This window comes from Streptomyces sp. NPDC002701, from assembly GCF_042889045.1.
Classification (GTDB): domain Bacteria; phylum Actinomycetota; class Actinomycetes; order Streptomycetales; family Streptomycetaceae; genus Streptomyces.
Genome location: NZ_JBIAQL010000009.1, coordinates 1 through 57671 on the forward strand (window position 1 = coordinate 1; position 57671 = coordinate 57671).

Annotated in this window: 48 protein-coding genes and 1 riboswitch (1 of these 49 running past the window's edge); of the genes, 30 read left to right on the top strand and 18 right to left on the bottom strand. The window is 71.9% G+C overall.

Annotated elements, in window-relative coordinates; genetic code table 11:
- A partial coding sequence (locus ACFYXC_RS23620) for an alpha-1,4-glucan--maltose-1-phosphate maltosyltransferase (protein ID WP_389553953.1) occupies positions 1-2130 on the bottom strand: 2130 nt, incomplete at its 3' end.
- A gap of 1264 nt (positions 2131-3394) precedes the next feature.
- Here ACFYXC_RS23620 and ACFYXC_RS23625 point away from each other — a divergent pair.
- Complete coding sequence (locus ACFYXC_RS23625; protein ID WP_389553954.1) at positions 3395-6013, top strand: glycosyltransferase family 1 protein; 2619 nt, start codon at positions 3395-3397, stop codon at positions 6011-6013.
- Between the two features lie 33 nt (positions 6014-6046).
- Here ACFYXC_RS23625 and ACFYXC_RS23630 read toward each other — a convergent pair whose 3' ends face one another.
- From ACFYXC_RS23630 to glgX, 7 genes are all read right to left on the bottom strand, one after another.
- A complete protein-coding gene (locus ACFYXC_RS23630; protein WP_388910855.1) occupies positions 6047-6553 on the bottom strand; it encodes a DUF1990 family protein in 507 nt (168 codons plus the stop codon).
- A gap of 71 nt (positions 6554-6624) precedes the next feature.
- Complete coding sequence (locus ACFYXC_RS23635) at positions 6625-8271, bottom strand: M4 family metallopeptidase (RefSeq protein WP_388910858.1); 1647 nt, start codon at positions 8269-8271, stop codon at positions 6625-6627.
- Positions 8272-8889: 618 nt separating this feature from the next.
- Entirely contained in the window at positions 8890-10686 is a 1797-nt protein-coding gene (locus tag ACFYXC_RS23640) for an ABC transporter ATP-binding protein (RefSeq protein ID WP_389553955.1), read from the bottom strand.
- Positions 10683-12623 carry an ABC transporter transmembrane domain-containing protein gene (locus ACFYXC_RS23645; RefSeq protein ID WP_389553956.1) on the bottom strand — a complete coding sequence of 647 codons (1941 nt, stop codon included), beginning with the start codon at positions 12621-12623 and terminating at the stop codon, positions 10683-10685. Before ACFYXC_RS23645 ends, ACFYXC_RS23640 begins: the two co-directional genes overlap by 4 nt.
- Positions 12620-14560 (bottom strand): ABC transporter ATP-binding protein, encoded by a 1941-nt coding sequence (locus ACFYXC_RS23650; protein WP_389553957.1) that lies wholly within the window; start codon positions 14558-14560, stop codon positions 12620-12622. The genes ACFYXC_RS23645 and ACFYXC_RS23650 overlap by 4 nt, the downstream gene beginning before the upstream one ends.
- Positions 14557-17082, bottom strand: coding sequence for an ABC transporter transmembrane domain-containing protein (locus ACFYXC_RS23655; RefSeq protein WP_389553958.1), 2526 nt, complete (start codon positions 17080-17082; stop codon positions 14557-14559). Before ACFYXC_RS23655 ends, ACFYXC_RS23650 begins: the two co-directional genes overlap by 4 nt.
- A 123-nt stretch (positions 17083-17205) precedes the next feature.
- A complete protein-coding gene (gene glgX, locus ACFYXC_RS23660; protein ID WP_389553959.1) occupies positions 17206-19512 on the bottom strand; it encodes a glycogen debranching protein GlgX in 2307 nt (768 codons plus the stop codon).
- A gap of 253 nt (positions 19513-19765) precedes the next feature.
- On the opposite strand from glgX, the gene ACFYXC_RS23665 reads away from it, so the two are divergent.
- From ACFYXC_RS23665 to ACFYXC_RS23695, 7 genes are all read left to right on the top strand, one after another.
- Complete coding sequence (locus tag ACFYXC_RS23665; protein ID WP_389553960.1) at positions 19766-20998, top strand: Ig-like domain-containing protein; 1233 nt, start codon at positions 19766-19768, stop codon at positions 20996-20998.
- A 181-nt stretch (positions 20999-21179) separates the two neighbouring features.
- A complete protein-coding gene (locus ACFYXC_RS23670) occupies positions 21180-22427 on the top strand; it encodes an Ig-like domain-containing protein (protein ID WP_389553961.1) in 1248 nt (415 codons plus the stop codon).
- 98 nt (positions 22428-22525) lie between these two features.
- Positions 22526-23293, top strand: coding sequence for an enoyl-CoA hydratase/isomerase family protein (locus ACFYXC_RS23675; protein WP_388910896.1), 768 nt, complete (start codon positions 22526-22528; stop codon positions 23291-23293).
- Between the two features lie 172 nt (positions 23294-23465).
- A complete protein-coding gene (locus tag ACFYXC_RS23680; protein WP_389553962.1) occupies positions 23466-23969 on the top strand; it encodes an ATP-binding protein in 504 nt (167 codons plus the stop codon).
- A gap of 112 nt (positions 23970-24081) precedes the next feature.
- A complete protein-coding gene (locus ACFYXC_RS23685) occupies positions 24082-24696 on the top strand; it encodes an ADP-ribosyltransferase (protein ID WP_389553963.1) in 615 nt (204 codons plus the stop codon).
- Positions 24697-24770: 74 nt separating this feature from the next.
- On the top strand, positions 24771-24983 hold the full coding sequence (locus tag ACFYXC_RS23690; RefSeq protein WP_388911475.1) for an EF-hand domain-containing protein: 213 nt from the start codon (positions 24771-24773) through the stop codon (positions 24981-24983).
- Positions 24984-25033: 50 nt separating this feature from the next.
- Positions 25034-25801, top strand: a complete 768-nt coding sequence (locus tag ACFYXC_RS23695; protein WP_389553964.1) for an NADPH-dependent F420 reductase — start codon at positions 25034-25036, stop codon at positions 25799-25801.
- A 12-nt stretch (positions 25802-25813) separates the two neighbouring features.
- Here the strand turns inward: ACFYXC_RS23695 and ACFYXC_RS23700 are convergent, their stop codons facing one another.
- The 6 genes from ACFYXC_RS23700 to gcvT form a co-directional block, all read right to left on the bottom strand.
- Positions 25814-26356 carry an MOSC domain-containing protein gene (locus tag ACFYXC_RS23700; RefSeq protein WP_389553965.1) on the bottom strand — a complete coding sequence of 181 codons (543 nt, stop codon included), beginning with the start codon at positions 26354-26356 and terminating at the stop codon, positions 25814-25816.
- A gap of 10 nt (positions 26357-26366) precedes the next feature.
- The gene (locus ACFYXC_RS23705; protein ID WP_388910913.1) at positions 26367-26921 is read right to left on the bottom strand and encodes a glycoside hydrolase family 25 protein; all 555 of its coding nucleotides are present in this window, start codon (positions 26919-26921) and stop codon (positions 26367-26369) included.
- A 160-nt stretch (positions 26922-27081) separates the two neighbouring features.
- The gene (locus tag ACFYXC_RS23710; RefSeq protein ID WP_388910916.1) at positions 27082-28464 is read right to left on the bottom strand and encodes an L-serine ammonia-lyase; all 1383 of its coding nucleotides are present in this window, start codon (positions 28462-28464) and stop codon (positions 27082-27084) included.
- 122 nt (positions 28465-28586) lie between these two features.
- Positions 28587-29849 carry a serine hydroxymethyltransferase gene (gene glyA, locus ACFYXC_RS23715; protein WP_388910920.1) on the bottom strand — a complete coding sequence of 421 codons (1263 nt, stop codon included), beginning with the start codon at positions 29847-29849 and terminating at the stop codon, positions 28587-28589.
- 14 nt (positions 29850-29863) lie between these two features.
- A complete protein-coding gene (gene gcvH, locus ACFYXC_RS23720; RefSeq protein WP_388910924.1) occupies positions 29864-30241 on the bottom strand; it encodes a glycine cleavage system protein GcvH in 378 nt (125 codons plus the stop codon).
- A 137-nt stretch (positions 30242-30378) separates the two neighbouring features.
- Positions 30379-31524: a glycine cleavage system aminomethyltransferase GcvT gene (gene gcvT, locus ACFYXC_RS23725; RefSeq protein WP_388911479.1), complete on the bottom strand. Its 1146-nt coding sequence runs from the start codon at positions 31522-31524 to the stop codon at positions 30379-30381.
- A 145-nt stretch (positions 31525-31669) separates the two neighbouring features.
- Positions 31670-31784, bottom strand: a riboswitch (glycine riboswitch).
- Positions 31785-31992: 208 nt separating this feature from the next.
- Here gcvT and ACFYXC_RS23730 point away from each other — a divergent pair.
- From ACFYXC_RS23730 to ACFYXC_RS23775, 10 genes are all read left to right on the top strand, one after another.
- Positions 31993-32661: an AAA family ATPase gene (locus tag ACFYXC_RS23730; RefSeq protein WP_389553966.1), complete on the top strand. Its 669-nt coding sequence runs from the start codon at positions 31993-31995 to the stop codon at positions 32659-32661.
- Between the two features lie 40 nt (positions 32662-32701).
- On the top strand, positions 32702-33487 hold the full coding sequence (locus ACFYXC_RS23735; protein ID WP_389553967.1) for an enhanced serine sensitivity protein SseB: 786 nt from the start codon (positions 32702-32704) through the stop codon (positions 33485-33487).
- A gap of 253 nt (positions 33488-33740) precedes the next feature.
- Positions 33741-34532, top strand: a complete 792-nt coding sequence (locus ACFYXC_RS23740) for an enhanced serine sensitivity protein SseB C-terminal domain-containing protein (protein WP_388910933.1) — start codon at positions 33741-33743, stop codon at positions 34530-34532.
- Positions 34533-34901: 369 nt separating this feature from the next.
- Positions 34902-35915 (top strand): ABC transporter permease, encoded by a 1014-nt coding sequence (locus ACFYXC_RS23745; RefSeq protein WP_388910936.1) that lies wholly within the window; start codon positions 34902-34904, stop codon positions 35913-35915.
- 61 nt (positions 35916-35976) lie between these two features.
- A complete protein-coding gene (locus tag ACFYXC_RS23750; RefSeq protein ID WP_389553968.1) occupies positions 35977-37764 on the top strand; it encodes an ABC transporter substrate-binding protein in 1788 nt (595 codons plus the stop codon).
- A gap of 117 nt (positions 37765-37881) precedes the next feature.
- On the top strand, positions 37882-38880 hold the full coding sequence (locus ACFYXC_RS23755) for an ABC transporter permease (RefSeq protein WP_388911482.1): 999 nt from the start codon (positions 37882-37884) through the stop codon (positions 38878-38880).
- Positions 38877-39974 carry an ABC transporter ATP-binding protein gene (locus ACFYXC_RS23760; RefSeq protein ID WP_388910943.1) on the top strand — a complete coding sequence of 366 codons (1098 nt, stop codon included), beginning with the start codon at positions 38877-38879 and terminating at the stop codon, positions 39972-39974. The genes ACFYXC_RS23755 and ACFYXC_RS23760 overlap by 4 nt, the downstream gene beginning before the upstream one ends.
- 14 nt (positions 39975-39988) lie before the next feature.
- A complete protein-coding gene (locus tag ACFYXC_RS23765) occupies positions 39989-41254 on the top strand; it encodes an ABC transporter ATP-binding protein (RefSeq protein WP_389553969.1) in 1266 nt (421 codons plus the stop codon).
- Between the two features lie 58 nt (positions 41255-41312).
- The gene (locus ACFYXC_RS23770) at positions 41313-42014 is read left to right on the top strand and encodes a trimeric intracellular cation channel family protein (RefSeq protein ID WP_389553970.1); all 702 of its coding nucleotides are present in this window, start codon (positions 41313-41315) and stop codon (positions 42012-42014) included.
- Between the two features lie 87 nt (positions 42015-42101).
- Positions 42102-42968 (top strand): thioesterase family protein, encoded by an 867-nt coding sequence (locus tag ACFYXC_RS23775; RefSeq protein WP_389553971.1) that lies wholly within the window; start codon positions 42102-42104, stop codon positions 42966-42968.
- 346 nt (positions 42969-43314) lie between these two features.
- Here the strand turns inward: ACFYXC_RS23775 and ACFYXC_RS23780 are convergent, their stop codons facing one another.
- Entirely contained in the window at positions 43315-43932 is a 618-nt protein-coding gene (locus ACFYXC_RS23780) for a TetR family transcriptional regulator (RefSeq protein ID WP_389553972.1), read from the bottom strand.
- A 138-nt stretch (positions 43933-44070) separates the two neighbouring features.
- On the opposite strand from ACFYXC_RS23780, the gene ACFYXC_RS23785 reads away from it, so the two are divergent.
- From ACFYXC_RS23785 to ACFYXC_RS23795, 3 genes are all read left to right on the top strand, one after another.
- On the top strand, positions 44071-44238 hold the full coding sequence (locus tag ACFYXC_RS23785) for a hypothetical protein (RefSeq protein ID WP_389553973.1): 168 nt from the start codon (positions 44071-44073) through the stop codon (positions 44236-44238).
- Between the two features lie 113 nt (positions 44239-44351).
- A complete protein-coding gene (locus tag ACFYXC_RS23790; protein ID WP_389553974.1) occupies positions 44352-44621 on the top strand; it encodes a DUF4190 domain-containing protein in 270 nt (89 codons plus the stop codon).
- Between the two features lie 128 nt (positions 44622-44749).
- Positions 44750-45919: a cysteine desulfurase family protein gene (locus ACFYXC_RS23795; RefSeq protein ID WP_388910969.1), complete on the top strand. Its 1170-nt coding sequence runs from the start codon at positions 44750-44752 to the stop codon at positions 45917-45919.
- Positions 45920-46100: 181 nt separating this feature from the next.
- On the opposite strand, the gene ACFYXC_RS23800 is transcribed toward ACFYXC_RS23795, so the two are convergent.
- Positions 46101-46901: an N-acetylmuramoyl-L-alanine amidase gene (locus ACFYXC_RS23800; protein ID WP_389553975.1), complete on the bottom strand. Its 801-nt coding sequence runs from the start codon at positions 46899-46901 to the stop codon at positions 46101-46103.
- Between the two features lie 60 nt (positions 46902-46961).
- Between ACFYXC_RS23800 and mnmA the strand changes: the two genes are divergently transcribed.
- The gene (gene mnmA, locus ACFYXC_RS23805; protein ID WP_389553976.1) at positions 46962-48089 is read left to right on the top strand and encodes a tRNA 2-thiouridine(34) synthase MnmA; all 1128 of its coding nucleotides are present in this window, start codon (positions 46962-46964) and stop codon (positions 48087-48089) included.
- Between the two features lie 58 nt (positions 48090-48147).
- On the opposite strand, the gene ACFYXC_RS23810 is transcribed toward mnmA, so the two are convergent.
- Both ACFYXC_RS23810 and ACFYXC_RS23815 read right to left on the bottom strand, forming a co-directional pair.
- A complete protein-coding gene (locus ACFYXC_RS23810; protein ID WP_389553977.1) occupies positions 48148-48471 on the bottom strand; it encodes a DUF427 domain-containing protein in 324 nt (107 codons plus the stop codon).
- A 183-nt stretch (positions 48472-48654) separates the two neighbouring features.
- Positions 48655-49113: a peptidoglycan-binding protein gene (locus tag ACFYXC_RS23815; protein WP_389553978.1), complete on the bottom strand. Its 459-nt coding sequence runs from the start codon at positions 49111-49113 to the stop codon at positions 48655-48657.
- A gap of 358 nt (positions 49114-49471) precedes the next feature.
- Here ACFYXC_RS23815 and ACFYXC_RS23820 point away from each other — a divergent pair, with 358 nt between their 5' ends.
- The 8 genes from ACFYXC_RS23820 to ACFYXC_RS23855 all read left to right on the top strand — a co-directional run.
- A complete protein-coding gene (locus ACFYXC_RS23820; protein ID WP_389553979.1) occupies positions 49472-50257 on the top strand; it encodes a helix-turn-helix domain-containing protein in 786 nt (261 codons plus the stop codon).
- Positions 50254-51180, top strand: coding sequence for a helix-turn-helix domain-containing protein (locus ACFYXC_RS23825; protein ID WP_389553980.1), 927 nt, complete (start codon positions 50254-50256; stop codon positions 51178-51180). Before ACFYXC_RS23820 ends, ACFYXC_RS23825 begins: the two co-directional genes overlap by 4 nt.
- A 120-nt stretch (positions 51181-51300) precedes the next feature.
- On the top strand, positions 51301-51840 hold the full coding sequence (locus ACFYXC_RS23830; RefSeq protein ID WP_389553981.1) for a TIGR00730 family Rossman fold protein: 540 nt from the start codon (positions 51301-51303) through the stop codon (positions 51838-51840).
- Between the two features lie 139 nt (positions 51841-51979).
- Positions 51980-52432, top strand: a complete 453-nt coding sequence (locus ACFYXC_RS23835) for a DUF5707 domain-containing protein (RefSeq protein WP_389553982.1) — start codon at positions 51980-51982, stop codon at positions 52430-52432.
- Between the two features lie 76 nt (positions 52433-52508).
- Positions 52509-53207 (top strand): SDR family oxidoreductase, encoded by a 699-nt coding sequence (locus tag ACFYXC_RS23840; RefSeq protein ID WP_388911020.1) that lies wholly within the window; start codon positions 52509-52511, stop codon positions 53205-53207.
- 125 nt (positions 53208-53332) lie between these two features.
- Positions 53333-54301: a methionine synthase gene (locus tag ACFYXC_RS23845; protein WP_388911488.1), complete on the top strand. Its 969-nt coding sequence runs from the start codon at positions 53333-53335 to the stop codon at positions 54299-54301.
- A gap of 15 nt (positions 54302-54316) precedes the next feature.
- The gene (gene ligA, locus ACFYXC_RS23850; RefSeq protein WP_388911023.1) at positions 54317-56533 is read left to right on the top strand and encodes an NAD-dependent DNA ligase LigA; all 2217 of its coding nucleotides are present in this window, start codon (positions 54317-54319) and stop codon (positions 56531-56533) included.
- Positions 56534-56794: 261 nt separating this feature from the next.
- Positions 56795-57671: the start of a putative bifunctional diguanylate cyclase/phosphodiesterase gene (locus tag ACFYXC_RS23855; RefSeq protein ID WP_389553983.1), read on the top strand. The gene runs 1430 nt beyond the window's last position; 877 of the gene's 2307 nt are visible here — the first part of the coding sequence; the start codon lies at positions 56795-56797; the stop codon falls past the right edge of the window.

The following is a 57671-nucleotide window of genomic DNA, read 5'->3' on the forward strand; positions in this document are numbered from 1 at the left end:
CGCGTGCCAGTCGAGGCCGAGGTGCGGCATGTCCAACGAGACCGTGGCCTCCTGGGTGTGGTGAGGGTCGAGGTTCACGACCACCAGAACCGTGTTCGATCCGCGTGCGTCGGTGAAGGACTTCGAGTACGCGAGCACCTCGTCCTTGTCCGTGTGGTGGAAGTGAAGGTCGCGCAGTTGCCGCAGGGCAGGACTGCGACGCCTGATCGCGTTGAGTTCGGTGATCAGAGGGGCGATGGTACGGCCCTCGCGCTCTGCCGACTCCCAGTCCCGCGGACGCAGTTGGTACTTCTCGGAGTTCAGGTACTCTTCGCTGCCCTCGCGCACCGGCACGCCCTCGCACAGCTCGAATCCGCTGTAGACACCCCAGGTCGGTGAGAGCGTCGCCGCCAGCACCGCGCGCAGTTCGAAGGCGCCCCGGCCACCGTGCTGGAGGAACTCGTGCAGGATGTCGGGGGTGTTGACGAAGAAGTTGGGGCGCATGTAGGCGGCCGCCTCACCGGAGAGCTCGGTGAGGTACTCGGTCAGCTCCTCCTTGGTGTTGCGCCAGGTGAAGTACGTGTAGGACTGCTGGAATCCGATCGCGCCGAGGGTGTGCATCATCGCCGGGCGGGTGAACGCCTCGGCCAGGAAGATCACGTCCGGATCGGTGCGGTTGATGTCCGCGATCACCTGCTCCCAGAAGACGACCGGTTTCGTATGGGGGTTGTCGACGCGGAAGATCCGCACCCCGTGGTCCATCCAGAACCGCAGCACCCTGAGCGTCTCCCGCACCAGGCCCGGCATGTCCCGGTCGAAGGCGATCGGATAGATGTCCTGGTACTTCTTCGGCGGGTTCTCGGCGTACGCGATCGTGCCGTCCGGGCGGTGGTGGAACCACTCCGGATGCTTCTCCACCCACGGGTGGTCCGGTGAGCACTGGAGCGCGAAGTCGAGGGCGATCTCCAGGTTCAGCTCGGCGGCCCGGCGCACGAAGTCGTCGAAGTCGTCGATCGTGCCGAGGTCCGGGTGGACGGCGTCGTGCCCGCCCTCCGGCGAACCGATCGCCCACGGGACCCCGACGTCGTGCGGGCCCGGGTCCAGCGTGTTGTTCGGACCCTTGCGGAAGGTCGTGCCGATGGGGTGGATCGGCGGCAGGTACACCACGTCGAAGCCCATGCCGGCGATCGCCGGCAGCCGCTCGGCAGCCGTCCGGAACGTGCCGCTGACCGGCGGCCTGCCGGGCTCGACCACGGCACCCTCGGAGCGCGGGAAGAACTCGTACCAGGAGCCGTACAGCGCCCGCTCCCGCTCGACCAGCAGGTTCAGCGGTTCCGCGGCCGTGACCAGTTCGCGCAGGGGGTGGCGCGCGAGGACATGGTTCACGTCGGGGGTCAGCGCGGCGGCGAGCCGGGCCGCCGCGGGACGGCCGGTGTCGCGCAGGGCCTCCACGGCCGCGAGGAGCGTGTCGCGCCGGCCCTTGCTCTTCGGCGCCCCGGCCGCGGCACGCTCGTACAGCAGCGCGCCCTCCTCCAGGACCAGTTCCGTGTCCATGCCCGCCGGGATCTTGATCTGGGCGTGGTGGCGCCAGGTGGTGATCGGGTCGCCCCACGCCTCCACGGTGTAGGTCCACAGCCCCGGAGCGGGTACGGAGACGGTGGCGCCCCAGCGGTCGGTGCCGGGGGCGAGTTCCCGCAGGGGTGTCCAGGGGCCGGGGCGCCCCTCGGCGTCGCGCAGGACGACGTTCGCGGCGACGGCGTCATGGCCTTCGCGGAACACCGTCGCGGAGATCTCGAAGGACTCTCCCACCACGGCCTTGGCGGGGCGCCGGCCGCCCGCGACGAGGGGACGCACGTCCAGGACGGGGATGCGCCCGACCGCGGTGGCGCTGCCGGGGTCCGCGGAGGACCCGGGTGCGCTTCCGGGGGCGGTCTTCTCGGGACCGGCCTCCGCCGGCCCGGCCGGGACCGCCGCGGTGGCCGGGGTCGCCGGAGTGGCCGGCCCGGTCCGGGCAGCCGGTTTCGCGGGCTTCGCCGCCCGGGAGGCCCTGGCCTCCGGTGGCTGGGGACGGTCGGCTTTCCCCCCGGGGTCGGGGGTCGGTGTGGTGCCGGGCGTCGGGGGTGGTGACGGCTGGTGGTGCTTGGCGGGCATGACCGCTCCTGTCCGCGTCAACGTGGGTGGGCGGATGAGAGTGTGGGGAGGTGATCCTGTGGTGCGTTACCGAGGGAGCCTTCCCACCCTTTTCGGGTACGCAATCCGGCACTTTGCTAACTACTCGCACGTATGTCTTTACACAGGACCGTCCTCACCCGACGACTATCCGCCAAGGATCCTCCAAGGATCTGCCCCGGATTCGCGGGATGAGACCGGTAGATGCATGTGCACTTGCTCAAGGCTTGTCGACGGGGGAGAGCCTGTCCGGTGAACCGGGGCCGCGTCGGCCGGCCTTCCGGCGGCGGTGAGGGCCCGCTCCGCGCCCGGGGAGCCCGCCCCGGTGCCGTCGAGCACCCGGACGGCGATGACGCGCTCCTGCTCGGGCCGGGTGCGGCGGCGGGCCCCGCCGGCCGGTGCGGCCGGGGTCCCGCGGCGGTTCTCGTCGGTGGTGCCGGACGGTCGCCCCGGCGTCCGGCGAGTCCGGGGCCACCCATGGGCCGGCGGCCGGACGCCCGGTCACCCGTGGGCCCGGCGGCCGGACGACCGGTCTGCCGTTCGCCGGCCCGTACCGCGCAGCCGTGCAGCGGCGCTGCGCGTGTGGCTGGTTCTCGCCCGGTACCGGGCGGCGAAAACCCTGTCGGCCGTCGTCGCCGTCTTCGTTCTCCCTCCGGCGTCGCGAGGTGACCCTTGCCGGCCGGGCCGGTTCTCGCGCGGCGGCCGGATGCACGGCACTGCCATGGTGTGCGCTCCCCTCCTCGACGCGGCGGGACCCGGCCGGCCCGGCGCGCCCCCGTGGGGGCTCTCGCACGCCTCGCGGGACCCTGGACGGGCCGGGGGAGGCCGTATCCGGGTTGCCACTGGGCAGCCTCTCGTGCGGTGTGGGTGGCCACAAGGCCGCACGATGGGGCGGAATCGGCCATATCGCCCGTTCGGCCCACGTGCGGGCGGCGCCGGCGCCGGGGCTGCGCGGGCGGCACGGGTCCCGGCGATCGCGGTCGCGGGGCGGGGCGTGACCGGCCGTGGTCGGTCCACGGGCGTGGTACCGCGCGTCGCGCCGCGTCTTTTGCGCCGTAGTTGCGAAGGCACCCTCGCCGCTACCGTCGTGGGTGACGAAGGACGCACGCCGACGTGTGTCCCTCTCGGCCCCGCCAGCGGGTCCCCGTCGTCCGCCCGCCCGCCGGGCGGGGCGCCGCGGGGCCCGACGGCGGGGTCCAGGTCCTGGTACGCCGCCCTGGTACGCCCTTTGTGAAGGTGGAAGATCGTGAAGGCCATCCGCAGGTTCACCGTGCGTCCCGTTCTCCCCGAAGCCCTCCAGCCCCTCAGTGACCTGGCGCGCAATCTGCGCTGGTCCTGGCATGCCGAGACCCGTGACCTCTTCCGGTCGGTGGACCCCGAGCGCTGGACCGCCTCCGGCTGCGATCCCGTACGCCTCCTCGGGAACGTGGCGTCCGCGCGACTGGCCCGGCTCTCGGAGGACCGGGACTTCCTCGCACGGCTGTCCGAGGCCGCCGACGACCTGAAGGACTATGTGACGGGGGACCGCTGGTACCAGTCCCAGCCGTCGGAACTTCCCGACGCCATCGCCTACTTCTCGCCCGAGTTCGGCATCACGGCCGCACTGCCCCAGTACTCCGGTGGCCTGGGCATCCTCGCCGGGGACCATCTCAAGGCGGCCAGTGACCTCGGCGTACCCCTGATCGGTGTCGGTCTCCTGTACCGGCACGGCTATTTCCGGCAGACCCTGTCCCGGGACGGCTGGCAGCAGGAGCACTATCCGGTCCTGGACCCCAACGAACTGCCCGTCTCCCTGCTGCGCGAACCCGACGGCACGCCCTCCCAGGTCTCCCTGGCCCTGCCCGGCGGTACGGCCCTGCACGCGCGGATCTGGCTGGCCCAGGTCGGCCGGGTCCCGCTGCTGCTGCTCGACTCCGACGTCGAGGAGAACGACCTCGGCGAGCGGGGGGTCACCGACCGGCTGTACGGCGGCGGCAGCGAGCACCGGCTGCTCCAGGAGATGCTGCTCGGCATCGGCGGGGTGCGTGCCGTCCGTACGTACTGCCGGCTCACCGGCCACGCGCGGCCCGAGGTGTTCCACACGAACGAGGGGCACGCCGGCTTCCTCGGCCTGGAACGCATCCACGAGCTGTCCCACGAGGACCTCGACTTCGACGCCGCCCTTGAGGCGGTCAGGGCCGGGACCGTCTTCACGACCCACACCCCCGTGCCCGCGGGGATCGACCGCTTCGACCGGGAGCTGGTGGCCCGCCACTTCGGCCCCGCCGCGGAGCTCCCGCGCATCGATGTCGAACGCATCCTGCACCTGGGCATGGAGACGTATCCCGGCGGTGAGCCGAACCTCTTCAACATGGCGGTCATGGGGCTGCGGCTCGGCCAGCGGGCGAACGGCGTGTCCCTCCTGCACGGCCAGGTGAGCCGGGAGATGTTCGCGGGGCTCTGGCCGGGGTTCGACCCCTCCGAGGTCCCCATCACCTCCGTGACGAACGGCGTCCACGCCCCCACCTGGGTGGCGCCCGAGGTGCTGCGGCTCGGCGCCCGGCAGATCGGCGCGCAGCGGACCGAGGACGCGCTCACCGTCGGCGGCTCCGACACCTGGGACGCCGTCGCCGACATCCCCGACCAGGACATCTGGGAGCTGCGCCGCTCACTGCGCGGGCAACTGGTGGCGGAGGTGCGGGAGCGGCTGTACGCGTCCTGGCGGCAGCGCGGCGCCGGGACGGCCGAACTGGGCTGGATCGAGGGCGTACTGGACCCGGACGTCCTGACGATCGGCTTCGCGCGCCGCGTCCCGTCGTACAAGCGCCTGACGCTGATGCTGCGGGACCGGGACCGGCTCATGGACCTGCTGCTGCACCCCGAGCGGCCCGTCCAGATCGTGGTGGCGGGCAAGGCCCACCCGGCCGACGACGGCGGCAAGCGCCTCATCCAGGAACTGGTGCGCTTCGCCGACGACCCGCGGGTGCGCCACCGCATCGTCTTCCTGCCCGACTACGGCATGGCGATGGCGCAGAAGCTGTACCCCGGCTGCGACATCTGGCTCAACAACCCGCTGCGCCCCCTGGAGGCGTGCGGGACCTCCGGCATGAAGGCGGCACTGAACGGCTGCCTCAACCTCTCCGTCCTGGACGGCTGGTGGGACGAATGGTTCCGGCCGGACTTCGGCTGGGCGATCCCCACGGCGGACGGCACCGCGGTCGACGACGACTGGCGTGACGAACTGGAGGCGTCGGCGCTCTACGACCTGCTGGAACAGCGGGTGGCCCCGCGCTTCTACGAACGGGGCCAGGCCGGTCTGCCCGACCGCTGGATCGAGATGGTCCGCCAGACCCTGACCCACCTCGGCCCGAAGGTCCTGGCGGGCCGCATGGTCCGTGAGTACGTGGAACGCCTCTACACACCGGCGGCGCTGGCCCACCGGTCCATGGACCACTCCTCCGCGCGGGAGCTGGCGGTGTGGAAGTCGCGGGTGCGGGCCACCTGGCCGCACGTCACGGTCGACCACGTCGAGACGACGGCCGTGACCGCGACGGCCGAACTGGGCTCGACGCTCTCGCTGCGGGTCCTGGTGGGCCTGGGCGACCTGGTTCCGGACGACGTCGAGGTCCAGGCGGTGTCGGGCCGCGTCGACTCGGAGGACCGCATCACGGACGGCACGACGTTCCCGCTCAAACCGGCGGGCGGCCCCGACCAGGAGGGCCGCTGGCTGTACGAGGGCCCGCTCTCCCTCGACCGCACGGGCCCCTTCGGCTACACGGTCCGCATCCTCCCGGCCCACCGCCTCCTCGCCTCCGCCACGGAACTGGGCGTGGTGGCGGTGCCTTCGGAGGGGATGGGGGAGGGGGCGGGGGTCCTGCTGCGCTGAGGAGCCGGCGGGCGGGCCCCTGGGTCCAGGGGCCTAGCCCGCCTCGTCCCCCGCGCACATCCGCCGCAGCACCACCCCGCACCGCCGCGCGTACGCGTGCTGCAGCCCTCGGGTGGCCGCTCCGCCCGCCTTCGCGTACCACTTGGCCGGGCGGCTGAAGGCGGTGACCGTCAGCCAGACGGTGCCGTCGCCCGTGCGGTCGACGACGAAGGCTTCCTCACCGGATTCCGGGTGACCGGGGAGGGTGCCGTAGGCCCAGCCGGCGCGGCGGGGTTCGTCCAGGGTCCAGACGACGCGGCAGGGGGCCTTGATGAGAGGGCCCAGGCCGACCGTCACGTCGGCGCCGGGCGCGGCCCGCGGTGCGTCCGTGGTGATCGTGACCCCGATCGCTCGGTGGAGTTCCCAGGTCAGGACCGCCTCGGAGGCGGACACGAAGACCTTCTGGCCCTCTCCGATGCGGCTGCGGACGTGCAGGGGGTGGAAGCCGGGCGGGCACCGGCCGTCGCGGGTCGCACCCACGTCCTCGTACGTGAAGGGCATGGGAACCAAGAGTAGGGCGGTACCCGGAACGTCCTCGTCCCGGGTACCGCCCGTTCACAACTCCTGGAGCGTCAGGCGACGTTCACGGCGGACCAGGCCGCCGCGACCGTCTTGTACTCCGTGCTCGTCGAGCCGTACAGGGCCGACGCCGCGCTCAGTGTCGCCGTACGGGCGCCCGCGTACTTCGTCGTGGACGTCATGTACTCGGTGAGCGCCTTGTACCAGATCTTGACGGCCTTGTCGCGGCCGATACCGGTGACCGTCGAGCCGTTGGACGTCGAGGAGTTGTAGCTGACTCCGTTGATCGTCTTGGCGCCGCTGCCCTCCGAGAGGAGGTAGAAGAAGTGGTTCGCCGGGCCCGAGGAGTAGTGGACGTCCACCGAACCGAGGCTGGAGGACCAGCTGTCCTTGGAGGCGCCGTCCTTGCTCGGCTTGTCCATGTAGCGCAGCGGGGTGCCGTTGCCGTTGATGTCGATCTTCTCGCCGATGAGGTAGTCACCCACGTCGGAGGAGTTGGCCGCGTAGAACTCCACCGCCGTGCCGAAGATGTCGGAGGTGGCCTCGTTCAGGCCGCCCGACTCGCCGCTGTAGACCAGGCGCGCCGTGTTCGAGGTGACGCCGTGGGTCATCTCGTGGCCCGCGACGTCGATCGAGGTGAGCGGCTTGGTGTTGCCCGAGCCGTCGCCGTACGTCATGCAGAAGCAGCTGTCGCTCCAGAAGGCGTTGACGTACGCGTTGCCGTAGTGGACGCGGGAGTAGGCGGCGACCCCGTTGTTCTTGATGCCCGAGCGGCCGAGCACGTTCTTGTAGAAGTCCCAGGTGACCTGGGCACCGTAGTGCGCGTCGACGGCCGCGGTCTGGGTGTTGGACGCCGCGCCCGTGCCCCAGGTGTCGTCCGCGTCGGTGAAGAGGGTGCCGGTGCCGGACGTGCCCCGGTTCAGGTTGTACGTCTTGTGGGCGCCGCGGGTGGTGTCGTTGAGCTGGTACGTCGAGCCCGAGAGCGAGGTGCCGATGGTGACCTTGCCGGCGTACTGGCTGTTGCCGGTGCCGGTCTGGATCGCCTCCCACTCGTACAGCTTCTTGCCCGTCTCGGCGTCCGTGACGACGTGCAGCTCCTGCGGGGTGCCGTCGTGCTGGAAGCCGCCGACGACCGTCTCGTAGGCCAGGGCCGGCTTGCCGTCGGCCGCCCAGACGACCTTGCGGGGCGCCCTGTCGGCGGCCGACCTGGTGCTGCCCTCGGCCTTCGCGGCGGACACGGCCTGCTTCTCCGCCGCGGACCTCGCGATGTCCGGGGTGACGTCGGAGACCTTGACGGCCGCCTTGGTGGCTCTGGTCACGCCCTGTGTCTCGCCGGACTTGTCCGCGTGGACGACCAGGTCGCCGCCGAGGACCGGGAGTCCCGCGTACGTGCGTTCGTAGCGGGTGTGGGTCGTGCCGTCGACGTTCTTGATGACGTCTCTGACCACCAGCTTCTCGTCGGCGCCGAGACCTATCTCGTCGGCCGTCTCCGCGGCGGCGGCGCCGGCCTCCTGGATGAGGCTCGTACGGGCCGCCGCGGTCAGCTGGACCGGCGCGGCGGCGAGGGTCGTGTCGGACTGCTCGGCCGGGGTCTGGGCCGAGGCGCCGCCGGCCAGACCGGTGGTGAGGAGGGCGCCGGCCGCGACGGCGGTGGCGATGGCGAGGGTGGTGCGGTTGCGACGCGCGTAGAGGGGGGTCACACAAGCTCCTTCGTGGGGGGGTGTCCGACCGCTGTGGGGGTGCGGTCGGACCGTGATGAAGTTGCGGTGCGGGTGTGCCTGCCGTGCGAGGTGAACAGTGCCAGTTGAGTCGCGTACATGTCAGCGGGGTGAAGGCAGGTTGGCCGGAAATCGTCCGCTGCCCGAAGATCCGCGTACGTAATGCGGACTTGATCGCCCGCAAAGCGTCGGCAATGAGACCGGTAACAGAAGGCAAGGGAGCGGCAAAGTCAAGGTCAAGAGCGTGCCGCCACGGGAGGCCCTCCGAGGGCGATATCCAGCCGTGGCGGGCCCCGGCCCGGCGCCGCGGGTCCGGCGGACCGTCCGGCGGCGCCGGGCCGACGGCCAGGTCACCGCGCCCGGTGTGCGAGATGCGCGGCCTCACCCGTCACGAGGGAGGGGGCGTTTCCGGCCTGGCCGAAAACAGCGGTCGGAGAGGTGGTGGCGGCTCCCTGTCCGGGGCCGACGGCCGCGTACTCGGCGCTCGTGATGCCGTACGGCGCACCGCCCCGCAGCTCCCTCGACAGGCCCGCGCCCGCGTGTGTGACCCGTGCGGGCTGTCGCGAGGGCGGGCTCGGCCCGTCCGGGTACCGCGGCGCTTCAGGAGGGCTCCGGCCGCTCACCGTGCCATGAGTGCCACAGGGCCGCGTACGCGCCCCCGGCCGCCACGAGGCTGTCGTGGGTCCCCAGTTCGGTCAGGCGGCCGTCCTCCATCACGGCCACGCGGTCCGCGTCGTGGGCGGTGTGCAGCCGGTGCGCGATCGCGATGACCGTGCGCCCCTGGAGCACGGCGGCCAGCGCGCGCTCGGTGTGACGTGCGGTCGCCGGGTCGAGCAGCGCCGTGGCCTCGTCGAGGACCAGGGTGTGCGGGTCGGCCAGCACGACCCGTGCCAGCGCCAGTTGCTGGGCACGCGAGCCGTCCGCGACAGGGGCCCCGCCCGGCAGGCCGCGGCCGGCGCCCGGTGCGGGCCCGCCGCCGGAACCCAGCTCCGTGCCGAGCCCGTCCGGCAGCTCCCTGACCCAGTCGTCGGCGCCCACGGCCGCGAGCGCCGCCCACAACTCGTCGTCCCGCGCCTCGGGTTCGGCGATCAGCAGGTTGTCGCGGACCGTGCCGAGGAAGACGTGGTGCTCCTGCGTGACCAGGACGACCTGCCGCCGCAGCTGCTCCGGGTCCAGGCCCGCGACCGGCACGCCGCCCACCGTCACCGTGCCGGAACGCGGCGCGTCGATGCCCGCGAGCAGGCGGCTCAGGGTCGTCTTCCCGGCGCCGGACGGCCCGACGACGGCCAGCCGCTCCCCGGGCCGCACGGTCAGGTCGACCCCGCGCAGCACCTCGCCGCCCCGGTCGTACGCGTAACGCACCCGGCGCACGTCGATCCGGTCGTCCGCCGGGGCGGGCGAACCCGACGGCACGGCTCGCGGGGCCCGGCCGAGGCCCTCCACCCGCGCGAACGAGGCGCCGCTGCTCTGCAGTTGCTCCACCCGCATCAGGACCGTGTCGAGCGGCGACTCCAGCTGGCGCAGATACAGGGCCGCCGCCACCACGGCACCCAGACTCATCGTGCCCCGCGCGTGCAGGGCCCCGCCCACCGTCAGCACGGCGACCACGGGAAGGACGTACGAGACCTCCACGGTCAGGAAGAACACCGACCGCAGGTACAGCGTGTGCATGCGGGTGCGGCGGGACGCCTCCAGGGCGTCCCGGCTCGCGGCGACGCGCCGCCACTGCAGGCCGAACGCCTCCACCGTGCGCGCGCCGGACGCGGTGGCCGAGACGATCTCCGCGACCTCCGACGTGGCCGCCCCCTCCGCGAGGTAGGCGGCCCGGGCCCGGCGCAGGTACCACCGCAGAGCGCACCAGACACCGGCCTGGGCCAGCACCGCGCAGCCGCCCAGCAGCGGATCGATCAGGAAGACCGCACCGATGATGAACAGCCCCTGCACCGAGGCGATCAGCAGTTCGGGCCCGGCGTCGCGCAGCGTCGTCCCCACCGCGGCGACGTCCGCGGTGCCGCGGGCCGTCAGATCGCCGGTGCCCGCCCGCTCCACCACGGACGCGGGCAGCGCCAGCGCCCGGTCGACGAACTCCTCGCGCACCCGCGCCAGCGTCCGCTCACCGAACCGGTGCCCCACGAACCGGGCGGCCCGCGCCAGCAGCAGCTGCGCCAGCGCGCACACCAGGATGACGAGCGCCAGGCGGTCCACGACGGCGACACCGCCGCCGGCCCGCACCTCGTCGATGATCCGGCCGAGCAGCCACGGACCGGCCAGGCCGGCAGCGGCGGCCAGCACGTTCAGGACGAGCACGGCGGCGAAGGCGCGGCCGTCCGCCCGGATCAGCCGGACCGCGGCCGCCCGCACGTCGGCCGGCCCGGCGACCGGCAACTGTCTGCTCACCGCACGGCCTCCTCGGCGTCGTGCTCCGCGCTCCCACGTGCCCGCGTGCCGTCCGGGTCCGCGTCACGGGCCACCAGCGCGCGGTATCCGGGCTCTGTGCCGAGGAGTTCGCGATGGCTCCCGCGGGCCGCGACCTTGCCGTCGACCAGGTAGTACACGGTGTCCGCCCGGTCGAGCACCAGGGGCGAGGTGCTGGTGACGAGGGTCGTGCGGCCGGTGCGCGCGGCGCGCAGCCGGGCGGCGACGGCGGCCTCGGTGTGCGCGTCGAGCGCCGAGGTGGGCTCGACCGCGAGCAGCACCTCGGGGTCGGCGAGCAGCGCCCGCGCCAGACGTACGCGCTGCCGCTGGCCGCCGGAGAGGCTGCGGCCCTGCGCGTCGACGGGGGAGTCGAGTCCGTCGGGCAGCCCGAGCACGATGTCGTCCGCGACGGCCGCGTGCACCGCCCGGCGGACGGCGTCCTCGCCGTGGTCGCGGCGGCCCCGCAGCAGGTCGCGCAGGGTGCCCGCGAACAGGTCGGCCTCGTTGTCCGCGACCAGGATCCGCTCCCGTACCTGCGCCAGGGCGATCGCGTCGAGGCGTACGCCGCCCCAGGTGGCCGCCGACCCGGTGTACCGGCCGAGCCGGTCGACCACGGCGGCGGACTCCGCCGGACGGGCCCCTGCCAGCGCGGTCAGGGCGCCCGGCACCACCCGGACACCGGACTGCGGATCATGCAGCGCGGACGGCTCCGCCGGGGCGTCCGCCGGGGAAAGCGCCTGGGCGTCCGCCGAGGAGATCGCCGGGGCGTCCGGGGCGGAGATCGTCGGGGCGTCCGCCGGGGCGTGCGCCGCCGTGTCCGTCGTCCCGTCCGTCGTCGATGCCTGCGTCGTTGCGGCCGGAGGGTGCACCGCGGCGGCCGGACCGTCCATCGCCGGCGGCTCCAGGGCCAGGAAGCGTACGACGCGCCGGGCGGCCACCACGCCCCGGCTGATGTGGTGGCCGCACTCGACCAGGAAACCGATCGGTGCCACGAGGGCCGCGGCATAGCCGTACACGGACACCAGCTCGCCGACGGTGAGCGAGCCCTGGGCGGCGAGCCGGGCGGCCAGCCAGGTCACGACGGCCAGGAACACCGTGGGCAGCCCGGCACCGAGCGCCTGGATCCAGCTGGTCACGGACCCGACCCGGTACCCCTGCTCCCGCAGCCGCCGCGAGTCCCGGCGGAAGGCGTCGGCGAACAGCCCCTTGCCGCCGAAGCCGTTGAGGACGCGCAGCCCGCCGGCGAGGTCCCCGATCCGCGCGGTCAGCACGCCCTGCCGCTCGCGGTACTCCGTCTCCGCGCCCCGCAGCCGCCCCATCGGCGGGCCGACCAGCAGGACCATCACCGGCATGCCGAGCAGGACCACCGCGGCCAGCGGCAACGAGACCGACAGCAGCAGTCCGGCCACGACGGCACAGGCGACCACCGCACCGACGCCGGGCCCGACGACGGTCAGGGACTGGCTGATCGTCAGCACGTCACCGACGCCGATCGTGACGACCTCTCCGGTCCCGGTCAGTCGGGACAGCCCGGCACCGAGCCGGGTCGACTGCCCCACCACCAGTTTCACGGTCCGGAAGTTGGCGTCCATCCGGATCCTGGTCATCGTGCGGTGCCGCAGGACGCCCACCACGGCCGTGCACACCCCGAGACCCAGCAGCGCCGCACACCAGCGGGCCAGCGCCGCCCGGTCGGCCGGCGCCAGCCCGTCGTCGATCGCCCGGGACAGCAGATAGGGCGCCAGCGCCATGAGCACCATCCAGGCGCTGCCCAGCAGCGCGCCCGTCGCCGACCGCCCCGGCTGCCGGGAGACCAGCCACCACAGGTAGCGGGCACCGCCACGGCAGTCGGGCACCCCCGGGTCCGCGTACGCGAGGTGCGCGAGGTCCCGTGTCCGGCCCTGCCGCCGCAGGATCACTCGACGTGTCCCTGCACGAGGCTGTCCCGCCAGGCCCGGTGCAGGTCGGCGAACCGGCCCGGGTCCGTGACGAGCTCGTCTGGGCTGCCGTCCTCCACGATGCGGCCGTGCTCCATGACGAGGACCCGGTCGGCGATCTCGACCGTCGACAGCCGGTGCGCGATGACCACGGCGGTACGGCCGCGCAGGACCGTGTGCATGGCCCGCTGGACGGCCCGCTCGCCCGGCACGTCCAGCGAACTGGTCGCCTCGTCGAGGATGAGCACCGCCGGGTCGGCGAGCAACGCCCGCGCGAACGCCACCAGTTGACGCTGACCGGCCGAGATGCGCCCGCCCCGTTTGCGTACGTCCGTGTCGTAGCCGTCCGGCAGGGCGCTGATGAAGTCGTGGGCGCCGATGGCCTTCGCGGCCCGCTCGATGTCCTCGCGGGAGGCGTCCGGGCGGCCGATGGCGATGTTCTCGGCGACCGTGCCGGAGAACAGGAACGCCTCCTGCGTCACCATCACGACCCCGCGCCGCAGTTCGGGGACCGACAGCTCGCGCAGGTCCACGCCGTCGAGGAGGACCCGGCCGCTCGTGGGGTCGTAGAAACGGGCCAGGAGCTTGGCGAGCGTCGACTTGCCGGCGCCCGTCGAGCCGACCACGGCGACGGTCTGACCCGCCGGGAGCGTCAGCGAGAAGGACGGCAGCACCTCGCCGCCCGTGCGGTACGCGAACCGGACGTCGTCGAACACGACCTCCCGGCCGGGGTGTTCGGAGGCGAGGGCGGGCAGGGCACGCGGCTGCGCGGGCTCCGGCACCGAGGGGACCTGGGCCAGCAGACCCGCGACCTTCTCCAGCGAGGCGGCCGCCGACTGGTACGAGTTGAGGAACATGCCGAGCCGGTCGATGGGGTCGTACAGGCGGCGCAGGTACAGCACCGCGGCGGCCAGCACGCCCAGCGCCAGGGTGCCGGAGGCCACCCGGTGGGCGCCCCACAGCACGATCCCCGCGACCGCCGTGTTGGCGACCAGCCGGGAGCCGACGACATAGCGGGCCATCTCCAGGATGGCGTCGCCGTTGACGCGTTCGTGGCGGCTGTTGAGTGTGTGGAAGGCGGCGTCGTTGACGGCCTCGCGGCGGAAGGCGCGGACCGGCCGGATGCCGTTCATCGTCTCCGCGAACTTCACGATGACGGCGGCGATGGCGGTCGAGCGGATGCTGAAGATCCGCCCGGCGCGGTGCTGGTAGAGCCGGATGAGGAGGTACAGCGGCACGAACGACGCCACCGCGACCGCGCCGAGACCGAGGTCCAGCCAGAGCAGCATCGCCGAGATGTAGACGAACGACAGGATGACGGTGATGAGTTCCTGGAGGCCCTCGCTGAGCAGTTCGCGCAGCGACTCGACGTCCGTCGTGGAGCGCGAGATGAGCCGGCCCGAGGTGTAGCGCTCGTGGAAGTCGACGCTGAGCGCCTGCGCGTGCCGGAAGATCCTGCCGCGCAGGTCGAGCAGCACGTCCTGGTTGACGCGGGCCGACACGAGGACGAAGCCCCACTGGAGGGCGCCGGCCGCCACCGAGCACAGCGCGTACGCGGCGGCCACCGCGATCAGCGGCCCGTGGTCGTCGGCGCGGAAGGCCGGTACGGCGCGGTCGATGGCGTACGCCACGAGCAGCGGGCCCGCCTGCACCGCCGCCTGCTGGAACAGGAGGAGGAGCGCCGCGAGGACGACGCGGGCCCTCATGGGCGAGAGCAGTGAGCGCAGAAGGGTGGCTGTGGCGTGCGGGGGAGCGGGGAGGGCGTCGCGGTCGAAGGGATCGCCGCCGCCGTCGGCGGGCGCACCGGCCGACAGGCTCTGCTTGCCGCTGCCGCTGCCGCTGCTGTCGTTGTCACCGCCGTTGGAGCCGTTGTCGTTGCTGTCGTCGTCCGTCGGCGCGGTGGTCGTGGGCGCCGTCATCGGTTCTCCCTCTCGGTCGTCTCTGTCCTTCCCGACATCAGCCAGGCGTACTCCGCGCTCGTCCGCAGCAGTTGGCGGTGCGTGCCCACCGCGGTGATCCGGCCCCCGGAGAGCAGGGCCACGCGGTCGGCCAGCATGACCGTGGACGGGCGGTGGGCCACGACCAGGGCGGTCGTCCCGGCGAGGACGCGGCGCAGGGCCGCCTCGACCAGGGCCTCCGTGTGGACGTCCAGAGCGGACAGCGGATCGTCCAGGACGAGGAAGCGGGGATTGCCGACGACCGCCCTCGCCAGGGCGAGCCGCTGGCGCTGGCCGCCGGAGAGGCTGAGGCCCTGCTCACCGACCTGGGTGTCCGTCCCGTACGGGAGCGCGTGGACGAAGTCGGCCTGGGCGACGGCCAGGGCGCGGTTCAGGTCGGCCTCGTCCGCGGTGCCGGCGGCGCCCATGAGGACGTTCTCGCCCACACCGGCGGAGAAGAGGGTGGGTTCCTCGAAGGCGACCGCCACGAGGGCGCGCAGCCGTTCCCTGGGCATCGCGGTGATGTCCACGCCGTCCAGGGTGATCCGGCCCGTCGTGACCTCGTGCAGCCGGGGGACGAGCGCGGTCAGGGTCGTCTTCCCGGAGCCCGTACCGCCCACGAGGGCCATGGTCTCGCCGTGCCGTATGTGCAGGTCGATGCCGTCGAGGACGGGAACGCTGTCCGGTTCGGCATCGGGATACCGAAACCGGACCCGCTCGAACCGGAGCCCGCCCTGTCCGTCACCGCCCCGCGCCGACGGGACGCCGACGGACGGGGCGCCGATGAGCGGGGCGCCGTGGTGCGGACGGGCGCCCCGCCCCACGGCGGGCACGCCGCCCGCGGCTTCCGCGCTGCCCGCCGCCTCCGCGCTGCCCGCGGCTTCCGCGCCGCCCGGCGTCTCGCCGTCGGCCGCCGACCCGGCCCCGGCCTGCGGCACTTCGCCCGGCTCCGGTTCCGCACGGGCCGCCGACCGCGTCCCGGGTACTGACGGCGTCCCCGGTACCGCCCCCGCGCCGGACCCGGACGTCGCGCTGCTGCCCGGCGCCGCTCCGGAGGCCGCCGCCGGTTCGGAGCCTGCCGCTCCGGTCGCCGCTGCCGATTCGGAGCCCGCCGGTCCGCAGGCCGCCACCGGTCCGGAGGCCGCCGCTCCGGACGGCGTCGCCGGTTCGGAGCCTGCCGCTCCGGTCGCCGCTGCCGATTCGGAGCCCGCCGCTCCGGACGCCGCCACCGCTCCGGAGCCCGCCACCGGTCCGGAGCCCGCCGCTCCCGACGCCGTCGCCGGTTCAGAGGCCACCGCTCCGGACGCTTCCACCGGTCCGGAGCCCGCGGCTTCAGACGTCGCCGCCGGTGTGGAGCCCGCCGCTCCGGACGCTGCCGCCGGTCCGGAGGCCGCCGCCCCGGACGTCGCCGCCGCCCCGGACGCCGCCGCTCCGGACGGCGGCATCGGTGCAGACGATGGCGGCGGTGTCGGGGATTCCGGTTCCGCGTCCATCACCTCGAAGTAGCGTTCCGTGGCCGTCGCCGCCTCCTGGCTCATCGCGAGGAGGAAGCCGATCGACTCGACGGGCCACCGCAGGGCGAGGGCCGTCGACAGGAACGCGACCAGCGTGCCCGCCGACAGGGAACCGTCGGCGACCTGCACCGTGCCGAGCACGAGCGCCGCGCCGACGGCGAGTTCGGGCAGGGTCGTGATGGCGGCGAAGATGGCGGCGAGCAGCCGCGCCTTGGCGAGCTCCGTGCCGCGCAGCTTGCGGGAGAGGTCCCGGAAGGCGAGGGCCTGGCTGCGATGGCGCCCGAACCCCTTGATGATGCGGATGCCGAGCACGCTCTCCTCGACGAGCGTCGTCAGGTCGCCGACCTGGTCCTGCGCCTGCCGCGCCACCTGCGAGTACCGCTTCTCGAAGAGCCAGCAGACGATCATCACGGGCACCGCGGGCGCCAGCAGGACCAGCCCCAGTGTCCAGTCCTGGACCAGCATGATGAGGACGCCCACGACGATCGTCACGGAGTTCACCAGCAGGAACGTCAGTGGGAACGCGAGGAACATCCGCAGCAGCATCAGGTCGGTCGTGCCCCGCGACAGCAACTGCCCGGAGGCCCACCGGTCGTGGAACGCGATGGGCAGCCGCTGCAGGTGCCGGTACAGGTCCGCCCGCATCGCCGCCTCGACCCCCGCGAGCGGCCGGGCCACCAGCCACCGCCGCAGCCCGAACAGCGCCGCTTCGGCGATGCCGAGCAGCAGCAGGAACAGCGCTCCGAGCCACACACCGCCGGTGCTCCGGTCGGCCACCGGACCGTCCACGATCCACTTCAGGACGAGCGGGATCACCAGCCCCGTGCAGGAGGCGACGACCGCGACGACCGCCGCGCTGAACAGCCGTGCGCGCACGGGCCGTACGTACGGCCACAGACGCAGCAGGCTGCGGACGGCGGAACGGCTCGCGGCGCGCCCGGTCCCGTCGGCGTCCTCGATTTTCTCGATGGGGGCAGGTGTGGTGGGCATCAGCAGCGAGCCTACGTTTCGGCACTGACAGTGCCCAGCGAGTTTTGGCCGAGGCGCCGTGTCCCGCCCACGGGACACCCGTGGCTCGACGGGCGGTTCCCCGCGCCCCCGACGGAATGCCGTCTACGGGGCCACCCGCAGCAGCAGGACCGAGTGGGGCGGGACCGTGACGGTCGTGCCCGAGCGGTGCGTCCGCGCCGGTGCCTGCGCCTGCTCCTCCCCCGACGTGTCGACGACCACCTCGTACGCCCCGGCCCACGGCGGGCCCGGGAGGACGAACTCCGTGGGGCGGTCGCCCGCGTGCAGGACCGCCAGGAAGCTGTCGTCCGTCACCGGGACGCCCCGTGCGTCCCGGCCGGGGATGTCCCGGCCGGACAGGAACATCCCCAGCGTCCCCGCGGGCGCGTACCAGTCCCGTTCCGTCATCTCGGTGCCGTGGGCGGTGAACCACGCCAGGTCCCGCAGCCCGTCCGCCGAATGGGCCCGCCCGGAGAAGAAGGCGCGCCGCCGCAGTACCGGATGGGCGTGCCGCAGGGCGATCAGCCGGGACGTCAGGTCGAACAGGGAACGCCAGCCGGGGTCGTCCAGCAGACTCCAGTCGAGCCAGCTGATCTCGTTGTCCTGGCAGTACGCGTTGTTGTTGCCGCCCTGGGTCCGCCCGAGTTCGTCACCCGCGACCAGCATCGGCACCCCCGTGGAGAGCAGCAGGGTGGTCAGCAGGTTGCGCAGCTGGCGCCGCCGCAGGTCCCGTACGCCGGGGTCGTCGGTCTCGCCCTCGGTCCCGCAGTTCCACGCGCGGTTGTCGTCGGTGCCGTCCCGGTTGCCCTCGCCGTTGGCCTCGTTGTGCTTGCGCTCGTACGACACCAGGTCGCGCAGGGTGAAACCGTCGTGGGCGGTCACGAAGTTCACCGAGGCGTACGGCCGCCGCCCGCCCCACGCGTACAGGTCGCTCGACCCCGACAGCCGGTACCCGAGGTCCCGGACGTCCGGCAGCGCGCCCCGCCAGTAGTCCCGTACGGCATCGCGGTAGTGGTCGTTCCACTCCGTCCACAGGGGCGGGAAGGCGCCCACCTGGTAGCCGCCGGAGCCGACGTCCCACGGCTCGGCGATCAGCTTCACGCGGCGCAGCACCGGGTCCTGCGCGATGACGGCCAGGAACGGGGACAGCATGTCGACGTCGTGCATGGAGCGGGCCAGCGCGGCGGCCAGGTCGAAGCGGAAGCCGTCGACGCCCATCTCCGTCACCCAGTAGCGCAGCGAGTCCGTGATCAGGCGCAGCACGTGCGGCTGGACGACGTGCAGGGTGTTCCCGCAGCCCGTGTAGTCCGCGTACCGCCGGGCGTCGTTCTGCAGCCGGTAGTAGCCGCGGTTGTCGATCCCGCGCAGCGACAGGGTCGGGCCCAGCTCGCTCGCCTCGGCCGTGTGGTTGTAGACGACGTCGAGGATGACCTCGATCCCGGCGGCGTGCAGGGCGCGCACCATGCGCTTGAACTCGCCGACCTGCTGCCCGTTGGTCCCGGAGGCCGCGTACCCGGCGTGCGGGGCGAAGTAGCCGATCGAGTTGTAGCCCCAGTAGTTCCTCATGCCCCGCCGCAGCAGGTGGTCCTCGTGCGCGAACTGGTGCACCGGCAGCAGTTCGACGGCCGTCACCCCGAGCGCCGTCAGGTGCTCGATCGCCGCCGGGTGCGCCAGTCCGGCGTACGTGCCGCGCAGTTCCTCGGGGATCCCCGGGTGCAGCTGGGTGAACCCCTTCACGTGCAGCTCGTAGATGACGGAGTCCGCCCACGGCGTCTTCGGGCGGCGGTCGTCCGCCCACTCGTCACCGGGCGTGTCGTCGTGCACGACGACGCCCTTGGGGACGTACGGCGCGGAGTCCCGGTCGTCGCGCACGGTGTCCGCGACGTGCTGCTGCGGCCAGTCCCGCACATGCCCGTAGACCTGGGGCGGCAGGCTGCCGAACTCGTCCTGTCCGGCGCCGTCCACGGCGCGCGCGTACGGGTCCAGGAGCAGCTTCGCGGGGTTCCAGCGGGCGCCGGTCCACGGGTCCCAGCGGCCGTGCACCCGGAAGCCGTACCGCTGTCCGGGCCGCACACCGGGTACGAAGCCGTGCCAGATCTCATGGGTCAGCTCGGTCAGGGGCACCCGGCGCTCGGCGCCGCCGCCGGGCCGGCCGTCCCCGTCGTCCGGCGTCCCGAAGAGGCAGAGCTCGACCGCCTCGGCCCCACCCGCCCAGAGCGCGAAGTTGGTGCCCGAGACGCCGTCGGGCCCCGTCCTGAAGCGGGCCCCGAGCGGGGTCGGCGCACCCGGCCACACGGAGACGTCCGGCGCCGGGCGCGCCGCGCCGTTCAGCACGGGGGCGGGCTGCGCGGGCAGCGCGCCCCCGGGGACACGCCCCTCCTGCACTGCCTCCTGCTCGGCTGCGCTCGTCACGTCTGGCCCTCCCGCGGCTCGGTCGGAGCGGCACGGGAGGACCGCGGCGTCCCGGCCGCGGCCTCGTGTCGTGTCGTCCTCCCCACTGTTCTGCCCAGCGCCGGGCTCGCACTCACGTTTCCCGAGGCGGGGGCGGAACGGCCGGTCGCAGCGGTGCCCGCCGGGCCGCCGGCCGCGCGGTCCGCCCCGCCCGCCGGACGCGCCCGTTCCCCGCACCCGCTTCCCGGGGGCCCGCTCGGTCGTTGGGTCCCACGTGATGCACGCACAGACGCGCGCGCGGCGCGCAGGGGCCGCGCTGGCCGCCGTACTGACATGGGCCGGCCTGCTGGCGGCGGCCGCGGGATGCACCTCGCACGGGGTGGACGGGATGCTCGGCAAGCCCCGTTCTCCCGAGGAGGCGATCCGCGTCTCGCCCCACGACGGCAGCAAGGCCGTACGGCCCGAGGAGGGGCTGACCGTACGGGTGCCGGCCGGGCGCCTGGAGTCCGTGAAGGCCGTGAAGTCCCAGGACGCCGTGGAGTCCGCGGTCCCCGGGCGGATCGGCGCGGACGGCACGACCTGGCGGCCCGACGCCCCGAGGCTCGCGCCGGCCGCCAGGTACACGGTGGACGCGGTCGCGCTCGACGCCCACGGCAGGCGCGTGGCACGGCACGTGACGTTCACGACGTACGTCCCCGAGGAGCGGTTCATCGGCTACGTCACGCCGGAGAACCGCTCGACGGTCGGTACGGGCATGATCGTGTCGCTGGAGTTCAACCGGCGGATCGAGAACCGGGCGGCGGTCGAGCGCGCCGTCCGTGTGACGTCCGTGCCGAAGGTGGAGATCGCGCCGCACTGGTTCGGCGAGGACCGCCTGGACCTGCGCCCCGAGAAGTACTGGAGACCCGGCACGAAGGTCACCGTCGCCCTGCGGCTGCGGGACGTCGAGGCGGCCCCGGGCGTGTACGGCCTGCAGGACAAGACCTTCACCTTCACGGTCGGCCGCAGCCAGACCAGCCTCGTCGACGCCGCCGCCCACACCATGGAGGTACGCCGCGACGGCGAGCTCCTGTCCACCGTGCCGATCACCGCGGGCGCCCCCGGGAACACGACGTACAACGGGAAGATGGTCGTCACCGAGATGCTGGAGGTGACCCGGATGAACGGGGCCACCGTCGGCTTCCGGCGGGCCGACGGCAAGGGCGAGTACGACATCCCCGACGTCCCGCATGCGATGCGCCTCACCTCCTCCGGGACCTTCCTGCACGGCAACTACTGGGCCAAGGGCGTCTTCGGCACGGCCAACGTCAGCCACGGCTGTGTGGGACTGCGCGATGTGAAGGGCGGCAGCTCCGCGACCCCGGCGGGCTGGTTCTTCGACCGCAGCCTCGTCGGTGACGTCGTCGAGGTCGTCGGGAGCAACGACAGGAAGGTCGCCCCCGACAACGGCCTCGGCGGGTGGAACATGACCTGGAAGGCATGGAAGTCGGGCTCCGCGGTGAAGTAGACCGACACAGGGGTACGCGCAGAAAAGGCCCCGGACGCGCCACCGGCCCGACGAGTTGGGACTGAACGGTGACATTCCCAGGAGTCCATCTCTCCTGGCAGTGTGATTGATTGGCGCGATGCGCGCGTGGGACGCGCCGTAGTGCGGGCCTGAACAGAGGCCGTGCGAGGGGAGAACGAACGTGAACGGGCGACCGATATCGGGGGCGTCGGTTGGCGCGCGGACACGAAGGGGCAAGGGGGTCCTGGCACTTGTGCTGGGACTGCTGATGCTCCTCGTGACCGCGTGCGGCGGAGGAGGGGACTCGGATCCCGGGTCCGGATCCACTGGGGGCAAGGACAAGGACGCGAGCCAGGCCGACACCAAGGTGTCGCGGGCGGTCGTGACCATAGCCCCCAAGGACGGCGCGAACGCCGTGAAGACCAGCGGCGCACTGAAGGTGACGGCCGCCAAGGGCAAGCTGACCGAGGTCACGGTCGAGGACACCAAGGGCGACCCGGTCGAGGGGAAGATCACCGACGGGGGCACGAGCTGGACGCCCACCCGGCACCTCGCCGCGTCCACCAGGTACAAGGTCCACGCGGTGGCCAAGGACTCCGAGGGCCGGCAGGCCGCCGAGGAGTCCGCCTTCACCACGCTGACCCCGAAGAACACCTTCGTCGGTATCTTCACGCCCGAGGACGGTTCCAAGGTCGGCGTCGGAATGTCCTTCTCGGTGCGCTTCACCCGGGGCATCACGAAGCCCGAGGACGTCGAGAAGGCGATAGACATCAGGACCGAGCCGGCGGTCGACGTCCAGGGCCACTGGTTCGGCAACGACCGCCTCGACTTCCGGCCCGAGAAGTACTGGAAGCCGGGCACGAAGGTCACCGTCAGGCTGAACCTCGACGGCGTCGAGGGCCGGCCCGGCGTCTACGGCGAGCAGGCCAAGACCGTGAAGTTCACCATAGGCCGCAGCCAGGTCTCCACCGTCGACGTGAAGACCAAGAAGATGACCGTCAAGCGGGACGGCAAGGTCATCAAGACCATCCCGGTGACCACGGGCAAGCCGGGTTACGAGACCTGGAACGGCCAGATGGTCATCACCGAGCGCCTCAGGGTGACCCGCATGAACGGCGAGACGGTCGGCTACGGCGGCGAGTACGACATCAAGGACGTGCCGGACGCGATGCGCCTCACCACGTCGGGCACCTTCCTGCACGGCAACTACTGGGCCGGCGGCGCCTTCGGCAACTACAACGCCAGCCACGGCTGCATCGGCCTGCGCGACCAGCGCGGCGGCGGTGACCGGAGCGCTCCGGCCGCGTGGCTCTTCGATCGCTCGATGATCGGTGACGTGGTGATAGTGAAGAACTCCAACGACCGGACCGTGGCCCCGGACAACGGGCTCAACGGCTGGAACATGTCGTGGGAGAAGTGGACGGCCTGACCGTCGCCGCCCCGCTCCACGACCGTACGGCCCCGGTGTGCTGCTCTGTGACGGAGCACACCGGGGCCGTGGTCGTTAGCCCCCGTTAACCTGCCACCATGACTGTGCATCTCGAAGTCGCCGAAGGCGTCGGCACGATCCGCCTCGACCGTCCGCCCATGAACGCGCTGGACGTCGCCACCCAGGACAGGCTCAAGGAACTCGCCGAGGAGGCCACCCGCCGCGAGGACGTACGCGCGGTGATCCTCTACGGCGGCGAGAAGGTGTTCGCGGCGGGTGCGGACATCAAGGAGATGCAGGCCATGGACCATACGGCGATGGTCGTACGCTCCCGGGCGCTGCAGGACTCCTTCACCGCGGTGACCCGCATCCCGAAACCCGTCGTCGCCGCGGTCACGGGGTACGCGCTGGGCGGCGGCTGCGAGCTGGCGCTCTGCGCCGACTTCAGGATCGCCGCGGACAACGCCAAGCTCGGCCAGCCGGAGATCCTGCTCGGCCTGATCCCGGGCGCGGGCGGCACCCAGCGCCTGTCCCGGCTCATCGGCCCCTCCCGCGCGAAGGACCTCATCTTCACCGGCCGCATGGTCAAGGCCGACGAGGCCCTGTCGCTCGGCCTGGTGGACCGGATCGTGCCCGCCGCCGACGTGTACACCGAGGCGCACGCGTGGGCCGCGAAACTCGCCCAGGGACCGGCGCTCGCGCTGCGCGCCGCCAAGGAGTCCGTCGACGCCGGCCTGGAGACCGACATCGAGACCGGCCTCGCGATCGAGCGCAACTGGTTCGCCGGCCTGTTCGCCACGGAGGACCGGGAGCGGGGGATGCGGAGCTTCGTCGAAGAGGGCCCCGGCAAGGCGAAGTTCCTCTGAGGAGGGCGCTCCCTGTCCCTCGAAGGGGCGGTTTCCGCAGGCTGGGCGGTCCGTTCGAGACGCTCCGATACCTCTGGCATATGCCGTTCGCGGCATGCGGAACGAGTCGCTCCGGAGGGCCTATTCCGCCGGAACGGCCCCGGAGCGGGCCCCCGGCGGCCATGATGGGGGCATGGCGGGGCTGGAGGGTATCGAACAGCCGCGGCGGCACGGGAGTGCGACCGCGGCGCGCTGGTCGCCTGCTGTCGAGGACGAACACGCCCTGAAGGTGCTGGAACTGTTCGGCGACCCCACCGAGGCGGAGGTGCCGCTGCCCTCCCGTCCCGAGTCCGCCGCCACCGCCCGCCGGCTCACCCAGGTCGTGGTGCTCCGCCAGTGGCGGCTCTCGCCGAAGATGACCGAGGACGCGGTGTTACTGGTATCCGAACTCGTGGGCAACGCCGTACGGCACACCGGGGCGCGGGTCTTCGGACTCCGTATGCGGCGCCGGCGGGGATGGATCCGGGTGGAGGTCCGGGATCCCTCGCGGGGGCTGCCCTGTCTGATGCCGGTCCAGGACCTGGACGTCAGCGGCCGTGGCCTCTTCCTCGTCGGCAAACTCTCCGACCGCTGGGGCGTCGACCTGTTGCCTCGCGGCAAGACGACATGGTTCGAGATGCGGGTGGCGGACCGCTAGGCCCCGGAGCGGGAGTTCGGGGGCGGAAAACCCGGCAACCCCGCTTACGGACACGCCGCCGTACGAGTGGCGATCCCCGGCCCGCCCCCGCGGAACCGCGATCGTGCACCGCATGACCACAACCACCCTGCGCCGCCGGGCCGCCGCCGTCGTCCTCTCCCTCTCGGCCGTGTTCGCGACCTCCGCGGCCACGCCCCCCGCCGCCACGCCCGCCGCCGGGCCGGTGACGAAGGCCGCCGCCCCCGCCTGCCCCCAGTTCTACGAGCCGGCCCCCGCCGCGGCCGACCCCCGCGTGGACATCGACCGCATCACCCCCGAACCCGTGTGGCGGACGAGCTGCGGCACGCTCTACCGCAGTGACGGCCGCGGCCCCTCGGTCGTCTTCGAGGAGGGCTTCCACCCCAGGGACGTGGTGAACGGCCAGTACGACATCGAGCAGTACGTCCTGGTCAACCAGCCCTCCCCGTACGTCTCCACGAGCTACGACCACGACCTCTACAAGACGTGGTGGAAGAGCGGCTACAACTACTACATCGACGCCCCGGGCGGGGTGGACGTCAACCGGACCATCGGCGAAAAGCACCGGTGGGCCGAGCAGGTCGAGGTCGCCTTCCCGGGCGGTATCGCACGGCAGTACATCATCGGCGTCTGCCCGGTCGACAAGAAGACCAGGACGGAGATCATGAGCGACTGCGAGAGCAACCCGCACTACGAGCCCTGGCACTGAGGTCGCCGCGCTGCGTGCCGGGCCGGAACGTTAATCTGGCCCCGTCAGTGAAGCACCATGAAGGGGCGGGTCCGGTGGCGGACATCGAGGAAGCACGCAAGGCGTTCGAGCGCATCGACGTGGACGGGGACGGCTACATCACCGCCGCCGAGTTCAAGCGGGCCCTGGCCCAGGGCGGGGACTGGAACGTCACGGAGTCGGTGGCCGAGGCCGTCATCGGAGCCCAGGACCTGAACGGCGACAAGCTGCTCTCGTTCGACGAGTTCTGGTCGCACGTCAACCGGTGACGTGACCCGGCAAGAGGGGCGCTCCCGCGGGACGGGGGCGCCCCTTCTCCATGTCCCGGGCCGGGTTGACCCATCCGGGTAAGGGACGGAATAGCCCTATCCGGGCGGAGGTTGCTACTCCCCGCAGGAGCCATCCACCTCCCGAAGGCGAGTCGGACATGAAGATCGGCATCATCGGAGCAGGCAACATCGGCGGCAACCTCACCCGGCGGCTCACCGCCCTCGGGCACGAGGTGTCCGTCGCCAACTCCCGCGGCCCGCACACGCTCACCGCGCTGGCGCAGGAGACCGGCGCGACCCCCGTCACCGTGGAGGAGGCCCCGCGCGGCGCCGAACTGGTCGTCGTCACGATCCCCCTGAAGGCGGTCCCCGACCTGCCGTCCGGGCTGTTCGACCAGGCGGCGGACGCGGTGGCCGTCGTCGACACCGGCAACTACTACCCGCAGCGGGACGGCAGGATCGCCGGGATCGAGGACGAGGGCCTGACGGAGAGCCGCTGGACGGCCCGGCACCTCGGCCACACCGTCGTCAAGGCGTTCAACGGCACGTCCGCCCAGGACATCCTGGACCGCGCCCGCCCGGCCGGCGCCCCCGACCGCCTCGCCCTCCCGGTGGCGGGCGACGACCCGGCCGCCAAGCAGGTCGTCCGCGCTCTCATCGAGGAACTCGGCTTCGACAGCGTGGACGCGGGCGGCCTCGACGACTCCTGGCGCCAGCAGCCCGGAACCCCCGTCTACGGCCTGCGCGACGGCGTGGAGGGCGTGCGTAAGGCCCTGGCCGAGGCGTCACCGGAGCGCACGCCGGACTTCACGGCGTAGCCTCCCGTCCCCTCAGACGATCTCCAGGGGCAGGTGCGGCCCGTCCGGCAGTTCGGCCTCGACGGGGTCCCCGGGCCGCACCACCCCGCCCGTGACGACGACGCTCATGATCCCGGCCCTGACCCGGGCCCTGCGGTCGGCGCCCGGTCCCACGACCTGCTTCATCAGCCCTTTCCGGAAGGTGTCGATCTGCGCACAGGGATTGCGCAGCCCGGTCACCTCCACCACGGCCTCGTCCCCGAGGTGCAGCAGCGTCCCCGTGGGCAGTCCCAGCAGGTCGATGCCCCGGGTGGTGACGTTCTCCCCGAGCTCCCCGGCCGCGACCTCGAACCCGGCTCCCCGCACCTCGTCGAACAACTCCGCGTGGATGAGGTGCACCTGCCGCAGATTGGGCTGCGAGGGATCCTTCCGCATCCGGAAGCGATGCCTGACGGTGACCCCGGCATGCACATCGCCCTCGACGCCGAGCCCGGCGAGCAACGTGATGCTCTCCCGGTTCGGCTTGGTGAACGCGTACGCCTCGTTGCTGCTCACGGCAGCGACCGTCCCACCCATGCGGCGCAGCCTACGGGGTCGCCCAGTCGCGCAGCGCGGCCTTGCTCGCGAAGTCCGCGACGTTCTTGTCCAGCGGGTCGTCCGTGTACTGGTGGAAGCGCCACTTCGCCTGGATGCGCGGCTTGCCGGACGTCACGTAGTCGGCGATCCAGAGGCCGTCACCCGCGTACGACGTCGTGTCCACATTGAGCCAGTAGTTGCGGTTGCAGTACAGAACGACCCTGTTGTTCGGGCGCAGTGCCTTCACCTTGCGGATGAAGCTGTCCTTCTCGGCGTTGGTCGCGTGGGTGCCGTCGCTCGTCGTCTCCCAGTCGACGGCGAGGATGTCGCCCGCCTTCTCCGGGGCCTTGCTGACGAAGTACTCCGCCTGGGCCGTCAGGTTGCCCGGCCACAGGAAGTGGTAGAAGCCGACCACGCAGCCGGCGTCCCTGGCCCGCTTCGTCTGCGCGCTCAGCTTCGGGTTGACGTAGGTACGGCCCTCCGTGGCCTTGACGAAGACGAAGGACAGGCCCTCGGTGCTGTACGAGGACGACTGGTAGGCGCTGACGTCGATGCCGCGCAACATGGGCGACTCCTTGGTGCGTGGGGGTGCGGAAGTACGGATGGTGCTCATGGGGCCTGTGGGGGGCAACCTCCTTTGTGGTTCCCTCACTTGCTCCGCCCTACCCTCACGCGCGGCACCGCCCCGAAGGCCGCGCCGGAGCACGCGCCCCCGGGACGGGCCGTCAGCACTCGATGATGTTCACCGCGAGCCCGCCCCGGGCCGTCTCCTTGTACTTGACGCTCATGTCGGCGCCGGTGTCCTTCATCGTCTTGATGACCTTGTCCAGGGACACCTTGTGCGAGCCGTCGCCGCGCATGGCCATCTTCGCTGCCGTCACGGCCTTGACCGCGGCCATGCCGTTGCGCTCGATGCAGGGGATCTGGACGAGGCCGCCGACCGGGTCGCAGGTGAGGCCGAGGTTGTGCTCCATGCCGATCTCCGCGGCGTTCTCGACCTGTTCGGGAGATCCGCCGAGCACCTCCGCCAGCGCGCCCGCGGCCATCGAGCAGGCCGAGCCGACCTCGCCCTGGCAGCCGACCTCGGCGCCGCTGATGGAGGCGTTCTCCTTGAAGAGCATGCCGATGGCGCCTGCGGCGAGCAGGAAGCGTACGACCGCGTCCTCCTTCTCGCTCTCGGCGGCGGTGCCCGCCACGAAGTTCACGTAGTAGTGCAGGACCGCCGGGATGATGCCGGCGGCGCCGTTGGTGGGGGCGGTCACGACGCGCCCGCCCGCCGCGTTCTCCTCGTTCACCGCCATCGCGTACAGGGTGATCCACTCCATGGCGTGCGGCAGCGGATCGCCCTCGGCGCGCAGCTGGCGGGCCGACATGGCCGCGCGGCGGCGGACCCGCAGGCCGCCGGGCAGGATGCCCTCGCGGGACATGCCCCGCGCGACGCACGCCTGCATCACCCGCCAGATGGCGAGGAGCCCCTCGCGTATCTCCTCCTCGGTGCGCCAGGCCCGCTCGTTCTCCAGCATCAGCGCGGAGATGGACAGGCCCGTCTCCCTCGTCAGCCGCAGCAGCTCGTCGCCCGTGCGGAAGGGGTACTTCAGGACCGTGTCGTCCAGCTTGATGCGGTCGGCGCCCATCGCGTCCTCGTCGACGACGAAGCCGCCGCCCACCGAGTAGTACGTCTTGGACAGCACCTCGGCGCCCGACGCGTCGTACGCCCACAGCGTCATGCCGTTCGCGTGGTACGGCAGTGCCTTGCGGCGGTGCAGCACCAGGTCGTCGTCGAAGGAGAAGTCGATCTCGTGTTCACCGAGCAGGTCGAGGCGGCCCGACGACCTGATCCTTTCGACCCGCTCGTCGGCGCCCTCGACGTCCACCGTGCGGGGCGAGGCGCCCTCCAGGCCGAGCAGCACCGCCTTGGGCGTCCCGTGGCCGTGTCCGGTGGCGCCCAGGGAGCCGTACAGCTCCGCGCGGACCGAGGTCACGGGGGTCAGCAGATCCTCGTTGCGCAGGCGGTGCGCGAACATGCGTGCCGCGCGCATCGGGCCGACCGTGTGGGAGCTGGACGGGCCGATGCCGATCGAGAACAGGTCGAAGACCGAGATGGCCACGGGAACTCCTCAAAGCAGGGCAAAGCGGGGTGGAGCGGGCGGGCGGTACGGCCCCGGCGGGGTACCGCGCGCACCTCCCAGTGTGCGCGGTACCCCCTGTGACGGGTCAGGACGGAACGGTTCTACCGGCCCAGACCGGGGTACAGCGGGTGCTTGTCGGCCAGGGCGGTCACCCGGGCCTTGAGCGCCGCCGCGTCGTGCACCGGCTTGAGGGTCTGCGCGATGACGTCCGCGACCTCGGTGAAGTCCTCGGCCGTGAAGCCGCGGGTCGCGAGCGCCGGGGTACCGATCCGCAGGCCCGAGGTCACCATGGGCGGCCTGGGGTCGTTCGGGACGGCGTTGCGGTTGACCGTGATGCCGACCTCGTGGAGCCGGTCCTCGGCCTGCTGTCCGTCCAGCTCGGACTCGCGCAGGTCGACCAGGATGAGGTGCACGTCGGTGCCGCCGGACAGGACGTTCACCCCGGCCTCGCGGGCGTCCGGCGCGGTGAGCCGCTCGGCGAGGATGCGGGCGCCGTCGACGGTACGGACCTGGCGCTCCTTGAACTCCTCCGAGGCGGCGACCTTGAAGGAGACCGCCTTGGCCGCGATCACGTGCTCCAGGGGGCCGCCCTGGAAGCCCGGGAAGACGGACGAGTTCAGCTTCTTGGCGAAGACCTTCCTGGCGAGGATGATCCCGCCGCGCGGCCCGCCGAGCGTCTTGTGGGTGGTGGAGGTGACGACGTCGGCGTACTCCACCGGGTTCGGGTGGAGGCCGGCCGCGACGAGGCCCGCGAAGTGCGCCATGTCGACCCACAGGTAGGCGTCGACCTCGTCGGCGATCCGGCGGAACTCGGCGAAGTCCAGCTGCCGCGGGTACGCCGACCAGCCCGCGATGATCACCTTCGGGCGGTGCTCCTTGGCGAGCCGCTCGACCTCGGCCATGTCGACCAGGCCGGCGTCGTCGACGTGGTAGGCGACCACGTCGAACTGCTTGCCGGAGAAGTTGAGGCGCATCCCGTGGGTCAGGTGGCCGCCGTGGGCCAGGTCCAGGCCGAGGATGGTGTCGCCGGGCTGGGCCAGCGCGAAGAGCGCGGCCTGGTTGGCGGAGGCGCCCGAGTGCGGCTGCACGTTGGCGTACTCGGCGCCGAACAGCTCCTTGACCCGGTCGATCGCGATCTGCTCGGCGACGTCGACGTGCTCGCAGCCGCCGTAGTAGCGGCGGCCCGGGTATCCCTCGGCGTACTTGTTGGTGAGGACCGAGCCCTGGGCCTCCATGACCGCGACCGGGGCGAAGTTCTCCGAGGCGATCATCTCCAGCGTGGACTGCTGGCGGTGCAGCTCGGCGTCGAGGGCGGCGGCGACGTCCGGGTCGAGTTCGTGCAGGGGTGTGTTCAGAAGCGTCATCAGGTCAGGCGTCCTCAGGATCCGGAGAATTCGGCGTACTCGTCGGCGGAGAGCAGGTCCTTCGGCTCGTCCGCCACCCGCACCCTGAACAGCCAGCCGCCCTCGAAGGGGGCGGTGTTCACCAGCGCGGGGTCCTCCACGACGTCCTGGTTGATCTCGGTGATCTCACCGGAGACGGGGGAGTACAGGTCGCTCACCGACTTGGTCGACTCCAGCTCGCCGCAGGTCTCGCCCGCGGTCACCGTGTCACCGACCTCGGGGAGCTGGACGTACACGACGTCGCCGAGCGCGTTGGCCGCGTGCTCGGTGATGCCGACCGTCGAGACGCCGTCCTCGGCGCCCGACAGCCACTCGTGCTCCTTGCTGTAGCGCAGCTGCTGGGGATTGCTCATGGCCTGAATTCTCCTGTACGCGGGGAAGGGCTGATGCGGGGGGACCGATGGGGGCCGGGCAGTGTGCCCGAGGTCACGGGGTGTCTCACTGCTGACACCGGCGGACCGGTGCTACGTCCGGCACGCCGGGGCCGGTGTCACTTCTGGCGCTTGTAGAACGGCAGCGCCACGACCTCGTACGGCTCGTGGCTGCCCCGGATGTCCACGCCGACCCCGGCGCTGCCGGGCGCCGCGTGCTCCGCGTCGACGTACGCCATCGCGATCGGCCTGCCGAGCGTCGGGGAGGGCGCGCCGGAGGTGACCTCGCCGACGACCTTGCCGCCGGCGACGACGGGGTACCCGGCGCGCGGGACCCGGCGGCCCTCGGCGACCAGGCCGACGAGGACCCGCGGGGGCTTCGACTCGGCGCGGGCGGCGGCCTCGGACAGCGCCCGGCGCCCCACGAAGTCGCCCTCCTTCTCGAACTTCACGACCCGGCCGAGCCCCGCGTCGAACGGGGTGAGCGAGGTGGTCAGCTCGTGCCCGTACAGCGGCATGCCGGCCTCCAGGCGCAGGGTGTCCCGGCAGGAGAGTCCGCAGGGGACGAGTCCGGCGGGGGCCCCTGCCCCGGTCAGCGCCTGCCACAGCTTCTCGGCGTCGGCGGGGGCCACGAACAGCTCGAAGCCGTCCTCGCCGGTGTAGCCGGTGCGCGCGATCAGGGCCGGGACCCCGGCGACCGTGCCGGGCAGGCCCGCGTAGTACTTCAGCCCGTCCAGGTCGGCGTCGGTGAGGGACTTCAGGATGCCGGGGGACTCCGGTCCCTGTACGGCGAGCAGGGCGTAGGCGTCCCGGTCGTCGCGCACCTCGGCGTCGAAGCCCGTGGCGCGCTCCGTGACGGCGTCCAGGACGACCTGGGCGTTGGAGGCGTTCGCCACGATCAGGTACTCGGTGTCGGCGAGGCGGTAGACGATCAGGTCGTCGAGGATGCCGCCGTCGGCCCGGCAGATCATGGTGTAGCGGGCGCGGCCGGTCTTCACACCGCCGATGTTGCCGACCAGCGCGTGGTCGAGGAGGGCCGCGGCCTGCGGCCCGCTGACGGTGATCTCGCCCATGTGGGAGAGGTCGAAGAGACCGGCCCGGGTGCGGACGGCGAGGTGCTCGTCGCGCTCGGAGCCGTACCGCAGGGGCATGTCCCAGCCCGCGAAGTCGGTCATCGTGGCGCCGAGCGAGCGATGCAGGGCATCGAGCGCCGTACGGCGCGGTCCGGCGGGGGCGTTGCTGCTCACGGTGGGCTCCCAGGGCATGACGGCGATGTCGTTCCTCCCCATCTGTCATCGATAACCTGAGAGGTTCGCCGCGGCCACCGGTCGAGCGCGGTGGTCACTGACTTGCACCTTGGGTGGAGCCGACGTCCTGGCTGGCAGGGGACGGCCCGCTTTTCAGATGTGCCTCGCCCGCGCGGTAACGGGGCCTGAGAGATTCAAGGGAGGGACTTGCTCCTTCGGCGCCCGGGAACCCGTACACCTGCGTGTACGTCTTCCCGGAACTCTCCCGCGCGGATTCAAGCGGCCGGTATGCAGTTGGCGGGCACATCATTGCACGCGTCGGCCGCACAGGGGGCGCGTGGTGTCCGGACAGGGGGCGGACGGGTTCACGGACATCTGTGACGGGGCTGTGGCAGGACAAGAACGAAAACGAGGGGACCAGCGCATTACCTTCTCTTTACACTCGACGGGGATGGGTCTCCCGACCCCATGGGGAGGACGATCAGGGTGAACAGGACCACGGCGTACGCGACCGGCACGGGCATCGCGGTGCCCGAGCAGCCCCCCGCCCCGGCCAGGGAGGCGTGCGACCCGCTTCCGGTGCCCGTCGTCCGCGACCTGCGGGAGCGCGCGGGTCACAGCCCGCACGGCCTGCGCTTCGGGGCGGCCGACCTCGTGGTGGTCACGGGACTGCCGGGCAGCGGCAAGTCGACCCTGATGCGCCGGGCGGTGACCGGCCGCCGCATCGACTCCCAGGACACCCGTGACCGCTGGGACGGCCGCCTCGCCCGCTTCCTGCCGTACGCGGTCTACCGGCCCCTCGTCCGCGCCGCGCACTACGCGGGCCTGCGCCGGGCCCTGCGCTCCGGCGAGGGCGTCGTCGTGCACGACTGCGGCACGCAGGCGTGGGTGCGCAGCTGGCTCGCCCGGGACGCCCGCAGGCGCGGCGGCACCCTGCACCTGCTGCTCCTCGACGTCGATCCCGGCACGGCGCTCGACGGCCAGCGCGAGCGGGGCCGCGGCGTCTCGCGGTACGCGTTCGCGCGCCACCGAGGCGCGGTCGCCCGGCTGCTGCGCTCTGTGGAGAAGGGCGACCTCCCCGAGGGCTGCGGTTCGGCGGTGCTCGTCGACCGGGCCGCGGCCGACGTCCTGCGGCGCATCGACTTCGGCGACTAACCTCGTCCACCGCACACGGCGGTTGGAGCAGGCGGTGGTCATGGATTTCCCGGCACACGACATTCCGGCACAGGCACACCCCCACACGGGGTGGCCGGGCAACGAGCTGGAGGAGGTGCTCGCCGCCTCCCTGGGGCTTCCCCCCTCGCCCTCGACGGGCGCCCGGATCGTGGAGACCGTCGGGCGCAGTTTCCTGTGGGTGCCGCTGCCCGAGGGGGGCGGCCCGCACAGCGGCCCGCTCGACCTGCCCACGATCGAGCTCGGCGGGCAGGCGTACGTGCCGGTCTTCACCTCCGAGCAGCAGTTCCGGCAGGTCGTCGGCGACCACATGGCGTACACGGTGGCACCCGCCGTCGAGTTCGCGCGCGGTCTGCCGCCCCAGGTGGGCATCGCGCTGAACCCGGGCGGCACGGTCGGGGTGCCGCTGCCCCCGCCGGCCGTCGCCGAGCTGTGCCGGGCCGGGCGGACCGAACTGGACGGACCCGCGAGCGGCGGCCGGGTCCGGCTCTTCCAGCCCGACTGGCAGGACGACCCGGTGGACTTCCTGGCCGCGGCCTCCGCGGAGTTCGACACGGCCGGCATCGTGCTGAGCGCCCGGCGCTGTCTGGCGAGCATCGAGGGCGGCGACACGGTGATGTTCGTCGGCATCGAGACGGCCCACTGGGACGAGAGCGCTCGCACCCTCCCGCTCGACGCCCTGGGCCGGGCGCTGGGCCGGGTCCCCGTCGCCCACCCGGTGAGCCTGGTCTTCCTGGACGTGGCCCAGGATCCGGTCGCCGACTGGCTCCGCGACAAGGTCCGCCCTTTCTACACCCGAGCCTTCTGAGGGAGCCCGTTACGGGGCGCGCCCCGTAACGGGGCGCGGGGAACGGCGCGGCCGGCCACACACGGCCCGCACCCGACGACGCACAGAGAGTCCCGAGCTCGAAACACCGAACCCGGCGGAGCGCAACGGTGCTGTCGGGATCGCCACTTAAGCTGGTTTCATGGCTCGGTCGGGGTGGTGCGATGTTCAAGCGAATGCGGCCCCCGCCGAAGGGAACCCGTATGTCAGGGATGTCGCGAAGGGGCGGTAGAAGGTGAGCGCGTCGGGCACGGCCGCGGCCGGGCAGGTCGAGCACATGCTGCGCCAGGTGACGCCCGGGCGTTACGACGCCTACGAGGCGCTCCTGCGCGCCCTCGCGACCCCGTCGTCCGGCCAGGTCTGGATGCTGCTCTGGCACGGCCAGGGCGGGTCGCCCGACGCCCAGTACGGAAACATGGAGGTCGACGGCTTCGGCTACGCGCCCTGTGTGACCTCCGCGCAGGAGCTCTCGGCCAGCGGCTGGAACCGGTCGTACGAGGTGGTCGACGGGCTCGACGTGGCCCGCACCCTCTACCCCGACCACTTCGGCCTCTGGCTGAACCCGCACGCGCCGGGCGGCGGCGTCGGCATTCCCTGGCTGGACCTGCGCCGCATCGCCACCGGCCTCGAGCGCCAGCCCGCGGGTCCGCTGCGGCTGTCCGAGCCGGGCATCGAGATCCCGCAGTTCTACGCCCTGCTCACCCAGAACGCGCACCGGACGGCCGCCGTCCGCTCGCTGCGCCGCGCCTGGGTGCAGCCCGCGCTCGGAGCGCCGTACCTCGCCATCGGGCTCGACGTGTACGACACCAGCCCGCCGGCCGTGGACTCGGTGCGGGCGATGATGCAGCAGTCCATCGGCGCGGTGCCGGACGGTCTGCCGGTGTCCACGGTGGCGATGTCGGACGAGTACGACCCGGTGGCCCTGTGGCTGCGTGCCAACGCCCGGCCGTTCTACGACCGGGAGGCGCACGCGGCGCCCGTCCAGGCGCCCGCGGCAGGCGGTTACGGGTTCCCCGGCACGTACTGAGATGATCCGGGTGGACGGAGTCCCGTCGGCGCGCCCGGTGGAGTCCAGCCAGTGGAGCAACTGGCCTCACACCCGTACCGCGACCGGGCGGAATGTCCCGATCTACGCGGGTAAATGGGCTGCGAGGCCCCTTTCGCCCCAAGTGTCATGTGTCCGACCGCCGTTACCCGGCGTTCGGATAACGGAACCCTCCTGACGGCATCACGGTTGCGCATCCATTCACCGTCAGGTCTGGCTTCAGATCACCGAGGCGTTGAAGACTCCCCGTCCAGGGGGTTTAAACCTCCAGATGTGTACGACGGACTGATCACGCCGCTACCGCGGCAAGCGTGGGCCGGCTACCGCCGGTTGAGAGGGGTCCCTGCCACGATGACGGCACCATTGCACGAGCCGACGGCCGAAGCCGCACCCAGCGCGGCCGAAGAGGCGGCGCTCGTTGCCGGCTCCGCCGAGGCGAAGGCGGTACAAGGACGTTCCCTCGGCCGCATCGCCTGGGAGCGCCTGAAGAGGGACAAGCTGGCCCTGACGGGCGGCGTCGTCGTACTCGTGCTGATCGCGATCGCGCTGCTCGCCCCCGTGATCACGAACCTGGTCGGACAGGACCCCGAGACGCACCACGAGGACCTGATCGACCCGCTCTTCTCGACCCCCACCGGATCCTTCGGCGGCATCAGCGGGGACCACCTCCTCGGTGTCGAGCCCGTCAGCGGACGCGACATCTTCGCCCGGATCGTCTACGGGGCCCGGATCTCCCTGCTGGTCGGCTTCCTGTCGGCCCTGGTGGCCGTGGTGCTCGGCACGATCCTCGGCGTCCTCGCCGGCTACTTCGGCGGCTGGGTCGACGCGGCCATCAGCCGGGTGATGGACGGCCTGCTGGCCTTCCCGCAGCTGCTCTTCATCATCGCGCTGGTCTCGGTCATGCCGAACGAGATGCTGGGCCTGACCGGCACGGGCGTGCGCCTGTTCGTCATGATCCTGGTGATCGGCTTCTTCGGGTGGCCCTACGTCGGGCGCGTGGTGCGCGGCCAGACGCTCTCGCTGCGTGAACGCGAGTACGTCGAGGCCGCGCGCAGCCTGGGAGCCGGCCGGTTCTACATCCTGTTCAAGGAGCTGCTGCCCAACCTGGTCGCGCCGATCATCGTCTACACGACGATGATGATCCCGACCAACATCCTGACCGAGGCGGCGCTCAGCTTCCTGGGCGTCGGCGTCAAGCCCCCCACCGCCTCGTGGGGGCAGATGCTCTCCTCCGCGATCGACTACTACGACTCGGATCCCATGTACATGGTGATCCCGGGTGTGGCGATCTTCATCACCGTGCTCTCCTTCAACCTCTTCGGCGACGGCGTACGCGATGCGCTCGACCCGAAGGGCTCCCGCTGAACTGCCGTACCCCCAAGGGCCTGTCGTCCGTCGACGGGCCGCTACATATCGGAGGATCCGAGTGAGTACCCAACGCACCACAGGGCGGCGCAAGCAGGCCGTGGCCGCCGCAGCCGTGGTCGCTGCACTGCTGTCCACGGCGGCGTGCGGCGGCGGCAACGACGACGAGGGCGGTTCGAAGGGCGGCGCGGCCGGCTTCAACGCCGCGAACAACAAGGTCGCCCAGGCTTCCCTCGCCAAGAAGGGCGGCACGCTGAAGTTCGCGGGCGCCCAGGACGCCGACTCGTGGGACACCACGCGCGGTTACTACGGCTTCATGTGGAACTTCTCCCGGTACTACAGCCGCCAGCTGGTCACCAACAGCACGGAGCCGGGTGCCAAGGGCGCCCAGGTCACTCCGGACCTCGCCACCAAGACCGCGCAGATCTCGGACGACGGCAAGACCTACACGTACACGCTGCGTGACGGGGTCACCTGGGAGGATGGCAAGCCCATCACCTCCAAGGACGTCAAGTACGGCATCGAGCGCGTGTGGGCGCAGGACGTGCTCTCCGGCGGTCCGATCTACCTCCAGCAGGTGCTCGACCCCAAGAAGACGTACAAGGGCCCGTACAAGGACAAGTCCGCGGACAAGCTGGGTCTGAAGGCCATCGAGACGCCGGACGACAAGACGATCGTCTTCAAGCTGCCCGCGGCGAACTCGGACTTCGAGGAGATTCTCGCGCTGACCTCGGCGTCCCCGGTCCGCCAGGACAAGGACACCAAGTCGAAGTACGGCCTGAAGCCGTTCTCGTCCGGCCCGTACAAGTTCCAGTCGTACACGCCGAACAAGAACCTCACGCTGGTCCGCAACACCGAGTGGAAGCAGTCCTCGGACCCGGTCCGCAAGGCGTACCCGGACAAGATCACGGTGAACTTCTTCACCAACGCCAATGACATGGACCAGCGCCTGATCAACGGCGACTACGACCTGGACATCGGCCAGACCGGTCTCTCCCCGCAGGGCCGCACCACCGCCCTGAAGCAGCACAAGGCGAACCTGGACAACCCGGTCTCCGGCTACATCCGCTACGCGGTCTTCCCTCAGAGCGTCAAGCCGTTCGACAACGAGCACTGCCGCAAGGCCGTGATCTACGGTGCCGACCACGAGTCGCTCCAGACCGCCCGCGGTGGCCCGGTCGCCGGTGGCGACATCGGCACCAACATGCTGCCGCCGTCGGTCCCGGGCGCCGAGGGTCAGAAGTACGACCCGTACGAGTCGGCCACGACGAACAAGAACGGCAACGTCGCCAAGGCCAAGGAAGAGCTCAAGGCGTGCGGTAAGCCGAACGGCTTCAAGACCACCATCGCGGTCCGCAACAACAAGCCGGTCGAGGTCGCCACGGCGGAGTCCCTCCAGGCTTCGCTGAAGAAGGTCGGCATCACCGTCGAGATCGACCAGTTCGACGGCGCCCAGACCACCGGCATCATCGGTAGCCCCGCCAACGTGAAGAAGAAGGGCTACGGCATCATCATCATGGGCTGGGGTCCGGACTACCCGACCGTCACAGGTTTCGGCCTTCCCCTGTGGAGCAGCGACTACATCCTTGAGAGCGGCAACAACAACTTCGCCCTGATCAAGGACAAGACGATCGACGGCCTCTTCGACAGCTACACGAAGGAGCTCGACGACGCGAAGAAGGCCGAGATCTCCACGGAGATCAACCACAAGGTCATGGAGGGCGGCTACTACCTGCCCTTCGTCTTCGAGAAGTTCATCAACTGGCGCTCCAGCCGTCTGGCGAACGTCTACACGACCGACGGCTACAGCGGTCAGTACGACTTCGTCAACCTCGGCCTGAAGAAGTAACACCGACCGGCGCACCCGCCATACGGCACGAAAGGCAGGTGAAGGCCGGCGCGGCGTGACCCGCGGGCCACCGGAGGACCTCCGGTGGCCCGCGGCACCGCCGCCGGGCCGAGAGCAGTGCTCGCATACCTCATCAGGCGGCTCTTCGCCGCCGCAGTGATGCTGGTGGTCATCGTTTTGGTGGTCTTCTGCATCTTCTTCCTCGTCCCCCGCTGGGCGGGCGTGGACCCGGCCACGATGTTCGTCGGCAAGCAGGCGGACCCTGCGGCCATCGAGGCCGTGCGGCAGAAGCTCGGTCTGGCAGACCCGATCTTTGCCCAGGTCTGGGAGTTCTTCAAAGGCTTGTTCGTAGGCCGCACGTACGCTGGTGGCGGCGACGTCACGCAGTGTTCGGCCCCCTGCTTCGGCTACTCCTTCCGCAACGAGCAGGCCATCTGGCCGGTGCTCACCGACCGCTTCCCAGTGACCCTGGCTCTCGCGCTCGGTGCCGCTGTCCTGTGGCTGATCTTCGGTGTGGCGGCGGGTGTGCTCTCCGCGCTCAAGCGCGGATCCCTCTGGGACCGTGGCGCGATGATCGTCGCCCTCGGCGGCGTCTCGCTCCCCATCTACTTCACCGGTCTGCTGTCGCTCGCGATCTTCAGTTACGGGCTGGGCTGGATCGACGCCCAGTACGTGCCACTGGAGGAGAGCTTCACCGGCTGGTTCGGCGGCATGATCCTGCCCTGGGTCACGCTCGCCTTCCTCTACGCCGCGATGTACGCCCGTATCACCAGAGCGACCATGCTGGAGGTCCTGGGCGAGGACTACATCCGGACGGCCCGCGCCAAGGGCCTGACGGAACCCGTCGTCATCGGCAAGCACGCCATGCGTTCCACCATGACGCCGATCCTCACCATGCTGGGCATGGACCTCGGCGCGCTGATCGGTGGCGCGATCCTCACCGAGACCACCTTCAGCCTTCCCGGCCTCGGCCAGGCGGTGCTCAAGGCGATCAGCGACAAGGACCTGCCCGTCATCCTGGGCGTCACGCTGATCACCTCGCTCGCGGTGATCATCGCGAACCTGCTGGTGGACCTGTTGTACGCCGTGATCGACCCCCGAGTGAGGCTCTCATGACCGAACTCAGCAAGAGCGGAGCAGCGGTGGGTGAGCCCGTCAAGGGTTCGCCCGCCCCCTCCGCCTTCCTCGAAGTCCGCGACCTCAAGGTGCACTTCCCGACCGACGACGGCCTGGTCAAGTCCGTCGACGGGCTCAGCTTCTCGCTGGAGAAGGGCAAGACCCTCGGCATCGTGGGCGAGTCGGGTTCGGGCAAGTCGGTGACCTCGCTCGGCATCATGGGCCTGCACACGGCCGGCCAGTACGGCAAGCGCAAGGCGCAGATCTCCGGCGAGATCTGGCTGGACGGCACGGAACTGCTCTCCGCCGACCCCGACCACGTGCGCAAGCTGCGGGGCCGCGAGATGGCGATGATCTTCCAGGACCCGCTGTCCGCGCTGCACCCGTACTACACGATCGGCCAGCAGATCGTGGAGGCGTACCGGATCCACCACAAGGTCGACAAGAAGACGGCCCGCAGGCGGGCCGTCGAGATGCTCGACCGGGTCGGCATCCCGCAGCCCGACAAGCGCGTCGACAGCTACCCGCACGAGTTCTCGGGCGGTATGCGCCAGCGCGCGATGATCGCGATGTCGCTGGTCAACAACCCCGAGCTGCTGATCGCGGACGAGCCGACGACCGCCCTGGACGTGACCGTCCAGGCGCAGATCCTCGACCTCATCCGGGACCTGCAGAAGGAGTTCGGCTCCGCGGTCATCGTCATCACCCACGACCTGGGCGTCGTCGCCGAGCTCTCCGACGACATCCTGGTGATGTACGGCGGCCGCTGCATCGAGCGGGGTCCGGCCGAGAAGGTCTTCTACGAGCCCAAGCACCCCTACACCTGGGGTCTGCTGGGTTCCATGCCGCGGCTCGACCGCGAGCAGACCGAACGGCTGATCCCGGTCAAGGGCTCCCCGCCCTCGCTGATCAACCTCCCGTCGGGCTGCGCGTTCAACCCGCGCTGCGCGTACGCGGACGTCCCCAAGGACAACGTCACCCGCACGGTCCGCCCCGAGCTGTCCGTGGTCGGCAGCCAGCACTGGGCCGCCTGCCACATGACGCAGGAGCAGCGGGAGCGGATCTGGACCGAAGAGATTGCGCCCAAGCTGTGAGCGAGGACAAAGCAGTGACCCCTTCCGCGCAGAGTGGCGGCGCGACCCTCACCAGGGACGCCGCTCCCGGCGAGACGCTCCTGAAGGTGACGGGGCTGCAGAAGCACTTCCCGATCCGCAAGGGCCTGCTCCAGCGGCAGGTCGGCGCGGTGCGGGCGGTCGACGGCCTCGACTTCGAGGTCAGGTCCGGCGAGACGCTGGGTGTCGTCGGCGAGTCCGGGTGCGGCAAGTCGACGATGGGCCGGCTGATCACGCGGCTCCTCGAACCGACCGCGGGCACCGTGGAGTTCGAGGGCAAGGACATCACGCACCTCGGGGTGGGCGCGATGCGCCCGATGCGCCGTGACGTCCAGATGATCTTCCAGGACCCGTACTCGTCGCTGAACCCGCGCCACACCATCGGCACGATCATCAGCGCCCCCTTCAAGCTCCAGGGCGTCACGCCCGAGGGCGGCATCAAGAAGGAGGTCCAGCGGCTGCTGTCGGTGGTCGGTCTCAACCCCGAGCACTACAACCGCTACCCGCACGAGTTCTCCGGCGGCCAGCGCCAGCGCATCGGCATCGCCCGCGCACTCGCGCTCAACCCGAAGATGGTCGTGGCGGACGAGCCGGTCTCCGCGCTCGACGTGTCGATCCAGGCGCAGGTGGTGAACCTGCTGGACGACCTCCAGCAGGAGCTCGGCCTCACGTACGTGATCATCGCGCACGACCTGTCCGTCGTACGCCACGTCTCGGACCGTATCGCCGTGATGTACCTCGGCAAGATCGTCGAGCTGGCGGACCGCGACTCGCTGTACAAGGCGCCGATGCACCCGTACACCAAGGCGCTCATGTCGGCGGTGCCGATCCCGGACCCGCGGCGCAAGTCGGCCAAGAGCGAGCGCATCCTCCTCCAGGGGGACGTGCCCTCGCCGATCGCGCCGCCGAGCGGCTGCCGCTTCCACACGCGGTGCTGGAAGGCCACCCAGATCTGCACGACGACCGAGCCGCCGCTCCTGGAGCTGAAGGTCGGTCAGCAGGTCGCCTGCCACCACCCGGAGAACTTCGAGGACCAGGCACCGCAGGACACCGTGCTGCTGACCGTCGCGAAGGAAGCGGCGGAGCTGGTGGCCGACGAGGTGCTCGCGGAGTCCGCGGCGACCTCGGCCGCGGTCGCGGCCGAGGTCGCGGAGACGGCCGCCGTCACCGAGGCGCCGGCCGCGAAGGCTCCGGTCGAGGAGACTCCGGAGGCCCCGGTCAAGGAGACTCCCGCCAAGGAGACTCCCGCCGAGGAGAAGTAGGCAGCCGGAAGGCAGCAGCAGTGAGTAACGGCAAGTAACACCGAGCCCCCGCCTTGCAATGGAAGGCGGGGGCTCGGTGCTGGGTGAGAATACAGAGGTGCTCCAGCAACTCTTCACCCCCACCGTCCAGCACACCCTCGAACTGTTCGGCATCTTCGTCTTCGCGATCTCCGGCGCGCTCCTCGCCGTGCGCAAGAACTTCGACGTCTTCGGCATCGCCGTCCTCGCGGAGGTCACCGCGCTCGGCGGCGGACTCTTCCGGGACCTCGTCATCGGAGCCGTGCCGCCGGCGGCCTTCACGGACCTCGGGTACTTCCTGACCCCGCTCCTCGCCACCGCGCTCGTGTTCTTCCTCCACCCCGAGGTGGAGCGGATCCAGCTCGGGGTGAACGTCTTCGACGCGGCCGGTCTCGGCCTCTTCTGCGTCGCGGGCACGACGAAGGCGTACGAGTACGGGCTGGGCCTGACCGCCTCCGCGACCCTGGGCCTGGCGACGGCGGTCGGCGGCGGTGTGCTGCGCGACGTCCTCGCCAACGAGGTGCCGTCGCTGCTGCGCTGGGACCGCGACCTGTACGCCGTGCCCGCGATGGTGGGGGCCACGATGGTCGCCCTGTGCATCCGCTACGACGTGCTGACCCCCGTCACCTCGGCGCTCGCCGTCGTCACCGCCTTCGTGCTGCGGCTGCTCGCGATGCGGTACCACTGGCGGGCGCCCCGGGCCTGGCACCGCCGCTCGACGGCGGTCGAGGTGCCGGACTGATCCCCGCTCCTGTCGCGCATCCTCGTGTTCATGTGAAGGAAACGGAAAAAGCTACTGCTTAGTAATTGCCTGTTGTAGCGTGCAGGCATGCCAGAAGCAGCTTCCGCGCACGCGACCCGGGCCAGGATCGGCGACAGCGAGTTCGACCGCGACACCGCGGTCACCCGACGCGAGCCCGGCGTCTACGACATCGACCTGTCCGCCGGGTGGACGATCATCACCGCCGTCAACGGCGGCTACCTTCTCGCCGTCCTGGGCCGCGCCCTCGCGGACGCCCTGCCGCACGCCGACCCGTTCACTATCAGCGCGCACTATCTGACGGCGTCGCAGCCGGGTCCGGCGGTGGTGCGCACCGACGTCGTACGCACCGGTCGCACCCTCTCCACCGGCCAGGCGTCCCTGTTCCAGTACGACGACGAGGGCCGCGAGATCGAGCGGATCCGCGTACTCGCCTCGTACGGGGACCTCGACGGGCTGCCCGACGACGTCCGTACGACCGCGCTGCCGCCCGCGATCCCGCCGATGGACCAGTGCTTCGGCGCCGCGGACGGCCCCGCTTCCGTGCCCGTCCCCGGCAGTTCCGCCATCACGGACCGGCTGCTGCTCAAGCTCGATCCCGCCACGCTGGGCTGGGCCCTCGGGGCGCCGTCCGGCAAGGGGGAGATGCGGGCCTGGTTCGGCCTCGCCGACGGCCGTGACGCGGACCCGCTCTCGCTGCTCCTGGCGGTGGACGCGCTGCCGCCGACCGCCTTCGAGATCGGTCTGTCCGGCTGGGTCCCCACCGTCGAACTGACCGTGCACGTGCGCGCCCGCCCGGCGCCGGGTCCCCTCCGGATCGCCATCACCACCCGCAACCTCGCCGGCGGCTTCCTGGAGGAGGACGCCGAGGTCTGGGACACCACGAACCGCCTCGTCGCCCAGTCCCGCCAACTGGCCCGCGTGAGACTGGGCTGAGCAGGCCCCGTAAGGGGCGCGGGGGCTGCGCGGCCCGCCCCCACCGGCGTGCGGCCGACATCCGGTCCGCGGTGCCCTGCCCTGGCTCTGGGCGAGGGGTGGGCGTCGTGTGCCGGCCGGCGGGGGGCTGAGCGCGCATTTCCCGCGCCCCTAAGGAGGGCGCACGGTGTCGGCCCGTCCCGCAAGGGGCGCGGGGAACTGCGCGCTCAACCCCCACCGGCGGGTGCGTGACGTACTCCTGCGGTCCGGAGTGACGACCGCGGGCCGGTGGGGCGGGCCGCGCGGTTCCCCGCGCCCCTGACGGGGCGCGCCCGTCGGCGGGCCGGCGCCCGGTGGAGGGCGGGCGTCAGCCCAGCCAGTGGCGGCGGCCGATGCTGATCAGCCGCATCCGGCGCCGCGCCACCCGGGCCACCCGCTCCCGCTCCTCCGGACCGGCCTCCAGAAACGTACTGGCGGTCACCAGCATCTGGTCGACGTACAGCCCGGCCAGCATCAGCAGATCGTCGTCGCTCCAGCCGGCGGACTCCGGCTGCCCGGCCAGCGCGGCCCTCACCTCGTCGGTGAACCGTTCCATCTGCTCCGCGATCGCGGCCCGTACGGCCTGCACGCCACCGTTGCGCTCACGGGCGATGAACCGGATGTGCGCCGGATGCTCGCGCACGTGCCGGGCGATCAGATCGACGGCCCGGTCTATGCGTTCCTCGCTGTCCCCGGACGCGGACACCGTGCCGGAGATCATGGGATGCAGACTGCCCAGCGCCTCCTCGACCAGGGCGACACCGAGATCCGCGGTCGAGTGGAAGTGCCGGTAGAAGGCGGTCGGGGCGACGCCGACGGCCCGGGTGACCTCGCGCAGGCCCAAACTGCTGAGGCTCTGCTCCTCCAGCAGACCCAGCGCGGCGTCCAGGAACGCCTGTCGGGTCCTCTGCTTCTGTGCCTGCCGGACGCCGGGACTGTGACTCATGCCATGCAGTAAACAACTGTTCTCCGGAAGAGGGAAGTTGTGAAGCCCGCTAGGCTGGGTAGTCAGTGAACAACTGTAACGACAAGCGTTCACCGACTCGTCGAGTAGCGACTCGCCGGACCTCACGGGAGGCACCTCATGCTGTTCCTCGTCGCAGCGCTTCTGCTGCTGGGCGTCGTGCTGGGCACCGTGGCCCACGCCCCGCTCTCCTTCACCCTGGTCGCCGCCGTGGTCATCGGCGTCTGGCTGGCCGTCTTCGCGATCCGCGAGCGGCACGGCCGCCGCCGCGCGACCTCCTCCGACTGAGCCGTCACCCGCCACGACCGGTCCGCGTACCACCTACTCGCGCACGACCTGTCCGCATACCACCTGTCCGCATACCACCTGTCCGCGTACGACTGTCCGCTGGGAGCAGACACATGGAACTCACCACCGCCGCCCCGCGGCGCCGGAGCGCCGCCCGTGACGCCGACGGCATGGCTGTCGCGTCGTTCGTCCTCGGCCTCGTCGGCCTGCTCGCCCTGAACGTGATCCTGGGCCCCGTCGCCATCACCCTCGCCTCGGGAGCCCTCCTGAAGGGCACCACCCGCCGCGGCCGGGCCTTCCTCGGCCTCGGCCTGGGCGTCGCCGACCTCCTGGTCCTGCTGGCCTTCATGTCGGCGGACGACACCCTGTCCTGGAGCTTCTGAGTCCGCCACGGGCCCCGGACCGAGCGCGCACCGAGTGCGGGCCGGGTGCGGGCCGGAGCCCGGACCGGGTGCGGACGGCCCCCGCCCGACCGAGCCCGCCACGGGCGGGCCCTAGAATCGGGCCTACCATGGCATACCTCGACCACGCCGCGACCACCCCCATGCTCCCGGAGGCGGTAGAGGCGATGACCGCCCAGTTCGCCGCCACCGGCAACGCCTCCTCCCTGCACGCCGCCGGCCGCCGCGCCCGCCGGACGGTCGAGGAAGGCCGCGAGACCCTGGCGGAGGCCCTCGGCGCCCGCCCCAGCGAGGTGGTCCTCACCTCCGGCGGCACCGAGGCGGACAACCTCGCCGTGAAGGGTCTGTACTGGTCCCGCCGCGACGCCGACCCGGCCCGCACCCGGATCCTGGCCAGCCCCGTGGAACACCACGCCGTCCTCGACGCCGTCGACTGGCTCGGCGAGCACGAGGGCGCCACGGTCGAGTACCTGCCGGTCGACCGGTACGGCCGCGTCCACCCCGAGGCCCTGCGCGAGGCCATCGCCCGCAACCCCGACGACGTCGCCCTCGCGACCGTCATGTGGGCGAACAACGAGATCGGCACGGTCATGCCGGTCCGTGAACTCGCCGACGCGGCGGCGGAGTTCGACGTTCCGCTGCACGCCGACGCCGTGCAGGCGTTCGGCCAGGTCCCCGTCGACTTCGGCGCCTCGGGACTCGCCGCGATGACCGTCTCGGGCCACAAGATCGGCGGCCCGTACGGCATCGGGGCGCTGCTGCTCGGCCGCGAGTACAGCCCCGTACCGGTCCTGCACGGCGGTGGCCAGGAGCGGCATGTGCGCTCCGGCACCCTGGACGTACCCGCCGTCGCCGCGTTCGCCGTGGCGGGCCGGACCGCGGCCGAACAGCGGGAGTGGTTCGCCCGCGAGATCGGCGGGCTCCGCGACGACCTGGTCGCGACGGTGCGCGCGGCCGTGCCGGACGCGATCCTGGGCGGCGATCCGGCGGAGGGGGGCCGCCTCCCCGCGAACGCCCACTTCACGTTCCCGGGCTGCGAGGGCGACTCACTGCTCCTGCTGCTCGACGCGCAGGGCATCGAGTGCTCCACGGGCTCCGCGTGCACGGCCGGTGTGGCCCAGCCCAGCCACGTCCTGCTCGCCACCGGCACGGACCCCGACCTGGCGCGGGGCACCCTGCGCTTCTCCCTCGGCCACACCTCGACGGAGGCGGACGTCGAGGCGGTCGGCAAGGCGATCGGCCCGGCGGTGGAACGGGCACGGACGGCCGGCCTGAGCTGAGCGCTCCGCCGCCGGATCCGGCACGGGTGGGGCCGGTCGCTCGCGGCCGCGGGCCGGTGGGGGCCGGGTGCGCAGTTCCCCGCGCCCCGGGCCCCTTCGGCGGCACGGTGTCCGAGCCCCGTCGCGGCCGGCTGCGAGCCGTCCGTGGCCGAGCGCGCGGTTCCCGGCGCCCCTGGCGGGGCTATGCGCTGCGCGCGGACGGGCCGGCCGACGGGGTCGCCGCCTTCCTCGCGGCCTCGCGGACCAGGGGTATGTAGCGGTCCCAGTCCCAGTGCGGACCGGGGTCGGTGTGGTCGGTGCCGGGGACCTCGACGTGGCCGATGATGTGCTTCCGGTCCACGGGAAGGTCGTAACGGGCGCAGATCCGGGCCGTCAGGCGGGCCGACGCCTCGTACATCGCGTCCGTGAAATCCTCCGGGCGGTCCACGAATCCCTCGTGCTCGATGCCGACACTGCGCTCGTTGAAATCGCGGTTGCCCGCGTGGAAGGCCACGTCCAGTTCGCGGATCATCTGGGTGATGCGGCCGTCCTGGCGGACGATGTAGTGCGTGGCCGCTCCGTGGCCGGGGTCCTGGAAGACCTTCACGGCGCTGTGGTAACTGCCCTGCGTGACGTGGATGATCACGCGGTCTATGCCGAAGTCGTCGGGCCGGTCCGCGCGCCGCCAGTTCGCCGAGGACGCCGCCACCCAGCGGGCACCCCGGAAGTCGACCTCGCCCTCCTTGCGCGGCTTCTCCACGCTCGGCAGCCGCCACCACAGACGCCCCAGCTCGTCCCGGGCCAGCAGAGCGGTGCCCACGGCGGCCGCGGCGCCGCCGATGAGCAGCGCGCGGCGCCCGACGCGCCGGTCGGAGTCGCCGCCGCCCGGGTCGGAGCCCCCGCCACGGGTTCCGGAGTCGCCGCCGCGCACGCCGGAGCCGCCGCCACCGCGCACGCCGGAATCACCGCCGTGCCGGTCCGGGTCGTTCGTCGTCTCCCCCATACGATCTTCAACGGATACTCGCGGGCTCCGGTTCCCGGGGACCCGTACTCTGGAGGGGTTATGACTGAGACCTCACAGCGCCCCCGCCCCCTCCGCGTCCTGGCCGCCATGTCCGGCGGCGTGGACTCCGCCGTCGCCGCCGCCCGTGCCGCGGAGGCCGGGCACGACGTGACCGGTGTGCACCTCGCCCTCTCGGCGAACCCGCAGTCGTTCCGCACGGGCGCGCGCGGGTGTTGCACCATCGAGGACTCCCGCGACGCCCGCCGGGCCGCAGACGTCATCGGCATCCCGTTCTACGTGTGGGACCTCGCCGAGCGTTTCCGCGAGGACGTGGTGGACGACTTCGTGGCCGAGTACGAGGCAGGGCGCACCCCGAACCCCTGCCTGCGCTGCAACGAGAAGATCAAGTTCGCGGCCCTGCTGGACAAGGCCCTCGCCCTCGGCTTCGACGCGGTCTGCACGGGCCACTACGCGCAGGTGCTGGTGAACGAGGACGGCACGCGCGAGCTGCACCGCGCCTCCGACATGGCGAAGGACCAGTCGTACGTGCTCGGGGTCCTGGACGACCGCCAGCTCGCCCACGCGTTGTTCCCGCTGGGCGACACGGTCACCACCAAGGACGAGATCCGCGCGGAGGCCGAGCGCCGGGGCCTGGCCGTCGCCAGGAAGCCGGACTCGCACGACATCTGCTTCATCGCCGACGGCGACACGCAGGGCTTCCTGGCGACGCGCCTCGGCAAGGCGGAGGGCGACATCGTCGACGAGTCCGGCGCGGTCGTCGGCAGCCACGAGGGGGCGTACGGCTTCACGATCGGCCAGCGCAAGGGTCTGCGCATCGGCACCCCGGCGCCCGACGGCAAGCCGCGCTACGTGCTGGACATCTCCCCGGTGAACAACACGGTGACGGTGGGCCCGGTGGCGGCCCTGGACGTGTCCGCCCTGACGGCGATCAAGCCCCGCTGGTGCGGCGCGGCCCCGACGGGCCCCGGCACGTACACAGCCCAACTCCGCGCCCACGGCGGCGAGACCGAGGTCCGCGCCGAGCTGGTGGACGGCACCCTGGAGGTCACCTTCACGGAGCCGGTCCGCGGGGTGGCCCCCGGCCAGGCGATCGTCCTGTACGACGGCACGCGCGTGGTGGGCTCGGCGACGATCGCAACGACGGAACGGGCCACGGCCCCGGCCTGACGAGGTCGAGCGGCGCAGGCACGGGGCCGGAGAAACGGGTCCGCAGGACCGGGTGGAGTCAGACGGTCTCCACCTCGTAGAAGCAGAAGTGGTCCTTGATCTGCGCCACCTCCGGCTTCGGGTCCGGGTAGGCCCAGACCAGGTCCGGGGCGTCCGGGAGCGACCAGTAGGACGCGTCACCCTTGAACGGGCAGTGGGTGGAGGTGTCCGACGGGGTCAGCAGGTCCACGTGGACGTCCTCCGGCGGGAGGTAGTAGCGCGGCGGGAGACCCGTCTCGCGGAGCACCAGCGGGCGCGTGCTCTCCGCGAGCACCTGTCCTCCGTGCACGACGCGGACGTGCTCGGTGCCCTGCTCGACGGTGATGCGGTGTCCTGCGGTCACGGCTTCTCGCCCTCCTCGGGTGGTGGTACCGGCAGCGGTTCCGACCGGTACAGCGTGGGCCGGTGCCGGATTCTTCCCGCGGGGCCCTTCCAGCCGTACGGAGGGCGGGAGAAACGCGGGCCCGGTACCGGGGTCGGTACCGGGCCCGGTGCTCTCGCAGGGCGCGTCCACCGAGGACCTCGCTCAGCAGGACGCCTTGCTGTCGGCGGCGAACCGCTTGAAGGCGGCCCGGGTGCCGGACCCGGCGATCCCGTCGATCGCGCCGGTGTAGCCCTGGTGTGCCTTCAGGCTGCGCTGCAGCCCCGACACCGTGCCGCTTCCGACGACGCCGTCGATCGCGCCGGTGTAGCCCCAGTGCGCCTTGAGGTTGCGCTGCATCGCCTTCCAGCTGTTGGTGCCCAGCTGTCCGTCGATCGCGCCGGTGTAGCCCCAGAAGTCCTTGAGCCAGCACTGGACGTACCCGGCCTCCGTGGTGTTCAGGCCGAGATTGACCACGGCCAGCGGGGCGGCGTCCTCGGAGATCGCCGGCGGTGTCGCGGACGGGGCGGATGCCGCGGCGCTCGCGCTCGTGGCCGTCAGCCCCCCGACGGCGATACCGACCGCCGCGGTGGCCCCGACCAGTGTCCTCGCCAGAACTCGCATGTGCTGTCCTCCCGTTTCGTGAAGCGGTGGGCACTTGACGCCTCGTCCTCTCCCCCGGGGAGGACGAGGCGCCGCACAGGGGCGGCGCGGGGTGGACCGCGCCGCCGTCGTGCTCCCCAGACACTGCGCGCCGCCCCACCCGCGGTGCCAGGGAAGCCGCGGGACTTGGACGTGCTCGGGACGTCCCGGCCGCCTGCCTGCGGGGACTCCGGAGGAGGTGCGGCTTCAGTGGGACGCCGGGACGGGGCCGGGACGGCTGAAACGGTTCGGTCGCTCCGCCGGTCCCCGGCACGAGGGGGAACTGGAGCGCGAAAGTGCGACATCTTTCTGTGCGGGACCTCAAGACGTGGGGTGGAACATGTCTCGATGGAAGAAGCTGCCCGATTCGCTCGACCCGCACGTGCGGCAGTTCGTCGTGCAGCTGCGAAGACTCAAGGACCACAGCGGCCTCGGACTCGCGGTACTGGCCGGCAGGACGGGGTACAGCCGCTCCTCCTGGGACCGCTATCTCAACGGGAAGGCGCTGCCTCCGGTCGAGGCGGTCGAGGCCCTGGCGCGGGCCTGCGACACCGACCCGGTCCGGCTCGTCGCGCAGTGGGAGGTGGCCGCGGGGGCCTGGGACACGGCACCGACACCGACGACGGCACCGGAGTCGGAGTCCGAGCCGGACGGAACCACGGCCGGTGACCGCGGCACGCGGGTGCCCTGGCGGGCGATGGCGCTGTCCAGCGCCACCACGGCCCTGGTGCTGCTGGCCGTGTTCGCGTGGATCGCGCCGTGGGAGGACGACGGCGGGGACGGGGGCGGGGGCGCCAAGCCCTACACCGGCGAAGCCCACCCGAAACTGGGGGAGTTCGTCTATCAACCGGGCAAGGACTACCCCTGTTCGGTGAAGCGCGACGACGACGGCCTCCTCTACGCGGGCTACAGCCGTACGCGGGTGGAGCTCATCCAGGAGTCGTCCACCCGGTGGTCCGTGGTGGAGGCGCAGTGCCTCCTCGAACACCACCACCAGTCACCCGGTGCGGCCGACGGGATCTTCGGCAGTGCCACCGAGCGCGCCGTCAAGCGTGCGCAGGAGAAGGGGAGGGTCGCGGTCGACGGAAAGATCGGGCCGGACACCTGGGGGGTGCTGCGGAGGTGAACCAGGAGAAGCAGACGCAGGGAGCCCGCTCGCAGGGCGCGGGGGAGACGGAGGGCCGGGCCGTGCGGCCGGCGCAGTGCGAGCGGCTCGCCCGTACGCTGCGCGAACTGCGGTCCGCGACAGGGCTGAGCCTGGCCGCGCTCGCGGCCAGGACCCCGTACAGCAAGTCGTCCTGGGAGCGCTACCTGAACGGCAAGGCGCTGCCGCCCCGGCAGGCGGTCGAGCAGTTGTGCCGCCTCGCGGGTGAGCGTCAGGACCGGCCGCTGGCCCTGTGGGAACTGGCCGAGTCGGCCTGGAGCGGGCGGTCCGGCGTGGGGCCCGCAGTCGGCGACGGGACCGGTGGCGGGGGCGCCGCACCGGGGTCGGCAGCCCCGGCCGGCGTACCGCCGGCTCCGCCCGGACTCCCGGACCGACGCCACCACTTCGTGCGCCGTGTCGCCGGAGCACTCGCCGGTTGCGCGGTCGTCGCCGCCGGCGTGCTCATGGTGACGTGGGGTTTCGGCAGCGGTGACAGCGACGCGAAGGGCGCCGCGTCGCCGAGCCGTTCCGCAGCCGGACCGACTTGTTTCGGCGACGCGTGCACCGGCAGGAACCCGGAGTCCACGGGCTGCTCGAACGCCGCGCATCCGGCCGGCACCCTGGCCGAGCGGCGTTTCGACGGCGGCACGGTGGTCAAGGTCCGCCGCTCCGTGCGGTGCGGGACGGTGTGGGCCCGTATCGACCGGGGCCGCGAAGGGGACCGTGTCGAGATCACCGCACCGGGAATCGAACCCCAGCAGAGCGAGGTGCGGGACCGCTTCGACGAAGAGGGTTCCCTTTCGACGCCGATGGCGGCGGCGAACCCCCGTCTCTTCCCCGAGGTCGAGAGCTGCCTGGTGCGCGACGGTGCACGTCACTGCTTCCCGGTGGCACCCGGGAGTTGAGACCGTACGGACATCCCCGCCGCCTTCGTCTGCCGCCTTCGGCGCCTTCGGGCCCTTCGGCGTGGTCCGGGTACGCCACGGCTCATGGCCGACCGCACCGCGATCTCATAGCGTGGGCCCATGAACATCTGTGTCTTCCTCTCCGCCGCCGAGCTCGACGAGCGTTACACCGGGCCCGCCCGCGAGTTCGCCGAACTGCTCGGCAAGGGCGGGCACACGCTCGTGTGGGGCGGTTCCGACGTCGGCCTCATGAAGGTCGTCGCCGACGGCGTGCGGGAGACGGGCGGACGGCTGGTGGGCGTCTCCGTGGAGTTCCTCGGCGCCAGGGCGCGCAAGGACGCGGACGAGATGGTCGTCGCCCGGGACCTCGCGGAGCGCAAGGCGCTGCTCCTGAAGAAGGCCGACGCCGTCGTCATCATGGTCGGCGGGACGGGCACGCTCGACGAGGCGACCGAGATCCTGGAACTGAAGAAGCACGGGCACACCGACAAGCCGGTGGTCCTGCTCAACACCGCCGGTTTCTACGACGGCCTGAAGGAGCAGTTCCTGCGCATGGAGGCCGAGGGCTTCCTGCCCGTACCACTCACCGACCTGGTGTTCTTCGCCGAGGAGGCCGTGGGGGCGCTGGCCTACCTGGAGGAGAGCCGCGGCACGCAGTGAGCGGGGGAGCGCGGTGGCGCGGGCGGCGTACTCAGGCCGGCTGAGTACGTGCGCTCATGACCGGCCGGGCGGCGCGCGGCCAGTATCGGTGCAGCGGCGCGGTCGAGAGCGCCGCCCCGATCCAGTTGCGGAGAACCCGATGTCCCGTCGTATCGCCCTGTCCGTCGCCGCCGGTGTCGTCCTGCTCGGCGGTGCCGGGGCCTTCGCGCTCGCCCACGCCGGGGAGCAGCCTCCGGTCCTGGCGGACAGCACCGCCCGCTACAGCGCTCCCGAAGGCGACCGCGACGGCTCGCTGACCTTCGTCACCGACGTCACGGCGTCCTCCGGCATCAAGAGCGTCAAGGTGCTCGCGTGGCCGCAGGACTCCTCCTTCGCCGAGAAGGGGCTGACGAAGAAGGACATGGCCGCGGTGGAGCCGGCCGTCTGCGAGCCGTCGGGTGAGGACTCCGCGCGCTGCACCTACACCGTCGCGGTCACCGCTTCCGACGCCGCGTCGTCCCCGCGTGGCGCCTGGCACGTCGCTGTCCTGGCCACCGCCGGGAACGGCACCACGACCCTGGACACCGAGGCGGCCGGCTTCACCGTCGGCTGACCGGCGCAGCCGCGGGTGGCGCGCCGCGCGGCCCGGCCGGTACTGGCGTCGAGGCGGACGCGCGGATGCTGCGAGCATGGTCCGCATGGCTACTCATGTGATCACCGGAGCCGGCTCCGGCATCGGCGCGGCCGTCGCCCGCCGCCTCCACGCGCGCGGGGACGACCTCGTGCTGCACGCGCGCGACGCCGGCCGCGCCAAGGAACTGGCCGCCGAGTTCCCCGGCGCCCGGACCCTCGTCGGCGACCTCGCGGACCCGGACCGGCTGTCCTGGGCGTTCTCCCACCAGGCGCTGCCCGACCGCGTGGACTCGCTCCTGCACATCGCGGGCGTCATCGACCTCGGCCGGGTCGGTGACCTGACTCCGAAGACCTGGCGCCACCAGCTCGACGTCAACCTCATCTCGCCCGCCGAGCTGACCCGCCACTTCCTGCCCCAACTCCGGCTCACCCAGGGCCATGTGATCTTCGTCAACTCCGGTTCCGGACTCAACGCGGGCCACGAATGGTCCGCGTACGCCGCGTCCAAGCACGGGTTGAAGGCTCTCGCCGACGCGCTGCGCCACGAGGAGCACGCGAACGGCGTCCGCGTCACCTCCGTCTACCCCGGCCGCACGGCGAGCCCCATGCAGGCCAAGGTCCACCAGCAGGAGGGCAAGGAGTACGACCCCGCGAAGTGGATCGACCCCGAGTCCGTCGCGACGACCATCGTGATGGCGCTGGACCTGCCCAGGGACGCCGAGGTCAACGATCTGACGGTACGCCCGGGACGCTGACCGGGCACCGGGCCCCGTGCGCCGGCGGCCCTCCGGTGCGGTCCGGGGCCCCACGGATTCCGTAGGCTGCCCGGGTGAGCGAAAACAGCGAGTTCAGGCCCGGCCCCGCCACCGGCATCGGGTCGATGCCGGGCGGGGACGCCCGGGAGGCCGCCAAGAGCGTGGCCGGGACCTTCGAAGGCCCGGAGACGGGAATGCCGTTCCTGGCGGAACTGCCCGCCCGTGGCCCCGGCGCGGACATGATCGGCCGCACCGCCGGGATGCTGGTCGAGCTGTACGCGCGCGTGGAGCCCAGCGGCTGGCGGCTGGGGGACCGGCCGGGCCGCGACACCAAGCGCGCCAGGTCCTGGCTCGGCGAGGACCTCGACGCCCTGGAGGAGTTCACCCAGGGGTACGAAGGACCGCTGAAGGTGCAGGCGGTCGGGCCCTGGACGCTCGCGTCCGCCCTGGAGCTGCGCAACGGCGAGGTGGCCCTCTCCGACGCCGGGGCCTGCCGCGACCTCGCCGGTTCGCTCGCCGAGGGCCTGCGCGAACACCTCGCCGACGTACGTCGGCGCGTCCCGGGCGCCGAGATCGTCCTGCAGCTCGACGAACCCTCGCTCACCGCCGTCCTGCAGGGCCGGGTGCGGTCCGCGAGCGGCTACCGCACCCACCGGGCCGTGGACCGGCAGGCCGTCGAGGCCACCCTGCGCGAGGTCATCGGCGTGCAGGCGGGCGGACCCGCCGTCGTGCACTCCTGCGCCCCGGACGTCCCGTTCGCGCTGCTGCGCAGGGCCGGGGCGGCGGCCGTCTCCTTCGACCTCGCACTCCTCACGGAGCGTGACGAGGACACGATCGGGGAAGCGGTGGAGGGGGGCACCAGGCTGTTCGCCGGTGTCGTGCCGGGGACGGACGTCCCATTGTCAGACCCTGCCGGTAGCGTCATGGGTGTCAGGACGCTGTGGCGCAGGCTGGGGCTGAGTCCGGGGCTTCTCACGGACGCGGTCACCCTCACCCCGTCGTGCGGACTCGCGGGCGCCTCCCCCGAGTACGCGCGCCGGGCGCTCGCCCACTGTGTCCGGGCGGCGAGATCCCTCGCGGACAACCCAGAGTAACGGGAGGACGACACGGTGGCCGGCGACAAGGACGCACAGACCGCCTCGGCCGAGGCTGCTGCCGCGGGGCCCGCGCCCAGCGAGGCACGGGAGAAGCACGCGCAGCTCGCGGAGCAGATCGAGGAACACCGCTTCCGGTACTACGTGAAGGACGCGCCGGTCGTCAGCGACGCGGACTTCGACAAGCTCCTGCGTTCGCTCCAGGCCCTGGAGGACGAGTATCCCGAGCTGCGCACCCCGGACTCGCCGACCCAGAAGGTCGCCGGGGCGTACGCCACGGAGTTCACCGCCGTCCAGCACCGGGAGCGCATGCTCTCCCTGGACAACGCCTTCGACGACGAGGAGCTGGCCGCCTGGGCCGACCGCCTCGCCAAGGAGGTCGGCACGTCCGCGTACCACTTCCTGTGCGAGCTGAAGGTCGACGGCCTCGCGGTCAACCTCACGTACGAGCACGGGCGCCTCACCCGCGCGGCGACCCGCGGCGACGGCCGCACCGGCGAGGACATCACGCCCAACGTCCGGACGATCGCGGAGATCCCCGACCGCCTGCGGGGCGAGCGCATCCCCGACCTCGTGGAGATCCGCGGCGAGGTCTACTTCCCGATGGAGAAGTTCGAGGAGCTCAACGCCCGCCTGGTGGAGGCCGGCGACAAGCCCTTCGCCAACCCGCGCAACGCGGCGGCGGGTTCCCTGCGCCAGAAGGACCCCCGCGTCACGGCGTCCCGCCCGCTGCACATGGTCGTGCACGGCATCGGCGCGCGCGAGGGCTTCGACATCGACTGCCTCTCGCACGCGTACGAGCTGCTGCGCGAGTGGGGCCTGCCGACGACCCCCTACGGAAAGGTCGTCGAGGACCTCGACGCCGTACGGGAGTTCATCGCGCACTACGGAGAGCACCGCCACTCCGTGGAGCACGAGATCGACGGTGTCGTCGTCAAGCTCGACGAGATCCCCCTCCAGGGCCGCCTCGGCTCGACCTCCCGCGCCCCCCGCTGGGCGATCGCCTGGAAGTACGCGCCGGAGGAGGTCAACACCAAGCTCGTCAACATCCGGGTGGGCGTGGGCCGCACCGGCCGCGTCACCCCGTACGCGCAGGTGCAGCCGGTCACCGTGGCCGGCTCCGAGGTCGAGTTCGCCACGCTGCACAACCAGGACGTGGTCAAGGCCAAGGGCGTCCTCATCGGCGACACCGTGGTGCTGCGCAAGGCCGGTGACGTCATCCCCGAGATCCTCGGACCGGTCGTCGACCTGCGCGACGGCAGCGAGAAGGAGTTCGAGATGCCCGCCGAGTGCCCCGAGTGCGGCACCGAGCTGGCACCCGCCAAGGAGGGGGACATCGACCTGCGGTGCCCCAACGGCCGCACCTGCCCGGCCCAGTTGCGCGAGCGGCTCTTCTACCTCGGCGGCCGCAAGTCCCTGGACATCGAGAACTTCGGTTACGTGGCCGCCGCCGCGCTCACCAAGCCCCTGGAACCGTCGGAGCCGCCGCTGGGGGACGAGGGCGACCTCTTCGACCTCACGATCGAGCAGCTGCTGCCCATCAAGGCGTACGTCCTGGACCAGGACAGCGGACTGCCCAAGCGGGACCCGGAGACCGGCGAGGAGAAGATCGCGACCGTCTTCGCCAACCAGGAGGGCGGGCCCAGGAAGAACGCCGTCGCGATGCTGCAGCACATCGCCGCGGCCAAGGAGCGCCCGCTCGCCCGGATCATCACCGGCCTGTCCATCCGGCACGTGGGCCCGGTCGCCGCCGAGGCCCTGGCCCGTGAGTTCCGCTCGATCGACCGCATCGAGCAGGCCACCGAGGAGGAACTCGCCGCCGTCGAGGGCGTCGGCCCCACCATCGCCGCCTCGCTGAAGCAGTGGTTCACCGTGGACTGGCACCAGGAGATCCTCCGCAAGTGGAGGGCCGCCGGCGTCCGCATGGAGGAGGAGAGTTCCGGCGAGGACGAGGGACCCCGCCCGCTCGCGGGGCTCACCGTCGTCGTCACGGGCACTCTGGAACGTCACACACGCGACGGAGCGAAAGAGGCACTGCAGAGCCGGGGAGCGAAGGTGACCGGCTCCGTTTCGAAGAAGACCTCCTTCGTTGTCGTAGGTGACAACCCTGGATCGAAGTACGACAAGGCGATGCAACTCAAAGTTCCGGTTCTGAACGAGGACGGTTTCGCCGTACTGCTCGAACAAGGACCGGAGGCGGCGGCGGACGCGGCGCTTCCGATCGAGGAGTAGCGGTTGAAGACCACCCGTTCGGCGCATACCAGATGCATACGGGTGCCCGGGTCGCATTCGGGCAACCGTGGACGACCGCTGCCCGTGGAGCCCTTCTGCGGCCTACTGTTGAGATGTGCGCCTGCCGTGCCCAGCTGCGGCCGGGGCATCCCCCTGCTTCTCAGGAGCCGGGGGAAGGCTTTTCGGACGCGGTGCCGGTGAGGGACCAGTCGGGCACCGGGCCGCGTGGCGTGGGCACCGCCGGCTGTGAGAGGGACGGGAATGGAACCGACCGAGAGCGCCGCCCCGGACTCACGGCTGCGCCCGCGCTGGATGACCGGCGTCCGGCGATGGGGGCACCCCGTGCTGGAGCGAAGCCGGGAGCCGGGGGCGGGCCCCGGGGCCGCCGGGCCCGCTGAGCGGCCCCGCGCACCGGGACGTACCGCCGGGCAGCGCGTCGTGACGGACGGACGGGGCGCCGGCCGCGTCACCGCCGTCCAGGGGCCGCACGCCCACTCCCACGCGCCGCTGTCCGGGCCCGAGACCGACCGGCAGCCGTCCTGGCCCGCGCTGCCCGCGGCGGTCGTCGGGTCCGCCGCGTTCGTGCTGGGCGCGGGGTTCTACCGCGCCTTCGCCGGCCATCACGCGCTCTTCCCCTCCGGCTCCGTGGGCTGGGCGCTGGCCGTCCTGGTCGGCGTCATCGTCGGCCATCTGGTCGCGCTCGGCCGGTCCCGCTGGTGGGGCGGCACGGGCTCCGGAGCGGCCCTCACCCTCGCCGTCCTGCTGCTGTACGGCTGGGTGCCGGCCGGGATGGTCAGCCTCACCGTCGTCGTGCTCGTCGGCATAGCCCGGCGCCACCGCTGGCGGCAGGGCATCCTGCACGGCGGCGTGGACATCCTCGGCATCGGCGCCGGGGCACTGGTGCTGGCCGCGTTCGGCCGGGCGCCGTCCGTGGAGACGCCCTGGAAGCCCGAGAACTGGACCGTCTACAGCGTGCCGCAGGTGGTGTTGGTGGCCGGGGCGTATCTCGCCGTGAGCCGCGCGCTCCTGTGGTACCTCCATGCGCCCCGGACGGGCGGACTGCCGACCGTGGCACGAACCGCGCTGGTCAGGCAGGGTCTGGTCGCCGTCGCGCTGCTCGGTATCGCCCCACTGATCT

Excerpts from the sequence above, each read along its gene's own strand:
- ACFYXC_RS23650 (WP_389553957.1), bottom strand. The coding sequence starts at position 14,560 with ATGACGGCGCCCACGACCACCGCGCCGACGGACGACGACAGCAACGAC.
- ACFYXC_RS23815 (WP_389553978.1), bottom strand. The coding sequence starts at position 49,113 with ATGCGAGTTCTGGCGAGGACACTGGTCGGGGCCACCGCGGCGGTCGGT.
- ACFYXC_RS23705 (WP_388910913.1), bottom strand. The coding sequence starts at position 26,921 with ATGTTGCGCGGCATCGACGTCAGCGCCTACCAGTCGTCCTCGTACAGC.
- ACFYXC_RS23735 (WP_389553967.1), top strand. The coding sequence starts at position 32,702 with ATGGATTTCCCGGCACACGACATTCCGGCACAGGCACACCCCCACACG.
- ACFYXC_RS23745 (WP_388910936.1), top strand. The coding sequence starts at position 34,902 with ATGACGGCACCATTGCACGAGCCGACGGCCGAAGCCGCACCCAGCGCG.
- ACFYXC_RS23835 (WP_389553982.1), top strand. The coding sequence starts at position 51,980 with ATGTCCCGTCGTATCGCCCTGTCCGTCGCCGCCGGTGTCGTCCTGCTC.
- ACFYXC_RS23795 (WP_388910969.1), top strand. The coding sequence starts at position 44,750 with ATGGCATACCTCGACCACGCCGCGACCACCCCCATGCTCCCGGAGGCG.
- ACFYXC_RS23840 (WP_388911020.1), top strand. The coding sequence starts at position 52,509 with ATGGTCCGCATGGCTACTCATGTGATCACCGGAGCCGGCTCCGGCATC.
- ACFYXC_RS23790 (WP_389553974.1), top strand. The coding sequence starts at position 44,352 with ATGGAACTCACCACCGCCGCCCCGCGGCGCCGGAGCGCCGCCCGTGAC.
- ACFYXC_RS23685 (WP_389553963.1), top strand. The coding sequence starts at position 24,082 with ATGACCACAACCACCCTGCGCCGCCGGGCCGCCGCCGTCGTCCTCTCC.
- ACFYXC_RS23800 (WP_389553975.1), bottom strand. The coding sequence starts at position 46,901 with ATGGGGGAGACGACGAACGACCCGGACCGGCACGGCGGTGATTCCGGC.
- ACFYXC_RS23780 (WP_389553972.1), bottom strand. The coding sequence starts at position 43,932 with ATGAGTCACAGTCCCGGCGTCCGGCAGGCACAGAAGCAGAGGACCCGA.
- ACFYXC_RS23770 (WP_389553970.1), top strand. The coding sequence starts at position 41,313 with ATGGAAGGCGGGGGCTCGGTGCTGGGTGAGAATACAGAGGTGCTCCAG.
- gcvH (WP_388910924.1), bottom strand. The coding sequence starts at position 30,241 with ATGAGCAATCCCCAGCAGCTGCGCTACAGCAAGGAGCACGAGTGGCTG.
- ACFYXC_RS23655 (WP_389553958.1), bottom strand. The coding sequence starts at position 17,082 with ATGCCCACCACACCTGCCCCCATCGAGAAAATCGAGGACGCCGACGGG.
- glyA (WP_388910920.1), bottom strand. The coding sequence starts at position 29,849 with ATGACGCTTCTGAACACACCCCTGCACGAACTCGACCCGGACGTCGCC.
- ACFYXC_RS23675 (WP_388910896.1), top strand. The coding sequence starts at position 22,526 with ATGACTGTGCATCTCGAAGTCGCCGAAGGCGTCGGCACGATCCGCCTC.
- ACFYXC_RS23820 (WP_389553979.1), top strand. The coding sequence starts at position 49,472 with ATGTCTCGATGGAAGAAGCTGCCCGATTCGCTCGACCCGCACGTGCGG.
- ACFYXC_RS23830 (WP_389553981.1), top strand. The coding sequence starts at position 51,301 with ATGAACATCTGTGTCTTCCTCTCCGCCGCCGAGCTCGACGAGCGTTAC.
- ACFYXC_RS23775 (WP_389553971.1), top strand. The coding sequence starts at position 42,102 with ATGCCAGAAGCAGCTTCCGCGCACGCGACCCGGGCCAGGATCGGCGAC.
- ACFYXC_RS23760 (WP_388910943.1), top strand. The coding sequence starts at position 38,877 with ATGACCGAACTCAGCAAGAGCGGAGCAGCGGTGGGTGAGCCCGTCAAG.
- ACFYXC_RS23785 (WP_389553973.1), top strand. The coding sequence starts at position 44,071 with ATGCTGTTCCTCGTCGCAGCGCTTCTGCTGCTGGGCGTCGTGCTGGGC.
- gcvT (WP_388911479.1), bottom strand. The coding sequence starts at position 31,524 with ATGCCCTGGGAGCCCACCGTGAGCAGCAACGCCCCCGCCGGACCGCGC.
- ACFYXC_RS23845 (WP_388911488.1), top strand. The coding sequence starts at position 53,333 with ATGCCGGGCGGGGACGCCCGGGAGGCCGCCAAGAGCGTGGCCGGGACC.
- ACFYXC_RS23700 (WP_389553965.1), bottom strand. The coding sequence starts at position 26,356 with ATGGGTGGGACGGTCGCTGCCGTGAGCAGCAACGAGGCGTACGCGTTC.
- ACFYXC_RS23630 (WP_388910855.1), bottom strand. The coding sequence starts at position 6,553 with ATGCCCTTCACGTACGAGGACGTGGGTGCGACCCGCGACGGCCGGTGC.
- ACFYXC_RS23680 (WP_389553962.1), top strand. The coding sequence starts at position 23,466 with ATGGCGGGGCTGGAGGGTATCGAACAGCCGCGGCGGCACGGGAGTGCG.
- ACFYXC_RS23695 (WP_389553964.1), top strand. The coding sequence starts at position 25,034 with ATGTCCCGGGCCGGGTTGACCCATCCGGGTAAGGGACGGAATAGCCCT.
- mnmA (WP_389553976.1), top strand. The coding sequence starts at position 46,962 with ATGACTGAGACCTCACAGCGCCCCCGCCCCCTCCGCGTCCTGGCCGCC.